Source organism: Thermomonas sp., from assembly GCF_019104945.1.
Classification (GTDB): Bacteria; Pseudomonadota; Gammaproteobacteria; order Xanthomonadales; family Xanthomonadaceae; genus Thermomonas.
Genome location: NZ_JAHRWW010000020.1, coordinates 1 through 57,083 on the forward strand (window position 1 = coordinate 1; position 57,083 = coordinate 57,083).

General features: G+C 56.8%; 57 protein-coding genes and 1 pseudogene (1 of these 58 running past the window's edge). 26 read left to right on the forward strand and 32 right to left on the reverse strand.

Annotated elements, in window-relative coordinates; translation table 11 throughout:
• Positions 1-389, reverse strand: a 389-nt coding sequence (purE, locus tag KUL77_RS05775) for a 5-(carboxyamino)imidazole ribonucleotide mutase (RefSeq protein WP_297144365.1), incomplete at its 3' end; no start/stop codon positions are given.
• A gap of 59 nt (positions 390-448) precedes the next feature.
• On the opposite strand from purE, the gene KUL77_RS05780 reads away from it, so the two are divergent.
• The 3 genes from KUL77_RS05780 to KUL77_RS05790 are packed head-to-tail and all read left to right on the forward strand — an operon-like array spanning position 449 to position 1,933.
• Positions 449-718 carry a Trm112 family protein gene (locus tag KUL77_RS05780; protein WP_297144367.1) on the forward strand — a complete coding sequence of 90 codons (270 nt, stop codon included), beginning with the start codon at positions 449-451 and terminating at the stop codon, positions 716-718.
• Positions 715-1,590 carry a carboxylating nicotinate-nucleotide diphosphorylase gene (gene nadC, locus KUL77_RS05785; RefSeq protein ID WP_297144369.1) on the forward strand — a complete coding sequence of 292 codons (876 nt, stop codon included), beginning with the start codon at positions 715-717 and terminating at the stop codon, positions 1,588-1,590. The genes KUL77_RS05780 and nadC overlap by 4 nt, the downstream gene beginning before the upstream one ends.
• 4 nt (positions 1,591-1,594) lie before the next feature.
• A complete protein-coding gene (locus tag KUL77_RS05790; RefSeq protein WP_297144371.1) occupies positions 1,595-1,933 on the forward strand; it encodes a DUF3301 domain-containing protein in 339 nt (112 codons plus the stop codon).
• A gap of 18 nt (positions 1,934-1,951) precedes the next feature.
• Here the strand turns inward: KUL77_RS05790 and miaB are convergent, their stop codons facing one another.
• Positions 1,952-3,337 (reverse strand): tRNA (N6-isopentenyl adenosine(37)-C2)-methylthiotransferase MiaB, encoded by a 1,386-nt coding sequence (gene miaB / locus KUL77_RS05795; RefSeq protein WP_297144373.1) that lies wholly within the window; start codon positions 3,335-3,337, stop codon positions 1,952-1,954.
• 137 nt (positions 3,338-3,474) lie between these two features.
• On the opposite strand from miaB, the gene KUL77_RS05800 reads away from it, so the two are divergent.
• The 6 genes from KUL77_RS05800 (at position 3,475) to KUL77_RS05825 (ending at position 8,362) form a co-directional block, all read left to right on the forward strand.
• A complete protein-coding gene (locus KUL77_RS05800) occupies positions 3,475-4,410 on the forward strand; it encodes a transglycosylase SLT domain-containing protein (protein ID WP_297144375.1) in 936 nt (311 codons plus the stop codon).
• A 90-nt stretch (positions 4,411-4,500) separates the two neighbouring features.
• The gene (petA, locus tag KUL77_RS05805) at positions 4,501-5,097 is read left to right on the forward strand and encodes a ubiquinol-cytochrome c reductase iron-sulfur subunit (protein WP_297144377.1); all 597 of its coding nucleotides are present in this window, start codon (positions 4,501-4,503) and stop codon (positions 5,095-5,097) included.
• A gap of 3 nt (positions 5,098-5,100) precedes the next feature.
• Positions 5,101-6,384 (forward strand): cytochrome bc complex cytochrome b subunit, encoded by a 1,284-nt coding sequence (locus KUL77_RS05810; protein ID WP_297144379.1) that lies wholly within the window; start codon positions 5,101-5,103, stop codon positions 6,382-6,384.
• Positions 6,377-7,120: a cytochrome c1 gene (locus KUL77_RS05815; RefSeq protein ID WP_297144381.1), complete on the forward strand. Its 744-nt coding sequence runs from the start codon at positions 6,377-6,379 to the stop codon at positions 7,118-7,120. Before KUL77_RS05810 ends, KUL77_RS05815 begins: the two co-directional genes overlap by 8 nt.
• 122 nt (positions 7,121-7,242) lie before the next feature.
• Positions 7,243-7,878, forward strand: coding sequence for a glutathione S-transferase N-terminal domain-containing protein (locus KUL77_RS05820; RefSeq protein ID WP_297144383.1), 636 nt, complete (start codon positions 7,243-7,245; stop codon positions 7,876-7,878).
• A gap of 40 nt (positions 7,879-7,918) precedes the next feature.
• Positions 7,919-8,362 carry a ClpXP protease specificity-enhancing factor gene (locus tag KUL77_RS05825; protein ID WP_297144510.1) on the forward strand — a complete coding sequence of 148 codons (444 nt, stop codon included), beginning with the start codon at positions 7,919-7,921 and terminating at the stop codon, positions 8,360-8,362.
• An 11-nt stretch (positions 8,363-8,373) separates the two neighbouring features.
• Here KUL77_RS05825 and KUL77_RS05830 read toward each other — a convergent pair whose 3' ends face one another.
• From KUL77_RS05830 to KUL77_RS05855, 6 genes are all read right to left on the reverse strand, one after another.
• Complete coding sequence (locus KUL77_RS05830; RefSeq protein ID WP_297144384.1) at positions 8,374-9,216, reverse strand: DUF3298 and DUF4163 domain-containing protein; 843 nt, start codon at positions 9,214-9,216, stop codon at positions 8,374-8,376.
• Positions 9,217-9,339: 123 nt separating this feature from the next.
• Complete coding sequence (locus tag KUL77_RS05835) at positions 9,340-9,549, reverse strand: cold-shock protein (RefSeq protein ID WP_297144385.1); 210 nt, start codon at positions 9,547-9,549, stop codon at positions 9,340-9,342.
• Between the two features lie 223 nt (positions 9,550-9,772).
• Positions 9,773-10,489 (reverse strand): pseudouridine synthase, encoded by a 717-nt coding sequence (locus KUL77_RS05840; protein ID WP_297144388.1) that lies wholly within the window; start codon positions 10,487-10,489, stop codon positions 9,773-9,775.
• Positions 10,490-10,520: 31 nt separating this feature from the next.
• Positions 10,521-10,790, reverse strand: coding sequence for a GNAT family N-acetyltransferase (locus KUL77_RS05845; RefSeq protein WP_297144391.1), 270 nt, complete (start codon positions 10,788-10,790; stop codon positions 10,521-10,523).
• A 17-nt stretch (positions 10,791-10,807) separates the two neighbouring features.
• Entirely contained in the window at positions 10,808-11,416 is a 609-nt protein-coding gene (locus KUL77_RS05850) for a rhomboid family intramembrane serine protease (RefSeq protein ID WP_297144393.1), read from the reverse strand.
• Positions 11,407-12,042: a glutathione S-transferase family protein gene (locus KUL77_RS05855; RefSeq protein ID WP_297144395.1), complete on the reverse strand. Its 636-nt coding sequence runs from the start codon at positions 12,040-12,042 to the stop codon at positions 11,407-11,409. Before KUL77_RS05855 ends, KUL77_RS05850 begins: the two co-directional genes overlap by 10 nt.
• Positions 12,043-12,156: 114 nt before the next feature.
• Between KUL77_RS05855 and KUL77_RS05860 the strand changes: the two genes are divergently transcribed.
• From KUL77_RS05860 to KUL77_RS05925, 14 genes are all read left to right on the forward strand, one after another.
• Positions 12,157-13,926: a M14 family metallopeptidase gene (locus KUL77_RS05860; protein WP_297144397.1), complete on the forward strand. Its 1,770-nt coding sequence runs from the start codon at positions 12,157-12,159 to the stop codon at positions 13,924-13,926.
• A complete protein-coding gene (locus tag KUL77_RS05865; protein WP_297144399.1) occupies positions 13,923-14,363 on the forward strand; it encodes a ribonuclease domain-containing protein in 441 nt (146 codons plus the stop codon). The genes KUL77_RS05860 and KUL77_RS05865 overlap by 4 nt, the downstream gene beginning before the upstream one ends.
• Complete coding sequence (locus KUL77_RS05870) at positions 14,360-14,782, forward strand: barstar family protein (protein ID WP_297144401.1); 423 nt, start codon at positions 14,360-14,362, stop codon at positions 14,780-14,782. Before KUL77_RS05865 ends, KUL77_RS05870 begins: the two co-directional genes overlap by 4 nt.
• 47 nt (positions 14,783-14,829) lie before the next feature.
• Positions 14,830-15,372, forward strand: coding sequence for a GNAT family N-acetyltransferase (locus tag KUL77_RS05875; protein WP_297144403.1), 543 nt, complete (start codon positions 14,830-14,832; stop codon positions 15,370-15,372).
• The gene (locus KUL77_RS05880) at positions 15,369-15,698 is read left to right on the forward strand and encodes a non-heme iron oxygenase ferredoxin subunit (protein ID WP_297144405.1); all 330 of its coding nucleotides are present in this window, start codon (positions 15,369-15,371) and stop codon (positions 15,696-15,698) included. The genes KUL77_RS05875 and KUL77_RS05880 overlap by 4 nt, the downstream gene beginning before the upstream one ends.
• Positions 15,699-15,889: 191 nt before the next feature.
• A complete protein-coding gene (locus KUL77_RS05885; protein WP_297144406.1) occupies positions 15,890-18,184 on the forward strand; it encodes a catecholate siderophore receptor Fiu in 2,295 nt (764 codons plus the stop codon).
• Between the two features lie 48 nt (positions 18,185-18,232).
• A complete protein-coding gene (locus tag KUL77_RS05890) occupies positions 18,233-18,910 on the forward strand; it encodes a Fe2+-dependent dioxygenase (RefSeq protein WP_297144426.1) in 678 nt (225 codons plus the stop codon).
• Positions 18,911-18,954: 44 nt separating this feature from the next.
• The gene (locus tag KUL77_RS05895; RefSeq protein WP_297144428.1) at positions 18,955-19,650 is read left to right on the forward strand and encodes an MgtC/SapB family protein; all 696 of its coding nucleotides are present in this window, start codon (positions 18,955-18,957) and stop codon (positions 19,648-19,650) included.
• Positions 19,651-19,802: 152 nt separating this feature from the next.
• Complete coding sequence (locus KUL77_RS05900; RefSeq protein WP_297144430.1) at positions 19,803-22,172, forward strand: TonB-dependent receptor; 2,370 nt, start codon at positions 19,803-19,805, stop codon at positions 22,170-22,172.
• Entirely contained in the window at positions 22,172-22,807 is a 636-nt protein-coding gene (locus tag KUL77_RS05905; RefSeq protein ID WP_297144432.1) for a PepSY-associated TM helix domain-containing protein, read from the forward strand. The genes KUL77_RS05900 and KUL77_RS05905 overlap by 1 nt, the downstream gene beginning before the upstream one ends.
• A 17-nt stretch (positions 22,808-22,824) precedes the next feature.
• The gene (locus KUL77_RS05910; RefSeq protein WP_297144434.1) at positions 22,825-23,334 is read left to right on the forward strand and encodes a DUF2271 domain-containing protein; all 510 of its coding nucleotides are present in this window, start codon (positions 22,825-22,827) and stop codon (positions 23,332-23,334) included.
• 48 nt (positions 23,335-23,382) lie between these two features.
• Entirely contained in the window at positions 23,383-24,228 is an 846-nt protein-coding gene (locus tag KUL77_RS05915; RefSeq protein WP_297144436.1) for a DUF4198 domain-containing protein, read from the forward strand.
• A gap of 56 nt (positions 24,229-24,284) precedes the next feature.
• Positions 24,285-25,202, forward strand: coding sequence for an FAD:protein FMN transferase (locus KUL77_RS05920; protein WP_297144513.1), 918 nt, complete (start codon positions 24,285-24,287; stop codon positions 25,200-25,202).
• The gene (locus KUL77_RS05925) at positions 25,199-26,656 is read left to right on the forward strand and encodes a sulfite reductase subunit alpha (protein ID WP_297144438.1); all 1,458 of its coding nucleotides are present in this window, start codon (positions 25,199-25,201) and stop codon (positions 26,654-26,656) included. The genes KUL77_RS05920 and KUL77_RS05925 overlap by 4 nt, the downstream gene beginning before the upstream one ends.
• A 75-nt stretch (positions 26,657-26,731) precedes the next feature.
• Here KUL77_RS05925 and KUL77_RS05930 read toward each other — a convergent pair whose 3' ends face one another.
• Entirely contained in the window at positions 26,732-27,373 is a 642-nt protein-coding gene (locus tag KUL77_RS05930; protein ID WP_297144440.1) for a HutD family protein, read from the reverse strand.
• A complete protein-coding gene (locus KUL77_RS05935; protein WP_297144442.1) occupies positions 27,370-27,720 on the reverse strand; it encodes a ComEA family DNA-binding protein in 351 nt (116 codons plus the stop codon). The genes KUL77_RS05930 and KUL77_RS05935 overlap by 4 nt, the downstream gene beginning before the upstream one ends.
• A 218-nt stretch (positions 27,721-27,938) precedes the next feature.
• Here KUL77_RS05935 and KUL77_RS05940 point away from each other — a divergent pair, with 218 nt between their 5' ends.
• Positions 27,939-29,447 carry a M20 family metallopeptidase gene (locus KUL77_RS05940; RefSeq protein ID WP_297144516.1) on the forward strand — a complete coding sequence of 503 codons (1,509 nt, stop codon included), beginning with the start codon at positions 27,939-27,941 and terminating at the stop codon, positions 29,445-29,447.
• 83 nt (positions 29,448-29,530) lie between these two features.
• Here the strand turns inward: KUL77_RS05940 and KUL77_RS05945 are convergent, their stop codons facing one another.
• Genes KUL77_RS05945 through KUL77_RS05970 form a run of 6 tightly spaced genes read right to left on the reverse strand, consistent with a single transcriptional unit; the run spans position 29,531 to position 36,217 of the window.
• On the reverse strand, positions 29,531-29,917 hold the full coding sequence (locus KUL77_RS05945) for a type IV pilin protein (RefSeq protein ID WP_297144444.1): 387 nt from the start codon (positions 29,915-29,917) through the stop codon (positions 29,531-29,533).
• Positions 29,918-29,946: 29 nt separating this feature from the next.
• Positions 29,947-33,699 carry a PilC/PilY family type IV pilus protein gene (locus KUL77_RS05950; protein ID WP_297144446.1) on the reverse strand — a complete coding sequence of 1,251 codons (3,753 nt, stop codon included), beginning with the start codon at positions 33,697-33,699 and terminating at the stop codon, positions 29,947-29,949.
• Between the two features lie 19 nt (positions 33,700-33,718).
• A complete protein-coding gene (locus tag KUL77_RS05955; protein WP_297144448.1) occupies positions 33,719-34,312 on the reverse strand; it encodes a PilX N-terminal domain-containing pilus assembly protein in 594 nt (197 codons plus the stop codon).
• Positions 34,309-35,193: a prepilin-type N-terminal cleavage/methylation domain-containing protein gene (locus tag KUL77_RS05960; RefSeq protein WP_297144450.1), complete on the reverse strand. Its 885-nt coding sequence runs from the start codon at positions 35,191-35,193 to the stop codon at positions 34,309-34,311. The genes KUL77_RS05955 and KUL77_RS05960 overlap by 4 nt, the downstream gene beginning before the upstream one ends.
• The gene (pilV, locus tag KUL77_RS05965) at positions 35,190-35,609 is read right to left on the reverse strand and encodes a type IV pilus modification protein PilV (RefSeq protein ID WP_297144452.1); all 420 of its coding nucleotides are present in this window, start codon (positions 35,607-35,609) and stop codon (positions 35,190-35,192) included. The genes KUL77_RS05960 and pilV overlap by 4 nt, the downstream gene beginning before the upstream one ends.
• 44 nt (positions 35,610-35,653) lie before the next feature.
• Positions 35,654-36,217: a GspH/FimT family pseudopilin gene (locus KUL77_RS05970; RefSeq protein ID WP_297144453.1), complete on the reverse strand. Its 564-nt coding sequence runs from the start codon at positions 36,215-36,217 to the stop codon at positions 35,654-35,656.
• 130 nt (positions 36,218-36,347) lie between these two features.
• Between KUL77_RS05970 and KUL77_RS05975 the strand changes: the two genes are divergently transcribed.
• Positions 36,348-37,355, forward strand: a complete 1,008-nt coding sequence (locus tag KUL77_RS05975; protein WP_297144456.1) for a histidine kinase — start codon at positions 36,348-36,350, stop codon at positions 37,353-37,355.
• A gap of 1 nt (position 37,356) precedes the next feature.
• Here KUL77_RS05975 and KUL77_RS05980 read toward each other — a convergent pair whose 3' ends face one another.
• From KUL77_RS05980 to KUL77_RS06015, 8 genes are all read right to left on the reverse strand, one after another.
• On the reverse strand, positions 37,357-37,695 hold the full coding sequence (locus tag KUL77_RS05980; RefSeq protein WP_297144458.1) for a type II toxin-antitoxin system ChpB family toxin: 339 nt from the start codon (positions 37,693-37,695) through the stop codon (positions 37,357-37,359).
• Positions 37,695-37,946 (reverse strand): antitoxin, encoded by a 252-nt coding sequence (locus KUL77_RS05985; protein ID WP_297144460.1) that lies wholly within the window; start codon positions 37,944-37,946, stop codon positions 37,695-37,697. The genes KUL77_RS05980 and KUL77_RS05985 overlap by 1 nt, the downstream gene beginning before the upstream one ends.
• A gap of 56 nt (positions 37,947-38,002) precedes the next feature.
• Positions 38,003-38,797 (reverse strand): OmpA family protein, encoded by a 795-nt coding sequence (locus KUL77_RS05990; RefSeq protein ID WP_297144462.1) that lies wholly within the window; start codon positions 38,795-38,797, stop codon positions 38,003-38,005.
• Positions 38,798-38,799: 2 nt separating this feature from the next.
• Positions 38,800-39,783, reverse strand: coding sequence for a type VI secretion system-associated protein TagF (gene tagF / locus KUL77_RS05995; protein WP_297144464.1), 984 nt, complete (start codon positions 39,781-39,783; stop codon positions 38,800-38,802).
• Positions 39,780-43,481, reverse strand: a complete 3,702-nt coding sequence (gene tssM, locus KUL77_RS06000; protein WP_297144466.1) for a type VI secretion system membrane subunit TssM — start codon at positions 43,479-43,481, stop codon at positions 39,780-39,782. Before tssM ends, tagF begins: the two co-directional genes overlap by 4 nt.
• Positions 43,482-43,500: 19 nt before the next feature.
• Complete coding sequence (locus KUL77_RS06005) at positions 43,501-44,856, reverse strand: hypothetical protein (protein ID WP_297144469.1); 1,356 nt, start codon at positions 44,854-44,856, stop codon at positions 43,501-43,503.
• A 102-nt stretch (positions 44,857-44,958) separates the two neighbouring features.
• On the reverse strand, positions 44,959-45,219 hold the full coding sequence (locus tag KUL77_RS06010) for a PAAR domain-containing protein (protein WP_297144472.1): 261 nt from the start codon (positions 45,217-45,219) through the stop codon (positions 44,959-44,961).
• 152 nt (positions 45,220-45,371) lie between these two features.
• Positions 45,372-46,184, reverse strand: coding sequence for a M15 family metallopeptidase (locus tag KUL77_RS06015; protein WP_297144475.1), 813 nt, complete (start codon positions 46,182-46,184; stop codon positions 45,372-45,374).
• A gap of 405 nt (positions 46,185-46,589) precedes the next feature.
• On the opposite strand from KUL77_RS06015, the gene KUL77_RS06020 reads away from it, so the two are divergent.
• Positions 46,590-47,015 carry a hypothetical protein gene (locus KUL77_RS06020; RefSeq protein WP_297144477.1) on the forward strand — a complete coding sequence of 142 codons (426 nt, stop codon included), beginning with the start codon at positions 46,590-46,592 and terminating at the stop codon, positions 47,013-47,015.
• A 15-nt stretch (positions 47,016-47,030) separates the two neighbouring features.
• Here KUL77_RS06020 and KUL77_RS06025 read toward each other — a convergent pair whose 3' ends face one another.
• From KUL77_RS06025 to smc, 8 genes and pseudogenes are all read right to left on the reverse strand, one after another.
• Entirely contained in the window at positions 47,031-48,149 is a 1,119-nt protein-coding gene (locus KUL77_RS06025) for an MraY family glycosyltransferase (protein ID WP_297144480.1), read from the reverse strand.
• 142 nt (positions 48,150-48,291) lie between these two features.
• Positions 48,292-50,820: pseudogene (gene gyrA, locus KUL77_RS06030) on the reverse strand (DNA gyrase subunit A); the annotation flags it as partial.
• A gap of 148 nt (positions 50,821-50,968) precedes the next feature.
• Positions 50,969-52,024 carry an S-methyl-5-thioribose-1-phosphate isomerase gene (mtnA, locus tag KUL77_RS06035; protein WP_297144486.1) on the reverse strand — a complete coding sequence of 352 codons (1,056 nt, stop codon included), beginning with the start codon at positions 52,022-52,024 and terminating at the stop codon, positions 50,969-50,971.
• A gap of 27 nt (positions 52,025-52,051) precedes the next feature.
• On the reverse strand, positions 52,052-52,999 hold the full coding sequence (gene epmA, locus KUL77_RS06040) for an EF-P lysine aminoacylase EpmA (protein ID WP_297144488.1): 948 nt from the start codon (positions 52,997-52,999) through the stop codon (positions 52,052-52,054).
• The gene (locus KUL77_RS06045) at positions 52,996-53,478 is read right to left on the reverse strand and encodes a GNAT family N-acetyltransferase (protein WP_297144491.1); all 483 of its coding nucleotides are present in this window, start codon (positions 53,476-53,478) and stop codon (positions 52,996-52,998) included. The genes epmA and KUL77_RS06045 overlap by 4 nt, the downstream gene beginning before the upstream one ends.
• 2 nt (positions 53,479-53,480) lie before the next feature.
• A complete protein-coding gene (ligA, locus tag KUL77_RS06050) occupies positions 53,481-55,544 on the reverse strand; it encodes an NAD-dependent DNA ligase LigA (protein WP_297144493.1) in 2,064 nt (687 codons plus the stop codon).
• Between the two features lie 4 nt (positions 55,545-55,548).
• Positions 55,549-56,265, reverse strand: a complete 717-nt coding sequence (gene zipA / locus KUL77_RS06055) for a cell division protein ZipA (RefSeq protein ID WP_297144496.1) — start codon at positions 56,263-56,265, stop codon at positions 55,549-55,551.
• Positions 56,266-56,287: 22 nt separating this feature from the next.
• Positions 56,288-57,083, reverse strand: the 3' end of a protein-coding gene (gene smc, locus KUL77_RS06060) for a chromosome segregation protein SMC (protein WP_297144499.1). It continues 2,708 nt past the right edge of the window; 796 of the gene's 3,504 nt are visible here — the last part of the coding sequence; its start codon lies beyond the right edge, outside the window; the stop codon is at positions 56,288-56,290.

Here is a 57,083-nt window from a genome sequence, read left to right on the forward strand (position 1 = left end):
GCGTTAGCCGCGCCGGCATTACCAATGGCGAAGGTGGCCACCGGAATGCCTGCAGGCATCTGCACGATAGACAATAACGAATCCATGCCGTTGAGCGCTTTACTCTGCACCGGCACGCCCAGCACCGGTACGGCGGTTTTAGACGCCAGCATTCCCGGCAAGTGCGCGGCCCCGCCAGCTCCGGCAATAATGGCACGCAGGCCGTGTTCGGCTGCGGTTGCGGCATAGTCAAACAGCACATCAGGCGTGCGGTGGGCCGAAACCACGCGTACTTCGTGCGGCACGCCCAATGCGTCTAATTTTTGCGTGGCGTGCTGCATCGTCTCCCAATCGGAGCGCGAGCCCATCACGATTCCTACCAGCGGCTTTGCATTATTTGTAGCAGACATGAAGGTTTCCGGTCGCTAAAGACGTATTCTAACGGCCCCCGTCAATTCTTGCCTGTCTTATGGATCGCAAGCTACTCGATATTCTCATTTGCCCCGCTACCCGCCAGCCGTTGGCCCTGCTCGATGCCGCCGGGCTAGAGGCGCTTAATCGTGCCATTACAGGTAGCAGCGTCGTGCGCGGCGACGGCAGCCCACAGCGTGACAGCATGCGCGAAGCGCTGATCACCCGCGACCGCAAAACGATTTACCGTCTAGATGACGGCATTCCAGTGCTGCTCGTGGAAGACAGCATCGCGACATCACAGATCGAGGGCTTTCCTGCGACATGAGCCTGAACCTGCTACCGCCGCCAGCGGAAGTCATTGCGGCGAACGTGGCCGCTGCACTGGCCGAGGATCTTGGCCCCGGTGATGCTACGGCTTCGTTACTACAAGACGCGCCCGAAACCGCCTACCTGCTCTGCAAGGAAGATTGCGTCGTTGCCGGGCGGCCATGGTTTGATGCGACCCACCGCGCACTGGATCCAAATGTACGCATCGACTGGCGCTGCGCAGAAGGCGACACGCTGCGTAAAGGGAGCGTCATTGCAACGCTAGAAGGCCGCAGCCGCGCTTTAGTGAGCGCCGAACGCACATCACTCAACTTCTTACAAACACTTTCCGGCACCGCAACCACCACCGCACGCTATGTTGATGCGGTACGCGGCACCGGCGCCAATATTTTGGATACACGCAAAACCCTACCGGGGTTGCGACAAGCGCAAAAATACGCGGTGCGCGCGGGCGGCGGCTGCAATCACCGCATGGCGCTGTATGACGCCGTGATGTTGAAAGAAAACCATATCCGCGTTGCAGGCTCCGTTGCAGCTGCGATTGAACAGGCGCGAGCGCACTACCCCACCTTGCCCCTCATCGTGGAAGTGGAAACACTGCAGGAGCTCGCCGCAGCGTTAGAAACCGGCTGCACGCGCATTTTGATCGACGACTTTACGCCTGCCATGCGCCGCGAAGCCGTGCGTATGGCCAAGAGCGCGCCGTACCTAGGCGGTATCCCGCTAGAAGCCTCGGGCAGCGTGGACCTTTCTACGCTGCGCGGTATCGCCGAAGATGGCGTGGACTATATTTCGATTGGCGCGTTAACCAAGCACGTGCACGCCATTGATTTCTCGCTCAAGCTTGGCCCGCCCCCTCACGCAGACTGATGCCATGCACCCTCTGCTTATATTGATGATCATCGGTACCGCTGGCTTTTTCTTTTTCACCGCAGCCCGCGCCGCCGCCGAGCGCGCCACTGAGATCGGTCGCGACGCCTGCTATGCCGCGGGTGTGCAGTGGCTGGACCAATCCGTACACGCCTCAGGCATGCGCATTCGCCGCAAGCCAGACGGCTGGCTGGGGCTGGAGCGCAGTTTTCGTTTTGAATACTCCGAAGACGGCCACGACCGGCATATCGGAAAAGTGGTGCTGCTGGGCGGAAAATTGGTCGCGTTTAGTGGGCCTACTCGCGCCGCTCAAGCTGTGGTCAGCCAGTTCCCACAGCTCTAAGCAGCACCGCGTGCGGCCTTAGTCTGTCACCACGCGCCCGCGCAACGAGTTCGTTAGCGCTTCGGTGATGGCCACATCCACAAACTGCCCCACCAAGCGCGGGTGGCCGGCAAAGTTCACCGAACGCATATTTTCGGTCTTGCCAGTGAGCTCGTTCGGGTCTTTCTTGGACGGGCCTTCCACCAACACCTTTTGCACGGTGCCCACCATCGCCTGCGAGATCGTTGCTGCGTGCGCGCTGATATGTTTTTGCAGGCGGTCTAAGCGTGCGTGTTTTTCTTCCATACTGGTGGTGTCTTCCAGATCCGCAGCAGGCGTACCGGGGCGACGCGAGAAGATAAACGAGAAACTCTGGTCGAAGCCAACGTCTTGAATCAGCTTCATGGTCTTTTCAAAATCCACCGCCGTTTCGCCGGGGAAGCCCACGATGAAGTCTGACGAAATTGAAATATCCGGCCGCACCGCGCGCAACTTGCGGATCTTCTGCTTGAACTCCAGCGCGGTATAGCCGCGTTTCATTGCCGACAAAATACGGTCACTGCCTGCCTGTACCGGTAGATGCAAGAAGTTGGCAAGCTTAGGCACATCGCGATAGGCCTCGATCAGCGAATCAGAGAACTCCAGCGGGTGCGAGGTGGTGAAACGAATGCGGCCAATGCCGTCAATTTCTGCAATCGCGCGAATCAGCAAGGCTAAATCCGCCGTTTCTCCGCTGTCGCCCAAAGGCCCACGGTAGGCGTTGACGTTCTGCCCCAGCAAATTAATTTCGCGCACGCCTTGCGCCGCCAGCTCCGCCACTTCGGTGAGCACACTTTCAAACGGGCGGCTCATTTCTTCACCACGGGTATAGGGCACCACGCAGTACGAGCAATACTTCGAGCAGCCTTCCATGATCGACACGAAGGCGGTTGGCCCTTCGGCGCGCGGCTCCGGCAGGCGGTCGAACTTCTCAATTTCAGGAAAACTAATATCCACCTGTGGTTGGCCACTGGCCTCACGCTGATGGATCATGTCCGGCAGTCGATGCAGTGTTTGCGGGCCAAACACCAAATCAACATACGGCGCGCGGTCTAGAATGGCAGCGCCTTCTTGAGAGGCCACGCAACCGGCCACGCCAATAATCACCGGGCGATCTTCTTTCTTTAGATGCTTCCACCGTCCCAGCTGGCTAAACACCTTCTCCTGCGCCTTCTCGCGAATGGAGCAGGTATTGATGATGATGACATCGGCTTCTTCGAAGTCGCGTGTCTCCTCCATCCCCTCCTCGGCCACCAGCAGATCGGCCATGCGCGACGAGTCGTACTCGTTCATTTGGCAGCCGTGCGTTTGGATGTAGAACTTTTTGGCGTTCGGGTTGCTGGCGCGCGCCTCCGGCAAGGAGGGCAAAGGATGTAAGTCTGTCATGGCGTGCTCCGGGGCGCGGTTGGGTAATCCGGGCCGGGTGAAAAAAGCAATTTTAGACGGCAAATGCGCGTTCTTGCACATCCATATGAAAAATCAAAGGCTTGCCATCGTGCGGGGAACGCGGGAGACTGCCCGGCATGTTTGGGAGGATTGCCGCCGCCGTTTTGCTGTCTGCGTTAGCGTTTCCGGCTATCGCAGGGTATATCTATCGCTGCGAAAACGCCGACGGAGTAACCAGTTACACCAGCAAACGCCTTTCCGGCACGCGCTGTAAAAAGGTGAGCAGCTACACGCCCACCCGCGCACACGCCACGAAACGCCCAGTCAGCACAGCGCCCGCCCCCGTCTTGGCCGCTGTTCCTGCGCCGAGCGCTAAACCTGATACCCAAGTAGATACCAAGCCCAAGACGCCGGTATCACTTGCCCCACTGCCCGCCCCTATGGCCACCCAAGGCCCACGCGTGATGCGCGGCCAAGTGTATGCGTTTGTGGATAAAAACGGGGTACGCAATTACACCAGCGTGCGTCCTGCGGGGCTGCCCGCATCCTCGGTTCGAACCATTCAGTACAGTTATATCGAGCGCTGCTATGCCTGCGGCGCGCTGCCGGGGGTTAATTTCGGCAGCCTGCGCCTCAACACCACCGCGTATCAAGATGAAATCCGCACGGCGGCGAAGGAGCATGGCGTTGAAGAAGCCATCGTTCGCGCCATTATCCATGCCGAATCGTCGTATAACCCCATGGCCCTTTCCCGCGCTGGAGCGCAGGGACTGATGCAGCTGATGCCCGGCACGGCTAGCCGGTTCGGGGTGAGTAATGCATTTGATGCCACACAGAACATTCGTGGTGGCGTGAAGTATTTAGCCTGGCTGCTCAAACGCTTCAACGGCAACCTGACGCTGGCGGCAGCAGGCTATAACGCGGGAGAAGGTGCGGTAGATAAATACGGCGGAGTCCCCCCCTACAGCGAAACCCAGCGCTATGTGCAACGGGTGGCCGTTTTGGCCGATCGCTATCGGGGTGCACTCAATCCGATGGCATCTCCGTTACGAAATGGATTGTCGGCACGTTAAGCATTCCGTTACACTTCCCCATCTTTCGCGGTTTATGGCGTTTGCCTGTGGCCGCGAGCTAGTTCAGATTCTTTAGATTCGGAGTGCGGGATGGCCAACGAAGAGGTCAACAGCGGCCGGCGTCGATTCCTTACGGCATCCACTACGGTGGTGGGTGCGGTAGGTGCCGGTTTCGCGGCGGTGCCGTTCATTAAATCCTGGAGCCCAAGCGCGCGTGCGCGTTTTGCGGGGGCCCCGGTAACCCAAGACATCAGCTCGCTGGAAGAGGGGCAGCAATTGGTGATCAATTGGCGCGGTCAGCCAATTTTTATCGCTAAGCGCTCTAAAGCGATGCTCGATATTTTGCCGCAGATGGATGCGCTGGTCGCCGACCCCAAGTCGGACGCCTCGGTGCAGCCCACCTATGCGAAAAACGAGAACCGCTCGGTGAAACCCGAGATTTTGGTGCTCATCGGCGTATGTACCCATTTGGGCTGCGCCCCCGAACTGCACGCGGAAATCAAGCCGCAGCCGTTTGACCCGAACTGGAAAGGCGGCTACTTCTGCCCTTGCCATAAGTCGCGATACGACATTTCGGGCCGCGTATATAAGTCACAGCCCGCACCGCTCAACCTGCCGGTGCCGCCGTACTTCTTCCAAGACGACAACACGCTGGTGATTGGCGTTGACCCGAAGGGAGCTGCGTAAATCATGGCGAACAAGATCACTGAAACCGCCTGCACCGTCGCCAATGGGGTGATGGATTGGGTAAACGCGCGCGCGCCCGGCATGATGCCGGTGTACCGCAAGCACATGAGCGAGTACTACGCTCCGAAAAACTTCAATATCTGGTACATCTTCGGCGTGCTGTCGATCGTGGTGTTGGTTAACCAGATTTTGACCGGTATCTTCCTCACCATGCACTTCAAACCGAGCGCAACGGAAGCGTTCAGCTCGGTGGAATACATCATGCGTGATGTGGAATGGGGCTGGCTGATTCGCTACATGCACAGCACCGGCGCCTCGTTGTTCTTTGTCGTGATCTACCTGCATATGTTCCGCGGGCTGATGTACGGCAGTTACCGCAAGCCGCGCGAGTTGGTGTGGCTGCTGGGCATGGTGATCTATCTGGTACTGATGGCCGAAGCCTTCATGGGCTACGTGCTGCCGTGGGGCCAGATGTCCTATTGGGGTGCCAAGGTCATCATTTCACTGTTCGGTGCGATTCCAGTGATTGGCACTGGCCTCACTGAATGGATCATGGGCGATTACAACCCCGGTGATGCAACGCTGAACCGCTTCTTCGCGCTGCACGTTATCGCGATGCCCTTGGTGCTGTTGTTGCTGGTGGTGCTGCATATCTTCGCCCTGCACGAAGTGGGTTCAAACAACCCCGACGGCGTAGAAATCAAGAAGGGTCCTAAGGGCAATCGCTGGTCTGAAAAGGCCCCGGCCGACGGCATTCCGTTCCACCCGTACTACACCGTCAAGGATCTCTTCTTTGTCGGCTGCTTCCTGATGATCGCGGCATTTATCATCTTCTTCGCCCCCACCTTTGGTGGCTGGTTCTTGGAACACGACAACTTCACCGAAGCCAACCCGCTGGTGACGCCGTCGCACATCAAACCGGTGTGGTACTTCACCCCCTACTACGCCATGCTGCGCGTGATCCCCTCGTTCTTTGGGATCAAGCTGTGGGGCGTGTTGGTGATGTTCGGCGCCATCGTGATGCTGTTCCTTGTGCCGTGGCTGGATAAGTCGCCGGTGAAGTCGTACCGCTACCGTGGCCCGCTGAGCTGGGTGATGCTGATGGTGTTCGTGGTCAGCTTCGTCTGGCTGGCTAAGATCGGTGGTGGCCCGGGTACGGACCCAGTAGAAGCCATCATTGGCCGCGTATTGACCTTCCTTTACTTCGCTTTCTTCATCACCATGCCGGTCTGGTCCAAATTGGACAAGACCAAGCCGGTGCCGGAACGGGTGACGATGCATGACTAAGAACTTATTTTCCCGTGTAGCGGTATTTGCCGCAGGCCTGCTCCTGTCAGCCTCCGCCTTCGCAAGCGAAGGTGGCAACCTGCAGCAGTCGGGTGTCGATCTGAACGACAAGGCTTCGCTGCAGCGAGGTGCCGCCCTGTTTATGAACTACTGCAGCGGCTGCCATTCGCTGAAATACGTGCGCTATGCCAGCATTTCGCAGGATCTCGGCCTTACCGAAGACGAGGTAATGAACAACCTCAACTTCAGCGGCGGCAAGATTGGCGATCACGTCACCTCGGCCATGACCCCAGCGATGGGCGTTGCGGCCTTTGGTAAAGCGCCACCGGATCTGAGCTTGATCGCACGCGTGCGCGGCAGCGATTGGATCTACACCTACCTGAAGTCGTTCTATCTGGACGAAAGCCGCCCGGTGGGTTGGAATAACACGCTGTTTGCCAACGTCTCCATGCCGAACCCACTATGGGAGCTGCAGGGCGTGCAGCAGCCGGTGCTAGGCAAGAAGAACGAAGCTGGCGAACTGCCGGTGGAAGGCTTCACCATTAGCCAGCCGGGGACGCAAAATGCCAAGCAGTACGACCAAACCGTGCGTGATATCACTGCCTTCTTGGAGTACGCCGGTGAGCCGGTTGCGCTGAAGCGTCAGAATGTAGGCGTGTGGGCGATCTTGTTCTTGGTGTTCTTCACGTTCATGGCTTGGCTGCTCAAGCGCGAGTTCTGGCGCGACGTACACTGATTCAAATTGCGGCGCTAGGGGCAGGGACGCGCGCCGTAAGGAACGAAACTTGGTGGCTGCCCGCATCCTGCGGGCAGCAGGGGAGCACCTAGCGCGGCTGGGTGCAGGAGTAGTCCTTGATGATGGCTGTGAGTCCTCGCATGCGTAATGCCCTGACCCTGTTTTCTGCTGTCGATGATGTACTTTGTCACCGCGTCCGCTTGGTGCTTGCCGCCAAGGGGGTTACGTACGATTTCGTCGCGGTTGATCCACAAAACCCGCCCGAAGATTTAATCGACCTCAACCCTTACCACTCGGTGCCTACCCTGGTAGAGCGCGATTTAGTGCTGTATGCCGCAAGTGTGGTAAGCGAATACTTAGACGAGCGTTATCCGCATCCGCCGCTGATGCCGGTGGAACCGCTTTCCCGCGCCCGCCTACGCCTCGCCATGCTGCGCATCGAGCACGACTGGGTGCCGCAGGTACAGGCCATTCAAATGGGCAATAAGCAGCAGGCCGAAGCTGGGCGCAAGCGCCTAAAAGAACTGCTGGCGCAGTCGATCCCGCTGTTCAAGGCATACAAGTTCTTCTTGAACCCAGAAATGAGCCTAGCCGATTGCGCGATGGCACCGATTATCTGGCGTTTAGAAGCATTGGGTGTTTCACTTCCAAAAGATGGTAAGGTGATCGAGGAATACGGCAATCGTATTTTCCGTAACCCTGGTTTTGTGCGCAGCCTGACCGATCAAGAAAAGAAGCTGCGTGAATTAACGCTGTAACGAGAAGATAAGAAAGATGGGTGAACCCGTAATGCCGCCGATGACCAGCCAGCGGCCCTATTTGCTGCGTGCGCTGTACGAGTGGATCGTGGATAACGGGATGACGCCCCACATACTGGTGAACGCCTCTGTCTCCGGTGTACGTGTGCCAGCGCATACGGTTAAAGATGGCCAAGTGGTGCTCAATATCGCCGATCGTGCGGTGGGCCACCTGCAAATGGGCAACGATGCCATCACCTTTTCTGCACGTTTTGGCGGCGTTAGCCAAAGCGTTCGCGTTCCGCTTGAAGCTGTCATCGCCGTGTATGCGCGCGAGACTGGGCAAGGCATGGCACTACCCATGGATCAACACCCCGCCGCCGAAGAAGCGGCCGAAGCGGTGCTTGAAGACACATCCGATAACGCGGCATCTACCAAGCCGCAAGACGAGCCACAGCCGCCCACACCGCCCAAACGCGGCAACCATCTGCGCGTGATCAAATAACGCGTTACGCCCTACTCTGCGCGAAATAGATCGCGATAGTCTGCCGCCACCAAGGGGCGCAGCAATTTAGCGGGGACGTCCACAGTTTGGGTGCCATCTGAATACGGCCCCACCTGATACGGTGGAAACACGAAGCGCAGCGCACGAATGCTGCCATCGGCGTTCATCACCGGCTCGAAGCGCGAGAAATTCCGTACTTCGGGCGTTGTCCCTTCGTCGATCATGTGGCTGCTATTGCGCAACTGTTGGGCGCGGTCGTCTGGGCTGAGTTCATCGTCGGCGTCAATGTCCTGAGACAGCCGCGTCATCAGTTGTTCGCGCACATAGGCCGTCACCGGTTTCCAGTTTTGCGAATCCGGAATGAGCTGTTCGGCAGCCAGCATTTGCTGCTGCTGCGGCAACCAAATAAAGCGCTCGACCAGTGGCATGCCGTGCGCACCTCCGGTATAGCTGCTACCTTCTGCCGCAACAGCAACTACCCGCGGCGTTTCAACGAGGGTTGAAAACTGCAGGCTTAAGTCGTAGGGCATCGTAGGCTTTGCATTCTTAAGCCCTGCCACCGCCTGCATTAAATCTTTACGTGCGGCCTCTGCATAGGCGTGCAGTGCAAGTGCAAGTGCCGGGTATTGGGCTGCAGCTTTAGGGTAGCTAATGCCTACGATGTAGCTAGGCGTTGTTTCAATCACATCACGCAGATCGGGTGCAGTCTCTACTGGCGCTGCCTCTGGCTGCGCTACCGTGGGTGCAGCTGGGCCAATCGCTTCTGGCGGTTGCGGGCCTTGCTCGTGTTCACACCCAGCCAGCGCAAGCGCTGCAAGCATGATCAACGAGGGAAGGACTGGTTGCCGAAACATGGAGAAGCACCGCTACGTGTAAGGTGTATGAGTGTCGCATTCACATTATAAGAATTGTATGAATGCCGCCCAAAACAAAACCCGGCCGAAGCCGGGTTTTGAAGTGCGCGATGCGCGGCCGAATTACATCGGCTGCACTTCGTCGGCCTGCAGGCCCTTCTGGCCCTGCACAACCTTGAAGGAGACCTTCTGGCCTTCCTGCAGCGACTTGAAGCCGTTGCCCATGATGGAACGGAAGTGGACGAAAACGTCCGGGCCGGATTCCGGGGTGATGAACCCGAAGCCCTTGGCATCATTGAACCACTTAACGGTACCGGTCTGACGATCCGACATGTTTGTTACTCCTGAAGAACAGTTGAAAATGTAAACACGAACCGGGGAAACCGGCCGCGACTGTCGAGCAAGTGGTAACGCACACGATGAGCGGATCCCTTAGATCTACCGCATCGGGTCACGATGTACCGTGATCCCGCTTGAAACAGTGGAGGCACATTAACCTGTTTTTGAGGATAAATGTGCATTCTTGCAAAGTTTTTTTTCAGACGGGCGTTTTTGCCTACCAATCGGCATGATCGGGCAGCAAGCCGCGTAACTCGGCATCGGTCAAATTCCGCCATTGGCCGGGCTTCAAATGGCCTAATTTAACGTTACCAATACGAGCGCGGTACAGCTGTTTAACGCGGTAGCCAAAATGCGCCGCCATCAGGCGGATCTGCCGGTTCAGACCCTGCGTCAATACGATGCGAAAGCCGAATTTACCTAGCTTTCCGGTCTTGCATGGCAAGGTGGCTTCGCCATGCACCGGCACGCCGCCACGCGCCATCGCGCGTAAAAACTCATCGGTAACGGCGTGATTGACCGCAACCAAATATTCTTTTTCCAGCTTATTTTCCGCACGCAAAATGCGGTTCACGATATCGCCATTGCTGGTAAGCAGAATGAGACCTTCAGAATCCTTATCCAGCCGCCCAATTGGGAAAATGCGCTGCTGGTGCCCCACGAAGTCCACGATATTGCCTTTCACTTCCGTGTCGGTGGTGCAGGTGATGCCCACCGGCTTGTGCAACACGATATAGGTATGCCGACGCTTGCCCTTGGCGGCTAAGCGCGCCTCCAGCTTGTTTCCGTCGATACGGACGTCATCGCCCTCGCCCAGTTCTGCGCCCACGCGGGCGCGCAGGCCGTTGACGGTGACCCGTCCTTCAGCAATTAAACGATCTGCCTCACGGCGAGAGGTAAAGCCGGTATCGGCGATGTGTCGGTTTAGGCGCATAGTTTTGCCATTTTACCGAGGTTCAGCTGAATCACGCCCGCAGCGCGTCAAATTCGGGGTGGCGCTTCATCCAGACATCGGCGTATTCGCATTCTGGTACCACCTTAAAGTTCTGCGTCTGCGCGTACTCCAGCGCAGCCTTCACCAGTGCACCGGCGATACCGCGCCCGCCAATCGCCTTGGGCACGATGGTATGGGTAATGGTGAAGCCGCCCGCAACCGGGACATATTCAACATAGGCCAGCACGCCGTCAACTTCGGTCTGAAAGCGGTGTTCGGCAAGATTGTGCGAAATATCCATCAAGGTCTCCTTCAAAATTAACCGAATAGGTGCTGGGTGAAATGCCCCACGACCGCAGGCTCAAGCAACACGGTAAACAGCACGCCGTAGGCTGCGCCCCACAGGTGCGCGCTGTGGTTGACGTTGTCGTAGCCGCGCCGGTCCATCCAGATGCTATAGCCCACGTAGAGCACGGCAAATAGAAAGGCCGGAATAGGCACTGGGATGGGGAAAATAATCAGCTTGCTCCACGGGTCAAACAAGATGCTGGCAAACAGCACCGCCGAGACTCCGCCACTGGCGCCGAGGCTGCGGTAATTCGGATCGCGCTGGTGTTTCAGATAGGTCGGCAAGATCGAAACCACGATCGCGGACAGATAAAACAGTATGAAACCGAGCGGGCCGATCCAGCCCGCAAACACACGTTCTACCACGCTGCCAAATGACCAGAATGTGATCATATTGAACAAGAGGTGCGTCCAGTCGGCGTGGACGAAGCCGTAGGTCAGCAGGCGCTCGTACTGACGGTTGCGCGCGATTGCGGGCGGCCAGAGGATCAAGCGGCTCAATAGGCGCTGATCGTTAAATGCGCGCCAGCTAATGAAGACCGTCAGCGCGGTAATGATGAGCGTCAAACTCAGGCCCATTCGCTCAGCCCTTCTGCTGCATAGAGTTGTGAAAAGGAGGGGCGCGCCTTCATCTTCGTCGCCAGCGCAGCTAGATGCGGGAAGTGGGTGGCGGGGGTGGCCATCTTGCGGCCAATGCGCATCAGCAAGACAAGGAAGAAGTCCGGCACACTGGGCGCATCACCCAATAGATACGGGCCGTGTGCGGCCAAGTGCGCATCAATACGCTGCCAGTGCTGGGCGGCGCGTTTTTCACACTGTGCTTTCGCCGCTTCGCGCTGCGCCTCACCTGCCAATGCATCGGGGAACCACCAGCCACGCATCAGTGGCTGCACTTCGTTAGCCAGATCAAACATCCACTGCAAAAATGCCATCCGTCGTGGGTCATCCAGTGCAGGCGCAAGCCCTGCCTGCGGGTGACGCTCGGCCAGCCACAGCGCCAACGCCGGGGCCTCGTGGTAGGCCTTGCCATCCACCACCAGCGTGGGCACTACGCCATTGGGGTTGAGCGCCAAATACTCCGGGGACTTCTGCGCATTGCTATCGAAATCAACCAGCCGCAACTCATACGGCATCGCAAATTCAATCATCAACCAGTGCACTAAAAAACTGGCGGAACCGGGGGCGTAGTACAAAATCGTGGACATACTCACCTCAATGAAACAAACGCGCCATGTTCGCATATTTCATTTCTGCCGCATGTGACATAGGCCGCAGCGCGTCCCTGCGCTAACATCCGCCTATTCGTTTGGAGAGAATCGATGCGCCGCTGCCTGCTTGCTCTTGCCCTGCTCACTGCCCTACCCGCTACAGTAAATGCCGCAAAACCCGACCTCAGCACCCAAGCTGAGCGCAGTGGTTACAAACAGACCGGGCGCTATGACGAAGTGATCGCGCTGTGCGATGCGTATCAAAAGGCCTTCCCCAAGGCTGTGCGCTGTTTTGAGTTTGGCGTGAGCCCACAGGGGCGGCCGATGAAGGCGCTGGCGGTGTCCACCACGGGGGCACTTAGCGCAGAAGAGGCGCAAGCCAAGGGCATTCCGGTGGTGCTGGCACAGGGCGGCATCCACGCGGGCGAGATCGATGGCAAGGATGCTGGCTTTGGCTTAGTGCGCGACTTGCTGCAGGGCAAGTCGGGCAAGGGCGTGCTTGATAAGCAGGTACTGCTGTTTGTGCCGGTGTTCAATGTGGATGGGCATGAAAACTTCAAAGCATGGAACCGCCCCAACCAGCGCGGCCCAGAGGAAATGGGCTTTCGCGTCACCGCGCAGCGCTACAACCTCAACCGTGATTATGTAAAAGCCGACGCACCAGAAATGCAGGCCATGCTGGCATTGGTCAACCAGTGGGACCCGGTGGTCACGCTCGATCTACACGTTACTGATGGGGCCAAATTCCGTCACGACATTTCCATTACCGGCGACCCAGTAAACGTAGGCGATGCCGAGCTGCGCACGGCGGGGCAAGCGCTCAAAACCGGCATCCTCGACAAACTCACCGCGCAAGGCTCGCTGCCGGTGGGCTTTTACCCCAGCTTTAACGAATACGACAACCCCGCCTCAGGCTTTACCGAAACTGCCTACCCGCCGCGTTTTTCCAGCGGCTATTTTCCGCTGCGTAACCGGCTGGTGATGCTGATCGAAACCCATTCTTGGCGTACCTACCCCGAGCGTGTGCGCAGCACCTATAACGCGGTTTTAGATGTCTTGGAGCTGGTGGCCGAGCACGGCCCGCAATGGCGCAGCGCTGAGTTTGCCGCCGACGCCCGCGCCGCCCAGTTGGGTGGCCAGCCGGTGGCGCTGGATTACACCACCACCGAAGAAAAACGCATCATCCCTTTCCAGGGTTATGCCTATACTCGCACGCCATCGACGGTGTCTGGTGGCACCATGACTGTGTACGACGAGCGCACCCCGCAGCTGTGGATGCTACCGCTGCGCGACACCATCGTGCCCGCACTTACCGTGACCGCGCCGCAAGGCGGCTACCTCGTACCTAGCGAATACGCGGCATGGGTGGGCAGCAAACTGCGCGAACACGGCATTCAATTTCAAACGCTGGCACAGCCGCTTGCTCAGGCGACGGTTGAAAGCTTCAATGCCGAGACAGTGAAATTTGCTTCAGCCCCCACAGAAGGCCACCAGCGCACCACCCTCACCGGCGCATGGAAAACAAACACCGCAACGCTGGGCGCAGGCGCGCTCTTCGTCCCCATTGCACAGGCCAAAGCGCGCCTAGTGATGGCGATTCTTGAACCGCAAGCCCCCGACTCACTGGCCGCATGGGGCGAGTTCAACAATAGTTTTGAACGCAAAGAATATATGGAAGGCTATGTCGCCGAAGAACAGGCGCGACTGATGCTGGCGAAAGACCCCGCGCTTAAAGCAGAGTTTGAAAAGAAGCTCAAAGACGACCCCGCCTTCGCCAAGAACCCGATGGCGCGACTCAATTTCTTCGAACGCCGCCACCCGGCTTGGGATACACGCTACAACCGCTATCCGGTGTTACGCACTGACCGCATTCCACAATGATCGGGCGCGCATTTCCTTGGCTTCGGGTACTCCTTGCCATTGCGCTGGTGGTGGGCTGGCAGCATTGGAAAGCCCCCACTCCCGCCAGCACAAACCCAGCAACATCCTCCGCGCCGGAGCGTACCGACAATGCCCCGGCAACGACGGGCGCACTCCCCAGCTTTCTTCCGCCCGAAGCGCATACCACGATCACACTGATCCAGCGCGGAGGCCCGTTTCCGCACCGGCAAGACGGCAGCACGTTTGGTAATTTTGAACGCCAGCTACCGCCGCAGCCGCGTGGATGGTATCGCGAATACACGGTGGATACGCCAGGGCTGAACCACCGTGGCGCGCGGCGGATTGTGACCGGCGGCAACCCACCGCGCGAATGGTTTTACACAGAAGACCACTACCGCAGCTTTCGTGCGTTTGACGTCAAAGGACCCGCGCCATGAGTAGCGATGACTTCAGCAACGCACTCACCGACCCACAACAAGCGGGCGTCTTTTTTCTGGTCAATGACGACTTCGCCGGAATTGAACTCATTGCCTCGCAGTCGCCGCTGCGGACGCTGCATATTGCACTTGCGCACTGCACAAACAAAACGACACTGTTACAACGCATCGCTGCGGCATTGGAAACACCGCAGCCGCAAGGCCACAATTGGGATGCACTGGCCGATCAACTACGTGACCTGTCGTGGCTATCACCGCAAGCAGGCTATGTGTTGATCTTTTCGCAAGCGGCTGAGTTCAAAGAGGCCGATCCTGCCAGCTTTGAACTACTGCTTGATATTTTGGATGAAGCAGCCATCTACTGGCAGCTGCAAAACACACCGTTTTGGGCTTTTTTGCTGCTTCCCGATGCTGCTTAGTGGTTTTGCATTCGATGCGTTCATGCATCTCGCGCTAGCATACCCGCATGGCAGATCTCACCTTTCGTAATGCGGTTGCGGCCGATATTCCCGCCCTCGTGGCACTGGTCACTTCGGCCTATCGTGGTGACACCAGCCGCGCAGGCTGGACCACCGAAGCCGACATCTTGGACGGCAACCGCATCGACCCCGACGTACTCGCCACCGACCTTTCCCGCCCGCGCAGCCGCGTACTGTTGGCCGAACGCGCCGGTGCGCTGCTCGCCTGCGCGCATGTAGCCGAAGAAGACGGTGCAGGCTATTTCGGCATGTTTGCCGTACAACCGGGCCTGCAGGGTGGCGGTATTGGCAAACAGCTGCTCAGCGAATGCGAACGCATTGCCCGCACCGAATGGCAGCTTCCGTGCATGCGCATGCAGGTGATTGACCTGCGCGATACGCTGATCGCTTTTTACGAACGCCGGGGCTACCGCCGCACCGGCATTTACAAACCCTTCCCTTACGGTGATGAACGCTTTGGCCAGCCCAAGCGCGATGACCTGCGTTTTGAACTGCTCGAAAAACCCCTGCCTATGGAGACCGCCGCATGAGCGAGACATGGACTTTTGTCTGCACCACGCTTGAACTATTGCCGGGCGAAATGAAAGTGGCGTTCGACGACACCACCGGCACACCGATTGCCGTATTCAATCTTGATGGCATGTTTTACGCGCTGGAAGACCAATGCACGCACGAAGACTTTGAACTCTCTGCCGGGCATTTTGATGCCGGTTCCGGGCAAGTTGAGTGCGTGCTGCATGGGGCGAAGTTTGACGTGCGCGAAGGTACCGCACTGTGCGCGCCCGCGTATGAGCCGGTGGCCAAGTTCCCCGTTAAAGTGGAAGACGGTAAGGTCTATACCCGCGACGATCGCTGAGGCCGAACCTTGACATCACGACATTAGCGCATTCATAGGTTTCATAAGAAAGTAATTGCAAACAAGAATCAGTGCTATTAGTATTTTCAGCACCTAGCTAGTGTGGAACGCGTAGCAACGTCCGCCGCCCGGTTTCCATTCACTTCTTAAGCCCATCCCCTCCTAGCGGGTGGCCGATCTTGTGTGCCCCTATGACTCATATCCAATCTCGCAAACACGCTGCGCCACAGGCGCATGCCCGTCTTCTTTCCACCACATTGACCACCGCGCTGGCACTCGCCGTTCCCGCCGCCCATGCGGCAGATACACCCGGCGCAGACGACGCCAAGAAAACAGCCGCCACGCTCGATAAGGTCGAAGTGCACGGCCTGCATAATTTCGTCACCTCGCCTAAATTCACCCAAACACTGCAAGACACGCCGCAGACGATCCAAGTGATCGGCGAAGACCTGATCAAGCAACAGGGCGCTACCACGCTCACCGAGGCGCTGCGCAATAGTGCGGGTGTGGGCACCTTTTATGCTGGTGAAAACGGCAATACCAGCACCGGCGACGCGCTGTATATGCGCGGTTTCGACACATCCAGCAGTATTTTTGTGGACGGCGTGCGCGACCTCGGCTCGATCTCACGCGATACCTTCAATATCGAACAGATTGAAGTGGTGAAAGGCCCGGCAAGCACCGATACTGGCCGTAGCGCGCCGACAGGTGCCATCAACTTAGTCAGCAAACAGGCTAACTTGAATGCAGCAGCGAGTGCGACGGCTGCTCTTGGTATTGATCGGCAGCGCCGCGCCAGCGCCGATTGGAACACGCGCTTGGGTGAAAACGCAGCACTGCGCTTGAACGCAATGTGGCAAGACAGTGATGTCGTTGGCCGTGATCACGTCAACAATAGCCGAATTGGTTTTGCGCCCTCGCTGGGCCTAGGTTTGAATGGTGCGACGCGCGTTTGGCTGAACTTGCTTTACGTCAAACAAGACAATGTGCCGGACGGTTTTGTCCCCACCATTGGCCTGCCGGGCTGGAGCCCGCAGCCGGGGCTGGAAGCCTTGGTGGGCAAGCCGGTCAACCCTTCTAACTTCTATGGGACGCGCGCCGATCACGACGATGTCACCGCGAAAATGGCAACGCTGCGGCTTGAACACGATATCAGCGAGCATGTAACACTCAGCAATACCCTGCGCTGGGGCAGTACCGACCAAGACTATTTGCTAACGGCGTTTATGAGCACGTCGGGCAATATCACCAAGACCAACCCCAGCGATCCTTCCAGCTATACGCTCAAGCGCAGCATTCCCACCTTCAAGGATCAGCAAAACCGCATTCTGACCAACCAGTTCAATGTGCGCATGGATGCCAACACCGGCTCCGTGCTGCACTTCATCAGTACAGGCTTAGAACTATCGCGGGAAACGCTCGACTCCTATCCACTTGCTGCCACCAATGGCAGCAGCTGGTCACCTGCCAACCTCTATGCCCCAGACTGGAATGCCACCGGTTTGAGCTGGGCGCATAACGGTACGTACAGCCACGGGCGTACGCAAACCGCTTCGCTCTATGCCTTCGATACGCTGAAATTTGGTGAGCATCTATTGGTGACCGCCGGTTTGCGCGCCGATCGCTACCGCACCACATTTAATAGTGCATCGCTTTGCGGCGGGCGCGGCCCGGCCTGCGGCAGCTTGCCAGCCGGTAGTGTTATTGCTATTCCAGAGCTTGAATCCAAAGACACGCTCATCAATGGCAAGTTGGGCGCGTTGTATAAATTCGGCGATAAACACAGCCTGTACGCCAACTGGGCGATCTCGCAGCAACCGCCTGGCGGTGCTTCGCTAGAGCTCAATAGCTCGGCTAGCAATGCCAATAACCCCAAGTTTGAACCGCAAAAAGCACGCACGCTAGAACTTGGTAGCAAATGGAGCCTGCTGGGTGATGCGTTAGCACTGAACTTTGCGCTGTTCGACACCACGGTGAGCAATGAGATCGCCCCCGACCCCACCACCACCGGCAGCTATGTGCAGACCGGGCGTAAGTCGGTGAAAGGGGTGGAAATATCCGCCGTAGGTAGCCTGAGTGAGCATTGGACGCTTTCTGCAGGGCTCAGCCATCTTGATACCGAAGTTGAGGCAGGCAGCTTGGTGTCGGCCGATGGCAGCACCAGCCTGACCTATACGCCCAACGATGCGGCCACTCTGTGGAGTACCTATACCCTCCCCGGCGGGCTGAGCATCGGCGGCGGTGCGCGCTATACCGGCGCACTACACCGTGGCAGAGATGGGGCTGTTGGCACGCCAGTGCTAACGAAATCCTATACCGTCTGGGATGCGCTGCTGTCTTACCCGATCAATGAGCATCTTACCCTGCGCTTGAATGGCTACAACCTGTTCAACAAGGCGTATATCGCATCAATCAACAAGAGCGGCTACCGCTATACGCCAGGCACGCCGCGCACCTTTTTACTGAGCGCCGATATTCGTTTTTAACCTTCAATGGCGCGGTGCATGCCGCCGCGCCATCTTTGGAGCTAGACCGTGCTTCTTCATATTCCCAATGTGCTCACCCCAAGTGAGCTAGAACACCTGCGCCGCACACTTGATGCAACAGCGTGGACCGACGGCCGAGAAACCGTCGGCACGCTTGGTGCGCAGGTCAAACGTAATGAACAGCTTCCCGATGCTTCGCCGGTACGTGCTGAACTGGCGCACATCGTGTTGGCTGCGTTAGCGCGCAACCCGCTGTACTTTGCCGCCGCATTACCGCTTAAAACCCTCACGCCGCGCTTCAACCGTTACGCCAATGGCGGCGAATACGGCTTTCATGTGGATGGCGCAGTGATGCGTGCTGGCAATGAGCAGCATATACGTTCGGACGTGTCTTGCACCCTATTCCTTGCCGATCCGGACGAATACGACGGTGGCGCGCTGATCGTCAGTGATACCTATGGCGAACACGAGGTAAAACTACCCGCTGGAGACGCCATTGTGTACCCCTCCAGCAGTCTGCATCGCGTCACGCCGGTCACACGCGGCGCGCGCGTGGCTTCATTCTTCTGGGTGCAAAGCATGGTGCGTGATGACAGCCAGCGCCGCTTATTGTTTGAAATGGATAGTTCCATCGAGCAGCTACGCGCCACCCAAGCCGATGCAGGCGCAGTCTTGCAACTCACCGGCGTTTATCACAACCTACTCAGGCGCTGGGCGGAAACCTAATAACAGGCTCCGCACAGTCTTCTATCGACGTGCGGAGCTGCGGAATGATTCCATGGTGGGAAATGGGGCTGCGCCTTGTTCTAGCGGCCCTGCTCGGCGCCGTAATCGGCATTAACCGTGAGCGTCACGAATGGGCCGCTGGGCTGCGCACACATATGCTGGTGAGCGTCGGCTCGGCGCTGGCCATTTTGGTATCGGCGTTTGGCTTCTCCGATATTTTGGGTCATCCAAACGTCAATCTTGACCCTTCCCGCATCGCCGCGCAGGTCGTCAGCGGTATTGGCTTTCTCGGTGCTGGCACCATCCTTTTTATGCAGCGCGAACAAGTCATTCGCGGCCTAACTACCGCCGCAGGCCTTTGGGCGGTGGCCTCGGTGGGGCTGGCATCTGGCGCGGGCCTGTATCTCGCCGCCGCGATGGCCACCGTTTTGCTCTGGATCATCTTGGCCGCGCTCAAGCCATTAGAACGGCGCTACCTGCGGCGAAACTTTCGCAATAACCGTCTGCTGCTGCATCTTGCCGAAGGCACCTCTCTTAATGAGATCGAAAGCGCCGTTACTAAGGTAGGGCTAGAGGTATCCGTAATCACTCTTCAGCGCAGCGACCAAGGCGAGCATCTGATGGAAGTGCTGTGCGACCCGCCGCTTTCTCATGCGGCGATGCTCGCCAAGGCTGATGCCCTTCGGCACATGCCCGGCATTACTGCGGTAGAGCTCACCGGGCAGGCGCGCTTGAGCTAAGCCGTGTAGGGAATTCTTTCACGCATTCAGCAGTGTGAAAATTTTCTTCATTTTTATTGCATTTGCGAATCAGTCTCATTATCATGCGCGCATCAAGCGGTGACCTACCGCATGCGCACCGATAAGTGCGGCCTCTTTCCCCACACTCCCCCATGTTGACCCCCATGAGCTTCCACCATCGCAACCTGCAACGCACGCCGATCGCTCTAGCTCTTATCGCACTTCTTGCCCTCCCGGCTTTCGCACAAACTGGCCCTGCTGCAGACCCGTCGGCGGCAAAAACACTCGATGCAGTTGTTGTAACCGCCACCGGTTTCGAGCAAAAGATTACCGATGCACCGGCCAGCATCAGCGTAATCACCCGCGAAGAGCTCACCACCCGCCCCTACCTGACACTGATTGACGCAGTGCGCGATCTTGAAGGCGTGGATGTGGGCGAAACCTCCGATAAAACCGGGCAAAAAACCATTTCCATGCGCGGAATGGGGCCGGACTACACGCTGATTCTGGTTGATGGTAAACGCCAGAATAACCACGGTGATATCTACCCCAATGCCTTCGGCGGTAACCAGTTCAACCATATTCCGCCGTTGGATATGATCGACCGCATCGAAGTGATCCGTGGCCCTGCCTCTACCTTGTATGGCGCTGATGCGCTGGGCGGCGTCATCAATATCATCACCCGCAAAGTGGCTAACCGCTGGCGCGGCTCGGTGACGGCAGGCCATAGCTTGCAACAGAACAGCGATTTCGGCAGCGATAGCACACTCGACTTCGCCCTAATGGGCCCGCTGGTGGAAGACAAGCTCGGCCTCGTGCTGCGCGGCTCGTGGTATCAGCGCGATGCATCCACTCCGGAATACGAAACAATTACGGCCCCCGACGGCACCGTGTTTGAGCGTTCGCTTGGCTTTGGCAGCGGCGGCAAAACTGTCGATAACACCAATAAAAGTGCGGGCATCACCCTAAGCTGGACGCCCACCGCGCAGCAAAGCGTGGTGTTTGATTACGACATTTCGCGCCAAACCTACGACAACACGCCGTACATCAATAACCTGGGTACGGAAACCTATCCGCTTGGCACCTCCGACGGCTTGGGCGGGATCTGGCGCAAAGACCCACGCGTAGGCTATGCCGCCGACCAAAAATTCACCCGCGACCAGTGGTCACTAAGCCACCAAGGCCAGTGGAGTTTTGGCGAAAGCACCATCGTGCTCTCGCACATAGACACCGGCAATCACGGCCGTACCCTGCCGTTTTCGGTAACCGAACGCCTGCTGTTCAAGGACATGTACTGCAATAACGCAGCCGTCTGCAGCAGCGGTGCCTACGCAGGCAAAACCCGCGAAGAACGCCAGCAGCTAGCAGTGGCTACCTTCCTGCCGCGCCCCAAGCGCACCATGGAAAGCCGCCAGTACACATTGGACGCCAAGCTCGATATCGATGCGGGTGACCGTCATCGTTTTATCGTCGGCGGCCAAGCGATCAACGGCGAGCTAGAAGATAGCGTCTTCGGAATGGAGCACGGTGGGCAAGGTGGCGCAGCGCAAGCGCACCGTATGTGGTCGCTATTTGCCGAAGACAGCTGGACCCCCATCGCCCCGCTTACTATCACCTTTGGCCTGCGTCACGATCAGCACAATCTATTTGGTAGCCAGCTCAGCCCGCGTGCTTACGCCGTGTGGACTGTGTCTGATACGTGGACGTTAAAAGGCGGCGTGAGCACCGGCTATAAAACACCCAAAACAACCGATCTTTACGACGGCATCACTGGCTTCGGCGGCCAAGGCACCAGCCCCTTCGTAGGCAACCCTGACCTCAAGCCAGAGACCAGCGTCAATAGTGAGCTGGCCTTGTACTGGGTGGCGGCCGACGATGCCCACAACTTCAACATCACCGTGTTCCGCAACGACTTCAACGACAAGATCGCGCGCGGCGAAAGCAATCTCAATTGCACACAAACCGGCGGTGTGCGCCCCTGCGCCAACCTTGGCGATTACGCGCAACTGGGCTACACCACGTATGCGCAAAATATCAATATCGACAAAGTTTTGATCCAAGGTGTGGAAGTAGCCGGGCAATGGGGCATTACAAATGCGCTGGCGCTGCGTGCGAATTACACCTATACCGATAGCGAACAGCTCAGCGGTGCGCAGAAAGGCCTTCCACTTACCAATAGCGCGCGCCATATGGCCAATGCCAGTTTGAACTGGGCGCTAACGGAAGCGTTCAACCTGCAGATTATTGGAGAGGCGCGCTCCAAGCGCTACCGTGGTCTCATCAATAACGCACGTAGCGACTACAAGGGCTATAGCGTGCTGCACCTTGGCGCGCAATATCGTTTCAATGAAACGCTCAGCGTCAGTGCGCGTATCAATAACCTGCTCAACCGTGATTTCACCAGTTTTGAAACCGCATGGACGCAAGCCGCCGACGGCAGCTACACCCCCAGCTATCTCGACGACTATAACAACAAGGACAAAGCGCGAAATCTTTGGCTCAGTGTAAACTGGCAGTTCTAATGTCTGCATCTCCCACGGCTCCTAGCAATCGGCAGCAGCGCGGCTATTGGCTGCGCACGCTGCACCAATGGCATTGGATCAGCGCCGCCGTGTGCTTGATCGGCACGCTGCTTTTTGCCGTGACGGGAATTACCCTCAACCACGCCGGGCAGATCGAGGCCAAACCTACTGTCGTGCATATCCAAGGCACGCTCCCACCGGCCATGCTGAGCTCACTCACTACGCCCCGCGAAGGTAACGCGCCGTTGCCTGCTCCGGTGACGGCATGGCTGCTTAAACAACACGGCATCAATGCCGCACAGCGTGATGCCGAGTGGTCGGAAGATGAGGTGTATCTGTCCATGCCCGGCCCCGGCCGCGATGCGTGGCTGAGCATTCAAAAAGAAGATGGTGCGCTGGAATACGAACGTAGTGACCGCGGCACCATCGCCTTTCTCAATGATCTGCACAAAGGCCGCAACACGGGCGCAGCGTGGAGCTGGTTTATCGACCTCTTTGCCATCGCCTGCGTTGTGTTCACCGTTAGCGGCCTGTTTCTGCTGTGGCTGCATGCCCGCCAACGTCGCAGCACTTGGCCTTTAGTTGGGCTGGGGCTGCTTATTCCGTTGCTACTGGTTTTGCTTTTCATTCACTAACCTTCGAAAACACATCCATGCGCCTCACTCTCACACTCGCTCTTAGTGGCCTTGCCCTCGCCCCCGCGCACGCGGCCGACCTCAAACTTAACGTTGAGATTCCACGGATCAATGCGGCCGAATACCACCGCCCATATGTCGCAATTTGGGTGGAAGGTGCCGATGGAAAAGCCGCTGCCAATCTCGCTGTGTGGTACCAAGACAAAGACACCAAAGAAGGCCACGGCACCAAATGGCTGCCCGACTTGCGGCAGTGGTGGCGCAAGAGTGGCCGCACACTCAAAGTGCCGGTAGACGGCATCACCGGCCCTACTCGCCCGGTGGGTAAACACGCCATTAGTTTTGATGAAAAGCACCCTGCGCTTGCCAAACTTCCTGCCGGTCACTACACCCTTGTAGTGGAAACCGTGCGCGAAGTAGGCGGGCGCGAGTTACTCAAAATCCCCTTCGATTGGAAGGGCAAACCCAGCAGCGGCAGCGCCCAAGGCAAAACCGAGCTAGGCACCGTTACCTTAGCCGCGCGCTAACCCCAGCACACACGTACTCCACCTAATTTTAGTCAATAAGGATTACCCATGAAACGCACTACCCTTGCGCTTGCCGCCGCGCTCTGCCTGCTGCCACTCACCTCGATGGCGCATAAACAATGGATGGTTCCTTCCGCTACCGTGGTGGCCGGCAACAATGCATGGGTCACGGTGGATGCTGCGATCTCAAACCAGCTCTACTACCCCGATCATTTCGCCATGCAGCTGGACAACGTCACGATTACCGCGCCCGACGGCAGCACATTCCGCCCCGAAAACCCCGCCTCAGGCAAATACCGCAGCGTGTTTGATGTACCGCTAAAGCAAGACGGTACCTACCGCATCGCCAACGTTAACGCTGCCCTATCGGCACGCTGGGATACTCCGGAAAGCATCGCCGCAGCGAAAGCCGCAAAAGACGGCAAGGCACCTCCCGGCGGCTTTCTGCGCGGCGTGAAGGCCGAGGAGTTGGCCACCAAAATTCCGAACAACGCGCTCAATGTGCAGGTAACCGAAGGCAATGGACGTGTAGAAACCTTCGTCACCCACGGCGCGCCCAGCACCGTCGCTCCGGTGGGCAAAGGATTGGAGCTCGCCCCCATCACCCACCCCAACGATCTGTTCGCCGGTGAAGAAGCCAGCTTCAAGCTTCTTGTGGACGGCAAGCCCGCCGCGGGGTTGGAGGTTGAAATCATTCGCGGCGGCACCCGCTACCGCAATGCGCAAGATGAAATCAAAGTCACCACCGCCGCGGATGGCAGCTTCAAAGTGACATGGCCCGAAGCCGGAATGTACTGGCTAGAAGCCTCCACCACTGACAAGAACACCAGCGTTCCGCAGGCCAAGCAGCGCCGTCTGAGCTATGTGGCCACGCTGGAAGTGCTGCCGCAGTAACGCCCTTGTCTCCGCATACGGCCGCCAAGTCGATCGCCACGCTTGGCGGCGCCACTATGGGCACAACGTGGAGCGTGCGTCTTGTTGCCGCGCGCAAAACCAACCTGCACGCGCTGCACACAGACATTCAAGACCAGCTCAATCTTGTCGTGCAGCAAATGAGCACATGGGAGGAAACGTCTGACCTCAGCCGCTACAACCGCGCCAATGCAGGCCAGTGGTTAGCCATTCCAACAGAATTTGCACAGGTGTTACGCTGCGCACTGGAAGTTGCCGAAGCCAGTAATAGCGCATTCGATCCGAGTATCGGTTCGCTTGTTGGGGTATGGGGCTTTGGCGCGCACGCACACAGCACCACACCCACGCCCGAAGCACTGGATATTGCACGCCAACACGCAGGTTGGCAGCGCATCGTTTTAGATGCCGAACACAACCACGTGCTGCAACCCGGCGGTGTTCAGCTCGACCTTTCCGCCATCGCCAAAGGCTTTGCCGCTGATCTGGTTGCTACAACACTGCGCCATCGCGGTATTGAAAGCGCCCTTGTAGAAGTGGGGGGTGAATTACTCGGCTTTGGCCAAAAACCAGACGGTGAACCGTGGCGCGCCTTGGTGGAAGCCGGGCCGGAGGAAGACGATCACCACCTGCCGCCGCGTATTCTTGAACTCAACGATCTTGCGGTTGCCACTTCGGGCGATCGTTGGCACCACTACACGCGCGACGGCCAGCACTACACACACACCATAGACCCACGCAGCGGCCAACCGCTTGCGCACGCCATGGCCGCAGTCAGCGTTATTGCAAACAGCGCCATGCAGGCCGATGCCTGGGCCACCGCGCTAAGCGTATTGGGGGCCGAAGCAGGCTTTGCCTTGGCCGAACAATTACAGCTTGGCGCGCGCTTTCTGACACGCAGCAACGGCGAGCTTCACGAACGTATGACAACCCAATTTCAACAAGCCCTCGCCGCATGAGCAGCACGCATAACCACTGGCGTTCGCGCATCGGTAACGCACTCGTACTGGCACTTCTAGCAGGCCTAGCCGCTTGGCTATGGACACTGCAAACAAGTCATTGGCCAACCCTTGCACCGCAAATGGATGTCCGCCTCGCCGCTGGGCTTAGCTTTACCCTTTGGCTTGTACTTTGCGCCGTTACACTGCTTTTGCCTCGCAAAAAACCGGCAATAAAACAACAGCACACCGACGACAACACCTGGCATGTCATCCACGCCAGCCAGACAGGGTTCGCTCTGGAATTGGCCGAACGCAGTGTTCGCTTATTGCGCGACGCAGGCCAAACGGCGCAACTCCACGATCTTGGCGAGCTTACCCCACAGCAGCTACAGGGCAAGCGCTGCTTATTCATTGCCAGCACCACCGGCGAAGGTGACCCACCCGATACCGTACTCGCGTTTGCAAAGTATATTGACGCCAAGCATCAACACTGCATTGATTTCAGCACCACACAGTTTGCAGTACTCGCGCTTGGCGACAGCAGCTACACCGAATTTTGTGCTTTCGGCCACCGGCTTTCGCGCTGGTTGCTTGAGCACGGCGGCACACCGCTATTTGATCTCATCGAAGTGGATAATGCTGCCCCCGGCGCCTTGCAGCGCTGGCAGCAACAACTAGCAAACCTTGCAGGGCAAACGGACACTTCCGTTTGGGAAGCTGCACAAACGCAGCCTTGGATACTTGCCAAGCGCACGCTGCTTAACCCCGGCAGCCAAGGCTGGCCCGCCTACCATCTTGTGCTTAAGCCATTCGGCAGCGAAAAACCGCAGTGGCAGGCGGGTGATATTGCAGAGATTCACCCAACACCGCAGCTTCAGCGCGACTACTCCATCGCCTCCATTTCAAGCGATGGTCAAATTGAGCTCTTAGTTCGCCAAATGCAGCGCAGTGATGGCAGCCCCGGTCTTGGCAGCAGCTGGTTATGCGAACAACTTAATCTCGGTGATACCGTACCACTGCGCATTCGCAGTAACCCCAACTTCCACGCCCCAAGCCCCAGCACCCCGCTGATATTGATCGGCAACGGTACTGGCATCGCCGCATTGCGCGCGCTTACCAAAGCCCGAGCGCAAGAAGGGGCAAAGCAAACGTGGTTGATCTTCGGTGAGCGCAGCGCCGCCCATGACGCTTTCTTTGGCGACGAGCTAGAACACTGGCTTGAAAATGGCACACTCACCCACCTCAACCGCACTTTCTCGCGTGATGGCCACGTACAGCGTTATGTGCAAGATGCCTTACGCGCGCAAAGCCAGCGCTTACAAGAGTGGGTGAATAACGGCGCATCCCTCTATATCTGTGGCAGCCAAGAAGGTATGGCGCCCGATGTCGAAACCGCACTCAACGAGCTATTGGGCGAAACCACCGTGACCACACTCCGTCAAACAGGCCGTTATCGGCGCGACGTGTATTGATGCACCCAAAAAAGTTGCGGCACATCCCTGTGCCGCGGCGAAGCCAATTCCGTTGACACCGCCTTGAAAGAAACCTTACTTAAGCTCCACGATGCGCATCAGTAGCGCCTCACCTGCACCGTCTAGTGCAAACCGCATACGCTCATCACCTGCCATCAGTAGCGCGGTATCACCTGTTTCCATACTGCCCAGCGCATGCTCACCAGCAAAATGGGCCTGCCCTGCCAGCATATGCACAGCCCAGGTTTCTCCCGGGTCAGCAAATACCACCATGGCGCCCACCAGCGGCCTGCGCCAAATCTGCGCATCCACCACACCGCGCTTCCACATTAAGTTGAAATCACGGGTGGGGCCATCAAGTAACTCACCTACCAGCGATTGATCGCCCGAAAACCCGATCATGTCGAACGGGTTCGACAGTTCATGCACCTTTCCGTTGTCAAACCGCAGGCGCATCCCTGCGCCACTTAGCAGCACCAGCTGCCGCTCCACGCCGGGGAAAGTCGAAAACGGCACGTCCGTCTCTACCTCGGCAATGGATAGCCTCCATTTCCAGTCGTCAACATCGGGTTCCCGATGCACTTCCGACGTCCACCCCGCCCCATTTTTCCAGCGGCCGCGCCGATAGTCTGTAGCCCGCAAAATGCGTGACTTACTTCGTGTGGCGTCCTGCCTTACCGCTACTGCTTCCCCTTCACAGCAGCAAGACTGCGTCATCGGCGTGCTACCTGTGCAGGCGGCACATAAGCCGGAACCGGCAGCAAAGGCGTTGCTGCTCGCACCACTGTTCGCTGTGAATTAATCACAATGCGGTCACGATTTTTTTCAACAGTCTTCAAACCAATTCCTTTCACCAGCGCCAACTGCTCCGGGCTACGGAACGCACCGTTAGCGGTGCGATATTCCACAATCGCCTGTGCCTTCGCAGGGCCGATATTGAGCAGCACACGATCCAATGTAGCCGCATCTGCCGTATTGATATTCACCTTTTCCGATGCAGCGGCCCGGCCTGCCATTGCAAGCACCAGCAATACCGCGATCGCAATTGAAGTGAATAACCGCATGACATAACTCCTTGGGTGGCCAGCGCAGGGGTTGCCTCACTACTGCAATAGCGTGCCCGTTTGGATTTACACAGACTATCGGAAGCCTCTGCAGATGGCGTCGGAATTTCTCCGACTCTTGGGTAGGAAAAATCTGATCTCGCCACTTGATCCAACACAAAGTATTAAGCCTATCCAGCGTTACAATGAACCACCAACCCAAAGACAACAGGGACACCATGCACACCCATCACTTCAACGCCCACCAGATCCGCGACTTCGTTGGCGCCAAGTGGGATAACGAAATCATCCCGCAGTTGGTCGAATACATCAAAATTCCCAATAAATCACCGATGTTCGATGCCGATTGGGTGAAGAACGGCCACATGGATCGTGCTGTGGCCCTGATGGAGGGCTGGGCAAAAGCGCAAGTCATTCCGGGCATGCAGGTGGAGGTGGTGCGCTTGGAAGGCCGCACGCCGCTGATCTTCATCGACATTCCCGCTGCTAACGGAGGCCGCAACGACGACTGCGTGCTGCTTTACGGCCACATGGACAAACAACCGGAAATGACCGGCTGGGACGAAGACAAAGGCCCGTGGGTGCCCGTGCTGGAAGGCGACCGTCTGTATGGCCGCGGCGGTGCCGACGACGGCTATGCCATTTACGGCTCGCTCACCGCGATCATGGCACTGCAGGCACAAGGCGCGGCGCATGCCCGCTGCGTGATCCTGATTGAAGGCTGCGAAGAATCCGGCAGCTACGACCTGCCGTTCTATGTGGATCACCTCGCTAGCCGCATCGGCAAGCCGTCTTTGGTGGTGTGCCTCGACTCCGGCTGCGGCAACTACGAGCAGCTATGGTGCACCACCTCGCTACGCGGCTTGGCGGGTGGCAACCTTACTGTGGAAGTGCTGTCCGAAGGCGTGCACTCGGGCGATGCGTCCGGCATCGTGCCCTCTAGCTTCCGAGTGATTCGTGACCTGCTTTCACGTATTGAAGACGAAGACACTGGGCGCATTCTCTTAGATGGGTTGCAGGTAGAAGTCCCCGCCGACCGTTTAGCACAGGCGCGCAAAGTATCTACGGTGCTGGGTAATGAAGTGTTCGATAAATTCCCCTTCCTGCCCGATATGAGCCCAATGAACGCCGATCTCACCGAGCTGGTGCTCAACCGCACCTGGCGCCCGGCCTTGTCGATTACCGGCGTTGATGGCCTGCCCCCACTGGCATCGGCGGGCAACGTGTTGCGCCCATTCACCGCGCTCAAACTCAGCCTGCGCCTGCCGCCCACGCTGGAAGGCAAGAAAGCCGGTGAGCTATTGAAAGAAACCCTGCTGAAAGATCCGCCCTACGGCGCCAAAGTTAGCCTGTACCTAGAAAAAGCCAGCACTGGCTGGAATGCCCCCGCCATGGCTCCGTGGCTGGAACAAGCCATCGAGCAATCTAGCCAAGACTTCTTCAGCAAGCCCGCCATGTACATGGGCGAAGGCGGCACCATTCCGTTTATGGGCATGCTGGGCGAGAAGTTCCCCGGCGCGCAATTCATGATCACCGGCGTGCTGGGCCCGCATTCCAATGCCCACGGCCCCAATGAATTTCTGCATATCCCGATGGGTAAAGCCGTTACCGCCTGCGTGGCCCGCGTGATGGCCGAACACAGCGCCGCCAGCCTGCGCGGTGAAACCACGGGTGTTGCGGCAACCGGCGACAATTCGTATGCGGATACGCCGGGGGGCTGCTGCTGAATACCACTTGCCACACGGATCGCCTAACTAAACCAACAAACCCGCCGAATGGCGGGTTTGTTGGTTTAGATGTTGCGTGAGAATTACCAACATCCAGTCGCGGGTGTTTTCGTGCCCGCTTGATTGACGGTCAGCGTACTGCATGAGTCACCGCTTTGTGCCGGTTTAGGCGTAGCGCTAATGGTGTACGTCTTGAGCCCAAGATTGCTTGGCGCGATGGAGTAAAACTCCAAAGCCTTAGGCTCACAGATCGCTGTGTTTGCTGTGAACCCCACGTAAGTCAAATTGGCCGTATAAAAACGTTCTGCTTGCTGCGCTACCGCTGCTGCACAAGCCCCACCTGCTGTCCGCCTTCCTTTGCGGACATACTCTGTGTAAGACGGTATAGCGATGGATGCCAAGATGCCGATAATTGCAACGACCACCATTAGCTCAATCAAACTAAACCCGTGTTGTTTTGAAGCACGCATGGAACGCTCCTTAAATTGATTCATGGTGCTCAGTCGTTGCGAATTTCGCGCCAAGAGACGCGGTTCCACAAAGCCTGTCCTTTATTGATTTTCTGCGTTTCACCACTCGATGTATTGATGACCAGTTGGCCAGGTAACAACACCGGCAAGGTTGGCATGCCATTGGTCTTTACCGAGCCCGTTGGTTTTCCTGCCGTCCCTGCATCATCAGTTGTACCATCGCCATCCAAGTCAAAGTATGAGCGGCCGGTAGCAATACCTGGGAAGGGCTGTAGGGCATTGATATAGCCGCTACCACCCACGTCGTCACAAGAGTTTCCGGAGGGCATCATGCTGGCCGTTACCAAGAACGAGCCGTCAATTTGTGCATTCTGCACAATCCGCTCACCTTCACCCGTTAGATCAACATACCAACCCTTTTTACCGGCGGACAAGGATGAGAGCTCTTGGAAGTAGCGCCGTCCAGTAGAAGCATCCGTTGTTACGCTGCGCGAATCCAGATTGGCGCGGGTATAAGTAGTGCCATCGTCCATTACACCGTACATACTTTGGGAACTTGTCGTCTTATCGTTGCCATCTGTGGCACTTAGGTAGCTCCCCGTACCAAAGAATACCCAGCGCGTATTAGTACGCGGGTCTACCGCAGTTACCAACCCACCGGTAATTGGCTGTGGAGTTCCCGCTGTCTTTTCTGCATGAAACACCTTACTAGCAGACCAAGCCGCCGGGTTGGTACTTGTCATGTCGAACTTCCAGATGTTGCCCTGCATATCACCGGCATAGGCGTATACGAGGGTTTTACCATCCGCAGCATACAACCCAGTCGGGGTAGACAAGCCGTTATTAAGGGTCGCGTCTGTAGCAATTTCCTTAATGACAGCACCCGTTGTCAGATTGAGAACCAGCAGCGCTGCCTTACCACTACTACTATTGATGCCATTGCCAACAATAACGGCTGGAGTGGTCGCTGTGCCGCTAGTACGCACAGCCGCAAGAACTGGAGCACCCAATACTTGCCCCATGTTATCAGCACTCGGTGTGGCCGATGTTGAAGCACGCTCCCATTTGACGTTCGCAGCGGCAAACGATGAAGGATTAGTGACATCGAGTGCATACAAGCCTTTTCCACCACGCCCCAATGCTCCCACTAGAATATTGGTGCTACTTGGCCCAAGTGAGCGCTTACTCACAACAATAGGACCATCCACAAACCACTGGTGCGTATAGTCCCCTGCACTAAAGTCCTTTAACTTTGCGAAGTTAATAATGCTTGGGACATATGCAAACAATTCGTTACCATTACTTGCGTCGAACGCGTGCATCATGCCGTCATTCGCACCGATGTAAACGGTATCTGTTTCACTTACATAAGCAGGTGACGAGTTTACAATATCACCAAGCAACGATGTGCGCACCCGAAGCTTACCCGGAGCCGTACCTTCTTTCGACTGATCACCCAAGATATAGTTCGCGTTGTCGGCACCACTTACTTCATAACTGGCCGCGCCCACACCTGTTTTATCAAGTGCGCTTACTTGGCTTGCGGTGGGAAAGCTAGCCCCGGCCGTGCTCCCCATGGTAAACACTTTACGCGTAGTGCCGTAAACCGGAATTGAAGCCTGCCAATTTTCTGCTCCGGTAGTCACGGTTTCTGACTTCAGGCCACCCGTCCATAGACCAGACACATAACTGGCCTTAAAGATTTTTGTCCCGGTATTGAGGCTGGTGGCATCGCTGGCTGTTGTATTAGAGAACGAACCTGTACGCTGCGAAATTGCTGCCAAGGCCGCACTCAAACCATCAGCAAACTCCTGCGGACTAGACGCAGAGACAAAAGATCCACGCCCATTGACGGCAGCATGCAGCAAATCATCCAGACGGTATTTGGTATCGTTGTTTGCATTGCCGGTATCCAACTGGGCACTACTTGGCCAAGTTGTAGATGGCGTCACTTGCGACACGCTGGACAGCCCGCTTGTAGTTTTTAGGCCAATCGAAATAGTGAAAGTCACCATATGCTGCCAAAACGCAGGGTCGCGCCCCACCTGATCGTTCTCTCCGGCCACCTTGGAGTAGCTGCTGGGCACGTTATTGGCCAAGTCCGTTCGAAGGTCATTTTTCCAATACCGCATTGCCACATCGGCCAGCGAATTGGAAACCCCATCCGGATAGGGGGCGGCTTTTTTATACTGATAGCCCTTATAGTTGGGATCGGTGGTAGCCAAGTCATTAGTAATCAGGCTGCCATCGTTATCATCACCATTCGTTCCTGTATTTACCGTACTGTTATTCCAATAACCGTCTGTGGTTAGAATAGTGAAGTTTTGGCGACAGGAAAACTGTGCAGTACCACTTTCAGGACCATAAGGACCTGTGTTTGCTGAACCTGAAAAATATTGCCCTGCGCTGTTAAGTGCGGTCTGCAATGGCGTACCGTTATTAGCCTCAGCTGCAAACAGGCGGTTGAACCAAGTCGATCGCGAGGTAGTGGCCGTGGCATCGCCTTGTGCAGTGATACCATTGACGAAACGACCGTCGTTGCCATCCCCCACTGGGATATCGAAATTACTGCGATTCCAAATAGTGCGATAACCCACACGCACCTTGCGCCCCTGAGTATTGAAGGCTTCCGCCGCGCCGCCTTTGGCGGCCTTGATGCGGGTACGGTAATAGGAATACCAGGTGGCGAAATTGGCTTTCTCTGCGTCCAGTGAACGCCCGGTTGGTGTTACCCCCGACGCGCAATCGATCCAATCGTAGCTGTCAAAGCCATTGCCACAGCGATTGGTGGTGTAATATCTGGCACTGAGTTGATAGTCCGCCGCGTTGTTATCGGGATTGGCGTCCGTCGCTTCGACAGTGTAAACGCCCGAAACCGTTGGGCTGACAGTGCAAGTATTCGGGTTTGGGTCACCCACTTCAACCGCACAGACCACGATCCCGGACGGATTCTTTAGCCTGAAGTACCCGTACCTCGAGGTGTTCCTGCGAATGGTTAGTTCCAATGTTTCACCCGCAGGGATGCTGCCGAGGGTGTGGGTGTTGACGTTGTTATTCTTTACGGTACCTGACGCTGGGGTCACGCTAAGTAGTGATGCACCGCTCTCAACCACCTTGCCCCAATGACTTTGCACAATATCCGAACCACCGGCCAGGATCTGGTAGCGGTAGTAGTTCTCGACGTTCGACAGATATACCGCCCCCGTTTGCGACCTATTCTTGGGCACATAGAAAGTACGCGTATAGTCGGCCAGATTGACCGTACCACTGCTTGTGCTTGCACTGGTCAACGGATCGGTATAGCTCACTAAGTTGGTGTCATCGTAAGCGCTGCCGTAGCTGGTGCCGCCAGTGACACGACTGCCACTGGCCGTCACCCATGGCTGATATGTGGTACCAGGGTTGTAGTACATGGTATTAGTGGTATAGGCCTGCTCGAACATCCAGTTATTGCCGCTCCGATAGGTCAGGTCGCCGGAATTACCGCTACTCACACCATCGTCACTGGGCTCATCACTGAAACTACCCACCCCTGTGATCTTAGCGATGCTGCCATTATTGATATTTTCCCACCGCATCGACCCGGAGTCATCGAGGATAAACAAGATATTCGGAGCCACTCTGACGCCCGTCATCAAGGGCTCATCTGGAATTACAATGCCTGCATTTACAGGCAGCGCCAAAATGGTTGCCAAAAACGCCACAGGAGTTACCCACACAGGGCGTTGTTTATCCATGGCACGTACTAGCTTGGTCTTGGAATTGGGGTAATGGTTTTTCATGGCTAAACCCACACTTTAATTATGGATTGGGCTGGCTAATGATATTAGCCTGCAACACGACCTGCGCTTGGCCACGACCACGGCCAAACGAAGTCACGCGAAACATCGGACGCTTACACATATATTCGGGTGCATTTGTTGACGAACAGACACCTATAACGTCTTTACTTTCACCGATGCCGCGCCCTAAATACTCGACAATAAAGCCATAGCTGGGAGAGTTGGCGCCGTTTACCTGAGTCCACCCAGTGGGTTGCAATGGCGCTGTTTCCCAATTAGCAGCCACTGCTGGATCGCTACGATCACAATAACCGTTTCCTACACAGGTTGCGCTTCCACGTAGCGCAGTAAATGTATTTGAACCATTCCACATGGCATTGAACGTGCCGCCAATTACGGTATTAGTAGCGACGCGCAACCCCATTTCAGCCGCCTGCATTGCATCGTTGCGATCGCGCAGATTGGCGCCCATACGCTCTTGCATCGCAGAGCTTCGCAATACGGCAACGCCTAGAACAGACATAACAATAAGCAGAATCAGCACCACCAGCAGTGAAATACCCCGCTGTTGACGAGACCCAATGCACAATTGATTGTGATTTAGCTTACTCACGGGCGGCTCCGAATACTTATAACGTTAGATGTCTGTCGCGTGATGTAATTATTGCCATCCACCTTCACGTCCCCCCCCATCGTTTTTTGGCCACGCAGCGTCAAATTCACACGCATTGCAATAACGTCATTCCATTGAGCCGGAGTGCTTGTATAGGCATTACCACTATTACGTAGATAGCTTACTGTCATCCCAGTAACACCTGTTATTACTTCTTGCCCCGCAGCGCCATTGCGTTGAACTTTAAGTGCACCGCCGTCTAAATACCAGCGATTACTGCGGTAGCGCGCAGCAGAAACAGAGGCCGCTGGCGAAATATCTTTATTATAAATAGCAACCGGTGTAGCTGGTGAAAAAGTTAACGTATTTGAACCATCATTAACATTCGTTACAGTTACAACATAGAGCTGGCTTGCATTACAAATTACGGCCTTATCATTATTTGCAAACGCATCTGATAATTTCCAATCGGGTAGGCCTTCTGCTGGTTTTTTTAGCGTCACGGTGCTAGTTGTTGCGCCAGTCACCTGATACCCTGCGTCATCAGCTGAAACCGCAGTAAATTCACTTCCTGATCCAGATAGCGGTGTCGATAAAAGCGCTGTTTCATCTGCAGTTAGCGCATGCTCCACATCCGGTCGCGCCAAATAAGAGCATGCCGTGCCACCAGCCGCCCTGATATCGCGAGACATTAGCTCATATGCAACCCGCGCCCCTTCTTGAATGCGGTTCTGCCCTTCGTTGGCATTAAACGTATTTTGATTTGATTGGAAAATTGCAATCGCCGCACCAAGCACCAGCAACCCCAGCACCATGGCGATCATCAATTCAATCAAGCTAAACCCTGCTTGATATAACCGTTGCAAAGAGGGCCGGCTCATATTTGTGTCTCCACCGCCAACGAGCGTGAGCTACCGCCTTGATCCGCCCCCCCTCGTGAGTCATCCCAAAACACTGTCACTGTGCATGTTAAGCCCGGCCCGCAATTCGTTACTTGCCCGCATGTTGTTGCTGCATTGCCCAGCATCGTTTTAATAGATGCTACCCAAGCCGACTTATCATTTGATACTCGCGTTGTTCCAGCGGCTGGCGTAGCGCATGTTTTCCCCATATTGTAGCTTGCTGCTTGCGTTGGATTTGCGCGAATCGCTTCTAACATAGAGCTCGTTGCCATTACTGCCTGACTGGACTCCAACGAGCTTTGCCCACCACGAAGTGCCAATGATTGCATGGCAGCAATACCCAATAGACCAACGGCAAGCACCAGTACGGCAACCATCACTTCGATGAGGCTCATACCCTGCGCCCCCCTAGGCATTGTTGCGGGTTGGAATAAACGATTCATGAGCACGCTCCATTTACTACTGACACCACTCCACTAATACGCACCGTCAGGCACCGTTTGGTGTTGGATACGGCGACTTCTACCTTTTGCTCTGTATTGGCCAAGCCCGATGGCTTGAACACAACCCCATCTTGAGGGCCACTAACTACCACGGGATCACTGACAACGTGATAGCGAATAACGTCATCTGCGCAGCTAGCTGCATTCGCCGGATCTGTGCAAGATGTTTTGTCGATACCGTGAACCACCCACCCTGCCCAAGTAGCACTTGAGGCACAGGTGGCGCTTCCGTCAGTACTCGGACAAATTGTGACGCGAGTATTTCGACGAACGGCCTCGGCCCGTGCCAACTGAAGACCCGCAATAAGCTCTTCGGTCTGCGCCTTCACACGCCCGCTTTCCACCATGCTGCTCATACTCGGCGCCGCAATCATGGCCAGTATTCCGATTACCGCCACCGTCACCATCAGCTCCACAAGGGTGAAGCCGCGTGGCTGTGCGGGTAAAGGTAAATGTGTTTGGTGTCGCAACATGGCACCCTCGCTTTTTGGCTGTTTCACAGTAACGGCTCCTTTCCTAGGCTTCCAGCAACGCCCGATAGGCGGGCCAATGGCGGGCGTTAGCGGCAATGACTGCCACTTAGCGGCTGCTCGTGGTAGAACTATGGCCCACACTTTAAACCTTGTTTCGATGCCCCCAACCACGCCGCTCTCCGCGCTTTGGCGCCCCACAGCCCTGCTTACGGTGGTGCTCGGCGGCGAGGCATTGGCAGCCATTCTAGCGCTGGCCCCGATGCAAAGTGGGGCGCGATTGATGCAGTTTGGGCTAGCCTCGCTAGCGGCGCAGTGGGTGCTGCTGGGCACGCTATGTTTGCTCTTTCTTCTGCGCGCCCCCCTCTCTCGCCTACCCGCGCTGCGTCTAGCGTGGGTGTGTTTGGCACTTTTTTTGATGATGAGCCTGCTGGTGGCCGAGGCGGCATGGGCGGTGCTGTCTATGACGGCTACGCTTGAGATCAGCCGGTCTGCATTCGTTTTACGCCTGCTGGCCTTGGCACTGGTGGTGGGGCTGATTGGGCTTTTGACCTACCAAAACTATTGGCGCTCACGGCAATTGGCGGTGCGCGCCAAGCAGCTAGAGCTGGAGGCACTGCAAGCGCGCATTCGCCCACACTTCTTATTCAACACGCTCAATACGGGCGCTGCGCTGGTGCATGCGCAGCCAGACGTGGCTGAACGGGTTTTGCTGGATCTGGCCGACCTGTTCCGCAGTGCGCTGCGCGGGCCAAAGCTCATCCCGCTGCATGAAGAATTAGAGTTGACCCAGCGCTACCTAGACATCGAGGCGCTGCGTTTTGGCGAGCGCCTACGCCTAGTCTGGGAAGTTCCAGATACACTCCCTAGTGTGCAAGTGCCATCGCTTTCTATTCAGCCACTTGCAGAAAATGCCATTCGTCATGGCATTGAGCGCCTGCCTCATGGTGGGCAGTTGCAGGTGATCGTTACCAGCACGCATAAGGGCATCGAAGTTTTGGTTAGCAACGATCTGCCTGAAGAGGCAGGTGACTCCAAGGGCCACGCGGTTGGTCTAGCCTCTGCCAAAGAACGTATCTTGGCGATGACCGATGGCCGTGGCCGCGTGGATACGGTGGTTGAGGATGGCCGCTTTGTGGCGAAAATGGTGCTGCCCAAGCCTGTTTAATTCAATCCAATAGCACCGATAAACGCGCAATGGCATCATCTATCACAGCAGCAGGCGCACGCTCTATCTTTCTAGCTTTGCGCGCTACGAGGTCAAGCATTCGGGTTTTATTGACCAAAGCCACGCCTTGGGTTTTACAGCCCGTACTTACCAGCGAAACCGCAAACCCGGCATAGCGCGCATAATCACCGCCTTGGGTGATGGGCGCTACTAACACATCGCCCAACTTGTTGAACTCTTTGGTCGTTAGCACCAACGCTGGGCGCGTGCCTCGTTGTTCATGCCCAAGCGCAGGATCAAGCGGCACACTAACAATATCGCCACGTTCAAACACTGCCATCACCACACCTCGTTTCCAACAGGCGGGGCGCTACCCCAAGCATCCATATCTGCAGGCGGCTGGGCATTGCTATCGCACTGGGCAAGCAAATTGGCCAAAGTGTATTTTTTCTTAGGGGTGAGGATGATTTTTCCATCCGGGGTGGTGTTTAACATGAGGTGCTTACCTACACCAATACCAAGATCTTTCAAAACCAAGGGTGGCACCACAAGCGCCGTGCTATTACCCATTTTCCTAAGCACAACTTCCATGGGACACCTCCAAAAATTACCTAAACCACACCATAGCATAAAGGTAAAACAATGTTTTACTGCACCTTAAACTCAATCCGCCGGTTACGGGCGCGGCCTGCGTCGGTGGCGTTGTCGGCAACCGGGGTGTCTGGGCCTTTGCCTTGTATGTCGATACGGTTTGAAGGAAGCCCTTTGGCTTCCATATAGCTGCGTACCGCCAGTGCACGGGCTTGGCTTAGGGTGATGTTAGCCTCACGCTTACCGACGTTGTCGGTATGGCCCACCACCAAAAAGCGCACGCTGGGCATCTGCGCCATTTTCGCCACCATTTCATCGAGAATCGCAGCTCCATATGGGGTGAGTTGGGCGCTGCCGCTTTGAAACTCAACGATACGATTGGCCAGAGTTTGGTCGAGTAGTTGCTGCCGCCCGCCCACCTTCAAACCATTGACAACGGTGTAGTTGGCATTACTGGCAAGGCTGAGATCGCTGGCCACTTGTTGGCGCAGCGCTTCGTTTGCCACTTCACCGCGCACGGCAATCGACTGCCCGTTGATTTCCAGCTTGCCTGCACTCACCCGCTTGAGCCCGGGGGTGAGCATATTGGCGACATAGGTGCCCCAGTTGGGCGGCGTTGCAATGTCTTCTACTTGAATGCGGTCCACCACACGACCAGCACCATACACACCCTGCAGGCTGGCAAGTAACTTGGCCTTGGTGGCTTGATCGGGCACCACGCCCTCGATGATGACGGGGCGCTCGCTTGCGGGAGTTGCTGCAGGTGGCTGCAGCACGGCTGTTTGCGCAACCGCCGCCCCCACTATGGTGATAAGCGCAAACGCGAACCCTGTACGCCGAAGGAAACGCATGATCAAGCTCCTAAAAATGTTTCGCCAAACAATTTGCGTGCCGATCCAAGCCGGAGTTCGCTGCGATCTAAATAGCTGGCCAACCGGCTGAGATTGAAGTCTCCCGCCAAATACGGTTCGACCCATTCGGCGCGTTCGATATGAATCAAAAAATCTTCGGCACTGGAAGGGTCCATGGCCGCACGCAGTATCTGCCGGTCTGCGCCATTGAACCCCACCAACATGCCGCGCTGATTATCGTTGGCGATCAAGACCGATAGTTCCAGATCCGCTCGCGCCACAAAACCAGCCAAGAGGTCTAACCAGAATGCTGCCACCTGATAGCGGTAGGCAGGGTCACGCGGCAGCGGGAATGCCAACGCTTTGTCTATCGCCACATCACCACCACTCAGTAGTGGTTGTAAGAGCAGCCCCAATGCAGGCAATAGCTGCTTAAGCGCCACCGCAGGAAGCCCTGCGTCACGCAACAGCATGTGCAGGTCGCCTAGACTCGTCTGCTCTAGGAATGCTGCATAAGGCGCCTCATATGCAGAGGGTGAGGTGGCAATATCCAAATGTGCACCCGCCAGCTGCATGAGCGTGGCTTCGGCATTTTCCTGTGTGCATGCCAAGGCCATTAGGCGGGCCAGTTGCCCCCAGGTGGGCTGCATGATCAATGCGCTGCGCGCTAAAAATGACAAGGGCTCGGTAACGTCCAAGCGTGTGGCGGCCAGCAACGGAAAGCGACGGCCAGAGCTGTCGTGGCTGGGGCGAATATGCCCACACAACGCGGTTTTGTTGCGTGTTCCAATAAATGCAAAATGCCCTGCGGATGCATTGTCGTAATGCTGCTTCCATTGCGGCACTTGGCTCATCAATTCCAGACCCTCACCCGCCCAACGATCCAGCCACGCGATCAGTTGGTGCTGGCTGCCGTGGCGAACGAAGTCGCCGCGTGCAGGAATTTTTCCAAAGTACGAGACCTCTCCATGGGTGGATTGATTCATTGCCCGCCTCCTGCCACGGCATTGTTGCCTGCACTTGCCACACTAGAAGCTGCGATTGGCGTGCCTCCAGCCACCGTGGCTGGAAGCTGCAAACCGCGCTGCCAATCGCCACCACCTGTGCTGCTTGCTGCGTTACTTCCTGCGCGGCGCACGATCCGCATTTCCACGGCCACGCTGATACCACCTTCAGACCATGTGATACGGGTCGAACCGTCTAGTTTTTCAAATTCACCACTAGACATCAGGCGATCAAAGCCATTGGACCCGGGCGCATTGAAGACATCCACGGTGCGTCCATCACTGGTAACCGCGCTAATACGCGCACCCGGAACCTGCCCGATATTTGGATATTGCATCGTCACCCATTGCGGTGGGGTATTGCGGTAACGCAGTTGCTGCCCGTCAATTTCAAGGGTGTACTCCACCGCGCCAATCGCGGGAGATGGCAAGACCTCGAAGATCGTGGCGTCTTGCTCACCCGATGCCGCACCGCTAACCCAACTGCCATAGTTGGCGACTAGCTCAGACGAAAGGTTCACCCCCATTCCCGCCCAGCGTCGTACTTCCAGCAAGGGGCCACGCTGCAACACAAGTGCGCCCAAGGCCTCTTTGTTGAAGGTGGCAATGCTGCCGTTGGCGCCAAAGATTGTGGCAACATCGCTTGCGGCCGCATCTACATCCGAGTTCAAATTAAACGGGTACTGCGTGCCTATGCCAGCCACAAAGGGATCAAGCACCTGTGCCTTCCAACTGCGGTTGATCTCTGCCTCGGCAGGCGCAATAAGCGCCGCATAGGTTTGTGTAATGGGGCGCAGCAGTAATGGCCGCAGAACATTGCGCTGCGATTCATCCATTCCCGAGAGCAGTTGTTCATCCACCAGAGACAGCGCAGCGCTGAGTTCGGAGCCTTCATTGCTCAGTGTGTCTTGCATCAGCTTGCGTGCACCGATACCAATTTCACCTTGCGTTTTGATGTTGTTCAAACGGCTGCGCAATTTTACGAGTGCATCGAAATAGGCAGCATCGAGCGGGGGTTGATCGCCCCGCGCCATGGTGAGCCGAGCAATGGGTTCAAACGCTTTACCAATTGGGCCAACTGGTTTTTTCGCCATTTCGGCTGCGGGATTTTTACGCAGAATCGTGCGTTGGAACCACGCCATGAAGCCTTTGCGCTCTTGCAACGCACGCGCTTGTTGCGGTGGGTTATCCCAAACGGTTTCTTCGTTGATCTTATCGAGCAAAACACGCAGTGGTGACGTTGTTGCATTGCCTAAGCGGTTGACCTGTGCAACCGCATCATTGAATGAAGTGAAGTCGGCAATACTTAGGCCAGCCAAAAACTTCCCCCATTCGTGCGCATATTCGCGCTTGTACATCCCCGACAATTCGCGTGCAACGTACTCCGGGCTTCCCGCCAATGAAAGATCACTTTGCTCGGTGACATCTAGCACCCAATCGGTAGTGCTTAATTGAGTATTGGCCGCTTCTTTAATCGCATTTTGCACATAGTCTTCCCATGCCTTGCGGGTGAAAGCACCCGATACGGCATAGCTTCCCGAGATCAGCCCCTTGTTATTCTCACCCACCAGAGAATTTACCGTTACAGTTCCAAAGCGTGCCGCTGCGCGTGCCTTGATCTGCGCAAACACGCGCTCAACGGCGGGCTGCCCCTTCATGACTTGGCTAAGTGCAAGCCGTGTATCCGTGATGAGCGTTGCCTTGGTTTGAATCTGCGGCCAACCCGGCTTACCCGCTTGGGCCACGTAGAAGGTCAGCAGTTTTTCTGCGGTGCGCACCATTTCTTCACGGCTCATTTGCCCTCGGTTGGCATCGAGCCAAGCCCGCCAAAACAGCGTGAGCTGTTGGGCTAAATGGCTACTTTCTACGTGCTGCGGCTGCCCCAGCATGAGGTATGTTTTTAGCGCGTTATACGCATCATTGGTGTTGGTGGGTGAGGCATTCTGATAGAGCACGTCACTCTCAACGGCCGTTACTGCGGTTTGTCCAAGTTTGCCGCGGGCTTCAACCACGCTTGCAAGATATGCCTCAAGGCTGGCCACCGTGGGTGCCAGCATCACTTGCTGCATGCCGTGGTTGTATTCGCGCAACAGTTTTTCGCGAATGGCATCACCTTGATACAGGCCAAGATGCGTCGTAATGCCCCCTTCTTTTGCGTAGTGATCCAGCTGCTCCATGCGATCTTGCAGGAGCTGCAGTGCCTCCAAGCGTGCTTTCAAATCCACACGATTGTGTTGCAGCGCAACCGCTTGTTGCAGATCGCGGCTGGCGTTGCGCACAAGCTGCGCATTATTGGAATACGACCAAGCCCACGCACCCATCAATAATGCCAGCGCAGCAACCGCACCAAGGAAAACACCGTAGCGCATGCGCTTTTGATATGGGCTGGAATACTGCCGCACCAGTTCTTTGTCGGTAAAGATTACTTTCCGAAACAGGTCTTTAAGGAAGAAGGCGGTTTGCCCCACTGGGGCCACGTCCACATTGGAGCTACGCTGTAGATCAAACTGCTTGCTGATCCGTTCGGAGGCGTGGTGAACCGAACGCCCTTCCTGCACGGCGCTGGAAAAATAAAACCCACGGAACACGGGTTTGAACTGGTATGGGTTGTCTTCAAACAACGTAGCAATGAAGCTGCGTAGTGCCGGTTTAATTCCCACAAATTCCAGCGGCAAGGACAGTAGCCCAGGCGACACCGCGCGCCCACGCTGCATGGCCATGTGCGTGAGCCCCACGTCTTTTAGGCCTTCTGCTAGTTCATCAAAATGGGCATCGAAAGCACTGAGCGCATTGCTCTGCTGCTGCACGTCAAACGGTAGCGTAGCGCCCCATACATGCTCGCGCTCGCCCGGATCTAGTGACTGAAAGAACTCGCTAAACCCAGCAATGAGATCCGCCTTGGTAAACACCACATAGACCGGTGCAAACACTTCAAGCCGTTCGGTAATTTCCTGCACGCGCTGGCGCAAGTTTTTGGCAAGTTCGATTGCGAACTCTGGCTTGCTGCCCGAGAGTTCAGCAATGCTCGCCGCGATGATGACACCATTGATAGGGGCGCGCGGGCGATTCTTTTTCAGAAGATCAAGGAAGGTGAGCCATTCCAAGCGGTCTTCTATATTCACCGAATATCGGCCCGCGGTATCCAACACGATACCATCGGTGGTGAAGTACCAATCGCAGTTGCGCGTGCCACCAATGCCTTGCACCACGTTGCGGTGGTTGTCTTCAAAAGGAAACTGCAGGCCGGAATTCAAAATGGCCGTACTTTTCCCTGCCGCAGGGTTGCCAATGATCACATACCACGGCAATTCATACAGCGCAGCGCTGCCCTTCAGCACCCCCATGCGTGATGCTTTGATTTGCTTTACCGCGTCTTGCATCCGCGAGCGCAGCGCTTCGGTGTCGGCACGCTGGGCGGGAGCTGCATGCGCTACGGCGCGGTCACCCTCGCTTTGCAGCATTGCATCCATCTGCTTGGCCGAACGCCGCGCCTGCAGGCGCCGCACGCCCCATGCAATCAAAGCAATTACAAGCCCTACCGCCACGGCGATCGCCAGCCAAACACCCATCTGGCGCATGCGCTCACCGCCTTGCTGGGTAACGGCAACCGCACCAATAAGGCTGATCAGCATCCATAACCGGTAGTCACGGAGGTAATAGGTGAACGTGCTCAATCGCATGCTGAATTTCCAAAGACTGTCATACGCGCTCGCCAACAAGAGAGCGTGATAGGGGGGATGGGGTTAGCAGGGAAAAGTGGAATGCGGAGCCTGCTGCAACGCTTTGCACTAAAACACTCTCGGCGCGCTGTTGTATTTGCGCTTGCGCGAGCGCCAATTGCGCCAGCGGCAATACCAAACCAAGTTCGCCCGCACTTGCACGTAGCGAGGCTCCCTGTCGAACGGGGTCTAAATCGGGATTGACCGCAACAGCAACACTCGCCGCATGGAGCGCGGCATCACCATGCAAGGTGGCGTCATGCACGCTGAACTGCAGGCTATCGGGTGCTAAGCCGGTGCTCTCCCAGTACTCAGTAACAGCGGAGACGCAATGCCTGCGCAGCGCAGCGGGACGCTGCCGAGTGTCGTCATTGAGCACAACCAATTGTGGCAGGCACAACCAAGCATCCTGCTCTTTAGCTGCGGCGTGCGAGGACAGCAGCACCCCTGCCGCGCCCTCGCCCGGAACGTCGCCAGCGCTACGTTCGGCCGTTGCTAGCCTTCCGCTGGCATCCCACTCGGCCAATAGTTGCGGGTCGATATACGAAGATGCAGCAAGCAGCAGATGCTGTTGCATTGCGTCTTGTTCCAGTGCCACCGCTATGTGCCGCAGGCGCTCCCAAACGGCGTCCACAGAGGCTAATACCGTCACTTGTATGTCGAACTGACCTACTTCAAACCCCATTTGTTGCGCTTGTTTATGCAGCCAATCGGCTAACCAATGCCGATAGGTATCGCCCCAGGTTTGCGGAACAAGCAGTTCAATTGTGACTGAGCACTTCAGCGGCTTGGTATCATTGCGGCGCAGGCCGGCCACAACCACTTCGGGCGTATGTTCGGCAATAGGGAGCCGCGAGTAGGCTTCATGCAGCAGTGTTTCTAAAACCGGTTGCAGGAGCATGAGGGCACGCTGCTCATGCACGCGTACGGCACCGGTGGCGGAAGCCAAAACATCCCCATACCGCGCTTCCAGTGCATCAACTTCACACGCTTGAACCGGCAGACCACGGGCATCGCGCAACGTGCTGCTCAGTGGCGGTAACGGCAAGCGATGTCCGTCATTGAGCCAAGCGTCAGCCCCTAGCCCCAACCATGTATGCAGGCTTGCCGCAGCCACTGCCGTCTGCTGGATCGCTACGGGCTTGTGCACACCCGGCTGTTTCGCTGTACTGGTCAGGGTGATGTCGGCATTAAGCGCTTTATTCATCCCACTGTGCAACGCCGAGCGCAACATCCAACCGCCACCGCTGACCGCAACCGGAGCGACACCCAGCCACATCAGCATTTCCATCCCCGTGGGGGTTCGGCCGCTGCTACGCCAGTACAGAATCATCACGCCCCAAGTAAAAACAAACGCAGCAATCACCGAGACGGCTCTCCCCAGCCACCTTGCCATTACCTTGTGTCCCCCGCCTGCGAACTTGCCATTTCGCACCGCTTAGCGCAGGTGGACGCGGGTTTGTGAAGCAATCAGTGATGCACCACAGCTGGTCTTGTCACCATGACGGGCAACAGGTTTTCCGTCGATCACGACCGTGGCATCCCCTGAAACGATCGTGCCGGGTCCATGCAAACTGCACACCGTTTGGTCGCCGATACGCGCTACGAGCAGGCCATCGATATCGGTTTGGCTACTCGGCGGCAGCACGGCACCGCCATGACTTAATTTGTCACCCGCTACAATAAATGGACGTGTCACGCCAACAAGCTCCCTGCCTAGCTACACGCGGTAAACCCCCTTGGAATACCGGAATCTCGTGTACTTAGCGGCCAACAGGATATCAGGACAAAGCAGGATATGTCACAAATTTTGACATAAAACTGACAATTTGCGGCAAATATTCAAATACATCATGGCGTGGCTGTAAGTGCAGCCCGCCTTTCTTTTCGTGCCTGACGGCAAGACGACGCCATTTCCACGTGCACGTAATCTTTGATGCTTTGCCAATTTCCACCCCAATCAAGACCCGCCTGCACCGCGAGCTGGCCATAAAGGGTGTAGCCCCGACGCACCCATTCGTCTTCCATGTCCCATTGCAGCTTGCCATCACGCAGCAGGGCGCTATCCACGCCCAATCCGTATTGGTGGCAGCTTTGCCAAGCTCCAGCACGCGTGGCTTTTCCTCCTGCCGCAAGTGCTGCTTGTCGCTCCGGGCTTCGATAACCTTCCACCAAGACCAACTCATAGCCATATTGGCGCCGCATCACCTCAAAAATTGCCAATACGCGTTGTTGCATATCGGCCTCAACCCCTTCCCAGCGCCGATCAGCCGTTACAAGCTCCGGACGCAGACGGCGTATTTCTAGCGTCGTAAATAACTCCGGCGGCGCTGGCGGTGGCGGCGCCAGCCGTTCACCGCGCAGTAACTGGGCGATCATTGAACTGGATTCAGCCATATCATCTACTTGAAAATCGTCTAACAACACAGTTTGGCGCGTAAACAGAATGACTGTTGTCGGTACAACCAGCAGGATGCCGGCCACCAAGAGCACCAGCCAATGGCGCCGAAAAAAGCCCAGCCTCGTCTGTGAATACGTACCCGCCTCCTGCGCCAGCAGCCCCCCTTGCCGTCGCATGCCTTCGGCCAATTCTGGAAACAACAGTGCGGCACACAGCAGCACCACGAGCACTGCAACCCCTACCATCCCTGCAACGACCCACATCACCCCATCCTTTTTGCGTCAAAAAGTTGACGCACCATTCAAAATACCCCGAGAATACATGCCGAGGGGGGAGCCTCACCGACATGGACGCAAGTCCAAGGCTGGATGCACTTGAACGGCAACACACATCAACGCCCTAACCTAATGGCGGGCAACCCTACTCTTACCCCAAATAAGAGCGGGCGCATTTTGGCAGATATGGAGGGGCAAAGTGCAAGCCCAAAATCGCGCACATCGCCTCCAAAGCGCAAAGCAGCTCTTTGGTGGTCGCTTGCAACACTCGGCGTTGCCGCTGCGGCGTTTAGTATCATTCCTCAGCCATCTCCACCCGAGGCTTTGACACCCGCCAAGCCCGTTGCCACCCTGCCTGTCCTACCGTCTGCACCTACAACCAACGCTGCATCCGTGGCCATGATTGTCGATGCACCACCTGCACAACAGGCGGCAGATAGTGCAGAGCCACCACCGCAAGCGGCGCCTCTGAGCGCAGCAACAACGCAGCACAATACGCTGGACCAAGTTGCATCTATTGCCGCACCTGAATCAGCAAAACCAACCATGCAGAGGCAGCCGCGCCCCACCAAGCAGGCGCGCGCAAGTACAGGCAAGGGTGCGAACAAAAACAAAGATCAAGAAGACCTACTCGGCACCTTGCTAGGACTCATTGAAGGCAAGAGAACGCCCGATGCAGCCGCCAAACCCGTCGCGTCTGCACCACAAACAATGGATGAACTGGTCGCCAAACTCAACGCCGAACAGCAGCAGCGTGCTGAGGAACAACGCAAAGCGCTGGAGGCCGTTGCGGATAAGCCTAAGCCGGTAAAACGTTAAATTGCGAAGATACCCTTAGGGTTCTGTTCTCTGCGCGGCTACGGATGCGTTTTGCGGCGCCTTCGCACAACGTAGGCGCTGAAAAAATGCTACTGCACGTTCGCGCTTGTGACTAAGCCAATACCAGCCAAGACATAGCACGACAAAGGCGGCGAGCAGCGCAGGCGGCGGCACTTGCATGCGCTTGGCTTGGGCGGCAAGCAGCCCGCAAAGCAAGCTGAACCAAGTGAGGTGCAAAGCGGCGCGGGTGGGGCCAAAACCAGCGTCTTGCATGATGTGGTGAATGTGGTCGCGTCCGGCTGAAAATGGAGAACGCCCCTCTTGGATACGCCGCACAATAAGCACTAGGCAGTCCATGAGAGGTACAGGCAACATCCATAACGCCAATACGGGGTTCACCGGATGGCTGGGATTTTGGGTCAAGCGAAAACTTACCCACACGATTACAAGACCAAGCAGCGCGCTTCCCGCATTCCCCAAAAATACTTTGGCTCGCGGACGCCACGGCAGGCGCACATTCCACATTAAAAACCCCGCCAGCGCACCACATAACACGGACAGCCGCTCAGCCAACACTTCGAAACCGGAATACATTGCCGCTGCAGCCAGCATGATCAGTGCGGCCAGCCCCAATAAGCCTGCTTGACCATCTGCACCATCTACCATGTTGACAGCGTTGATCACGCCAATTGTGGCAAATACGGTAAACGGAACCGAAAGCCAGCCAAGCGAAAATTCGCTCATGCCAAATACTGGGCCAATTTGCTCCACCCGCACACCGCCCCAATAAATGAAAATCAGCGCTGCGACGGCCTGCAACAAGATGCGCGTGTACCAGCGCATATCGCGCAAGTCGTCATAAACGCCCATGGCGACGATAATCGTTGCAGATAGTAGAAACGCATGCAGCGTATGAGTTCCGGATTGCTGCCAAAAGAAAATGCCTACACAGCCCAAAAAGATGGCCACTCCGCCGATCATTGGTGTGGGGACGACATGGTCTTTACGACCAACAGGGTGATCCAACAACCCTAGCTTAAACGCCAGCGGCTGCAACGCCCACAGCACCAAAGCCGTGACAACAAAAGTCAGAAATACTGCTAATAAGTCAAAGCCGTAGAGATTGCGCAGCATCCGTTACTTCCTCGCCATTCCTTGAGCTGGATTCTATAACTTTCCGGCTACATCTTTCGAGTTTAAAACTAAAACGGCGGCACAAAGGCCGCCGTTCGTTTTATTCGGAGCTATCTGCTTGCTCTGTGTCTGCGTCTGAGGCATCCAGCGTGGCATCCAAACGCTCGATCGCCTGCAGCTTTTCACCTTCGGCCAAACGCATCAGGGTGACGCCCTGAGTGTTACGGCCTACCTGCGAGATGTCGGAAGCAGGGGTGCGCACCAAGGTGCCGCCGTCGGAGATCAGCAGAACATCGTGGTGGTCGGTGAGTTGGATCGCGCCAACCAGCGCACCGTTGCGCTCGTTGGTCTTCATCGCGATGACGCCCTGCGAGCCGCGCCCCTTCTTGGGGAATTCGTCAAGCACGGTGCGCTTGCCGTAGCCGTGTTCGCTGGCGGTGAGAATATCGCCCTCGCCGTCCAGCACGATTAGGCTGACAACGTCTTCACCCTCGGCCAGTTTCATACCGCGCACGCCGGTAGCAGTACGGCCCATCGGGCGCACGGTATCACCCGCAAAGCGCGCGGCCTTACCGTTGCTGGCAAACAACATGATGTCTCGACTGCCGTCGGAGAGCTCAGCGTTCACCAGCGCATCGCCTTCGGCGAGGTTGATAGCGATCTTGCCACGCGCCAGTTTGAAGGCGTATTCGGTAAGCGGTGTTTTCTTCACTGTACCGTTTTTAGTGGCGAAGAACACGAACTTGCCTTCTTCGTACTCGCGCACCGGCTGCACCGCCTGTACTTTCTCCCCTTCTTCCAGCGGGATCCAGTTGATGATCGGCCGACCGCGTGCATTGGGGCCTGCCTCTGGCAATTGATATACCGGCAACCAGAACACACGGCCATTGCTGGTAAACGTGAGCAAGGTGTCGTGGGTATTCACCAGCCATAGTTGGTCGATGAAATCTTCGTCTTTGGTCGAAGCGGCGTTGCGGCCCTTGCCGCCGCGCTTCTGCGCACGGTAAGTGGTGGCCGGCTGGCGCTTGGCATAGCCTGCGTGCGAGAGCGTGACCACCACGTCTTCCGGAGCGATCAGGTCGAGGATGTCGAGGTCTTCCTCAGAGGCGCGGATTTCGCTGCGACGCGGGTCATTGAATTCAGCTTTGACTGCGCGCAATTCTTCGCGGATCACGTCGAGCAGCACGTCGGGATTTTCCAAAATGCGGATCAAACCGGCGATTTCTTCGAGGAGCTGACGATATTCTTCGGTGAGCTTTTCCTGCTCCAAGCCGGTGAGGCGGTGCAGGCGCATTTCCAAAATTTGCTGCGCTTGGGTTTCGGTGAGCTGGTAGCCGTGCTCCAGCAGACCCACGCCCTTGGGGAGGTCTTCTGGGCGACTGGCTTCGGCACCGGCCGCACCAAGCAGCGCCCCCACCAAGCCGGGCTGCCACACCTGCGCCAGCATGCGTTCTTTGGCTACACTAGGGTTTTCCGAGGTTTTGATCAATTCGATCATCGCATCGATATTAGCGAGCGCGACGGTCAAGCCTTCCAAAATATGCGCGCGGTTACGCGCCTTGCGTAGCTCAAAAATGGTGCGACGGGTAACCACCTCGCGGCGGTGACGCACGAAGGCTTCTAGAATTTGTTTGAGATTGAGCAGTTTCGGGCGACCATCGACCAAGGCCACCATATTGATGCCAAATACCGATTCCATCTGGGTTTGCAGATAGAGGTTATTGAGCACCACATCGGCAGATTCGCCGCGTTTGATTTCGATATAGATGCGCATGCCGTCTTTATCAGACTCATCACGCAGTTCGCTGATTCCTTCGAGCTTTTTCTCTTTGACCAATTCTGCGATCTTTTCGATCAGCTTGGCCTTGTTCACCTGATACGGAATTTCGGTGACGATGATCGACTCGCGGCCGTTGTCGGCTACTTCGATATCGGCCTTGGCGCGCATGCGCACACGACCTTTACCGGTGCGGTAGGCCAGATGAATGCCGCCCACGCCATTGATGATCCCCGCTGTGGGGAAATCGGGCCCAGGGACGTATTCCATCAGACCGTCGATGTCGATTTCAGGGTCATCGATCAGCGCGATGGTGGCGTCCACCACTTCGCCCAAATTATGCGGCGGGATATTGGTAGCCATGCCCACCGCGATACCAGCCGAGCCGTTGATCAAGAGGTTCGGCACGCGCGTAGGCATAACCGTGGGCTCTTGTTCTTTTTCATCGTAGTTGGGCTGGAAATCAACGGTTTCTTTGTCGATATCGGCCATCAACTCATGGGTGAGGCGCGCCATACGCGCTTCGGTATAACGCATCGCAGCAGCGCTGTCGCCATCCACCGAACCGAAGTTACCCTGCCCGTCCACCAACAGGTAACGTAGCGAAAACGGCTGCGCCATGCGCACCAAGGTGTCGTACACCGACTGGTCGCCGTGCGGATGGTATTTACCGATGACGTCACCGACGATACGCGCCGATTTGTAATACGGTTTATTGCTATGTGCGCCGAGCTCGTTCATGGCGAACAGCACGCGCCGGTGCACGGGCTTTAAGCCATCGCGGACATCGGGAAGCGCGCGCCCTACGATCACGCTCATGGCGTAATCGAGGTAGCTGCGACGCATCTCGTCTTCCAGTTTGACGGGAATAATTTCCTTGGCGAGATCGGCCATTTTTTATCCGTTTCTGCGTGATTTCAGGCCCGTAAACGCCTAGCGCACACCCCGTTGCGCAAGCGTTGTTTTACGGGAATTTCAGCAACACGGAAGTGTACCATTTTTGGCCGTCTAAAGCAGCCTTTGCACCTAAAGAATCAGACAGTTATCGCGCAAACAGCGCTTGCATTTTCGCCGTGTCTGGGGACTCGATTACGCCTTGTTCGGTGACAATGGCATCGATCAAATCGTGCGGGGTCACATCGAACACAGGGTTCCATGCCTGTACGCCTTCAGCCACGGTGCGCTGACCTTGGAACGCAAGCAATTCTGCGGGGGCGCGCTGTTCAATCTCGATCAAATCACCGTGCTGTGTACCCATATCCACCGTGGACGAAGGGGCCGCCACCATAAATTTCACCCCGTGCCGCTTGGCGGCAATGGCGAGCTGATAGGTGCCGATTTTGTTCGCGGTATCGCCATTGGCGCAGATACGGTCCGCGCCCACGATCACCCACTGCACTTGCCCGGTTTTCATTAGATGCGAAGCAGCGGAATCAGCGATTAGTGTGGGCGCGATACCGTCTTGCTGTAGCTCCCATACGGTAAGGCGCGCACCTTGGTTCCATGGCCGGGTTTCGGTGGCGAACACGCGCGCGATACGCCCTTCGGCAACGCCTGCGCGAATAACACCTAACGCTGTACCAAAGCCCGCGGTGGCCAAAGAGCCGGTATTGCAATGGGTGAGCACACCGCTGCCCTGCGCAATCAACGCAGCACCTGCGCGGCCCATGCTGCGGTTGGCGGCAAGGTCTTCAGTTTCAATCGCGCGCGCTTCCTGTTCAAGCACTTCTCGCCAAGTGCTTCCTGCCTGCACCAGCACGCGACGCATACGCGCCAATGCCCACGCCAAATTCACCGCTGTAGGACGGGCTGCATTCAATCGCTGCAGCGCGGGCTCTAGCTGGTGTAACGCCTCTTCGGCGGTGTTCGCTTGCACTGCACGCGCCGCCAACACCACGCCCCACGCGGCGGCGATACCAATAGCAGGTGCGCCGCGCACGGTGAGTGCATGAATGGCGGCTGCCACGTCATCGCTGCTGCGACAAATTTCGTGCGCAACGGCAAATGGCAATACGCGCTGATCCAAAAGTTCTAATGATTCGCCTGTCCAGCGAATGGGGCGGATATGGTCGTAGCGGTCGTAGTCAATCGCAGTCATGGGGTGTCAAATCCTTATAGGCCGCGCTTAGGCGCGTGCGAAATCAAAAGCGAGTACATCGGCAATACGGTCGGTGCGCAGCAGTGCCATCAGCAGCCGATCCACACCCAGCGCCACACCCGCGCAGGCGGGAAGGCCGCGCCCTAGCGCAGCCAGCAGTGCAGTATCAACTGGAATTTCAGGAAGGCCGCGCTGCGCGCGAACGCGCACATCGCGCTGGAAGCGCTCGGCTTGTTCGCGGGTATCAATCAGTTCGTGATAGCCGTTGGCAAGCTCCAATGGGCCGAGATAGAGCTCGAAGCGTTCTGCCACCGGCGGCTCGTCTTGCCGAATACGCGCCAATGCAGCCTGCGAGGCGGGCCAATCGTGTACGGCAAGCAGTTGATCGTGCGCAAATTTGGGCTGCAGACGATGGGTCATCAGTAGGTCCAGCCAGTCGTCGCGGGTGAGCCCAGCGGCATCAATCTGCACATCCCCCAATGCCGTCTGCAGCGTTTCAATGCTGGCGGTAAATGGGTCGAGCCCGAGCATGGAATGGTAGATCTCGCGAAAAGTGACGATCTTCAATGCAGCACTGCGTTCAACCAACGCCAGTGCGCTTTGAATGAGCGCTGCGGTTTCTTCTAGCAGGCGCAGATGATCCCAGCCCACGCGATACCACTCCAGCATGGTGAACTCGGGGTTATGGCGGCCACCGGCCTCACCATCACGAAACACGCGCCCCAACTCATAGCAATCGCCCACGCCCGCAGCAAGCAGGCGCTTGAGTGCGAATTCGGGCGAAGTACGCAGCCAGCGAGTGCGCGGCGCGCCATCGGTACGCCCGGAGAACTCTAATGAAAACGAGGCGATATTCGGCTCGGTATTGCCCGCCAGCGAGAGTACTGGCGTTTCCACTTCCAGCACGCCACGCGCATAAAAAAACTCGCGCACCAATCGGTTAAACGCGGCACGCAGCTGCAATGCGTTGTTCACGAATGCAGGCCCGCCTGCGTTGCAGCTAACGGGAGCGTGAGAATATCGCGCTCATCGTCACGATAGCCACTCGCCAAATACAGCGCCTTTGCGCGTGCATTATGGTGGTTGACCTCCAGCCGCATGACCGCAGCGCCCTGCGTCTGCGCCCAATCACGCGCGAGTGCGAGCGCCTGTTTGCCCCAGCCGCGCCCACGCACTGCAGGCGCAAGATAGAGTTCATCCAGCAGTACATAGCGCCCGCCTTGCTCCACGCTAAAGCACCATCCAAGAATGATATAGCCCACACAAGGAGGCGTTTCGCTTTGCAGTATGAGTACTGCACCATTTCGTGCGTCCTGCAGAATTTGTTGCAAGCCAGGCTCCACCTGCTTGGCAACATAAGGAATATGGTCTTCTTCGTAAAAGGTTTTGAGCATGGCAAGCACGCCGGTGAAATCTTGCGGCCGCGCAACGCGCAAGCTAAGCGTGTCAGACATCGTCAACTCCCGTGTTGGGCTAAAAACGCAAGCAATGCGGTTTCGTCCCATACTTCAATACCAAGCTCTTGTGCTTTCGCAAGTTTCGAACCCGCTGCTTCACCGGCAACAACTAGCGATGTTTTTTTCGACACGCTGCCCGCTACTTTTGCACCAAGCGCCTCAAGTTTCGCTCCGGCTTCGTCGCGACTCATTGCCGAAAGGCCTCCCGTAAGCACCACGGTTTTACCCGCCAGCGGCCCATCGGCACTGCGCTGCGGCGTGCCTTCCGGCCAGTGCACGCCAGCCGCTTGCAGCGCGGCGATAGCTTCGCGGTTATGCGGTTGGGCGAAGAAATGTGCGATGCGAGCGGCAACGATGGGGCCAACGTCTGGCACCTGCTGCAGCGCTTCTTCGCTGGCCTCCATCAGTGGTGCAAGCGCGCCAAAATAACGCGCCAGCGTTTTGGCCGTGGCCTCGCCTACATCACGAATGCCCAGTGCAAATAGCAGGCGCTCGAGTGTTGTGTTGCGACTTACGGCAATGGCGTCAACCAGATTTTCAGCCCATTTTGTTGCAATTTTTCCAGCTTTGACGGTTTCTGGAACTTCGCCAGACGCCTCGTCTGCGCGCTGTTTCATGGCAATAAAATCATCCACGCTGAATATGTAGAGATCGGCAATGCCATGAACAAACCCGTATTCGACTAATGCATCCACAAAGCGATCGCCGAGGCCATCAATATCCATTGCACGGCGTGATGCAAAATGGATCAGTGCCTGTTTACGCTGTGCCGGGCATACCAACCCGCCGGTGCAGCGGGCAACGACTTCGCCATCAAGCCGTTCGATGAGTGAGCCGCAATCGGGACAGTGCAGCGGCATATGCCACGGGTGGGTATGTGCAGGACGGCGCTCATCGATCACGCGCACTACTTCTGGGATCACGTCACCCGCGCGTCGCACGATGACGGTATCGCCCACGCGCACATCGAGGCGCTCTACTTGATCCGCATTGTGCAAGGTGGCGTTTGTCACTACTACGCCTGCCACCTGTACCGGTTCAAGCCGCGCCACGGGCGTGGCTGCGCCAGTGCGGCCAATTTGAATATCAATCGCTTCAACCTTGGTGCTTTGCTCCTGCGCCGGAAACTTGTGCGCAATCGCCCAGCGCGGCGCGCGTGCAACAAAGCCCATGGCGCGTTGCTGGTCGTAAGCGTCCAGCTTATACACCACGCCGTCGATGTCGTAAGGCAGCCTGTCGCGCATCACACCGATGCGCTGGTAATAATCAAGTAGCCCCTTGGCACCTTGCGCAGTTGCTACCAGTGGGCTGACGGGAAAACCTAATTCACGCAGCCATTGCAAGGTTTGTGAATGGGTGGGGGGGAGCGCAGCGCTTACTTCACCTAGTGCATAGGCATAAAACGCCAGCGGCCGCTGCGCTGTAACGCGAGAATCTAATTGGCGCAGCGAACCTGCGGCCCCATTGCGTGGGTTGGCCAAGGCTTTTTCACCTTTCGCACGGGCCTGCGCGTTATAGGCTTCAAACCCTGCGCGCGGCATATAGACTTCGCCGCGCACCTCTAAAATAGCGGGTGGATGTGAACCGCGTAAGCGCAGCGGAATGGCCTTGATGGTACGAAGATTGGCTGTGACATCTTCGCCGGTATTGCCATCACCGCGCGTCGCTCCGCGCACAAAAACGCCGTGTTCGTATCGCAGGCTAATGGCCAGCCCATCGAACTTGGGCTCTATCGAGAACAGCGGTTCGGGTTCGCTTAATTCTTTGCTGATCCGTGTAACAAACTCTTGTACATCCTGTTCGCTAAATGCATTACCCAGCGACAGCATAGGCACCGTATGCGGCACCTCTGCAAAGCCTTTTGACGGTGGAGCGCCCACGCGGCGGGTGGGTGAATCGGGCGTAGCCAGCTCTGGGTGCGTGGCTTCGAGCTGATCCAGCTCACGCAGCAGAGCATCGTATTCCGCGTCAGGAATCGTTGGATCATCCAGCACGTGATAGCGGTAGCTGGCTTCCTGCAGCCGCTCACGCAATACGGCTACTCGCTTTGCAATCTCGCTCATACCCTTACCAGCGCGTTGTTTTACTCAGTGCAGGCGCCGCATTTTGGCGGTCATACGCGCGCAATTCTTCGCGGATATGCTGCACGCGCTGCCGACCGAGCGCGCTGCGCTCTTCATCTAGTACGACACCATCCAGCAGCCCCGCCATGCGCTGTGCCGCTGGCTCCATAGTTTCCCAAGCCTCTAGTGCCGAAACAGGTGCTGGGAGCGTGAGGAAAAAGGCAATGGCGGGTGTTTCCATCTCATTGATGGTCGCCATTTCAAAACTGCCAGGCTTGAGGATATTGGCAACGCTAAAAATTGGCCCAGCTTCTGGGCGGCCGTCCACCATGCGGTGATAGACATTCATATAGCCATAGCTCAGCCCCGCTTTTTCTGCGGCAACGACGATATCGGGGCCATGCAATGTGGCGCCGGATTTGGCCGCCACGTAGAGCGAAATAATGCGATCGAACTGATCGCTGGGGCGCTTACCTGGTTCAAAAATAGCTGGAGCTGCGGGCAGTGGCAGCTCTTCTTGCTGTGCCTGCTCATCATTCCAAGTGTCGGACTGAGATTCACCTGCATTCGGCTCTTGCCGCGCCTCTGCTGAGTTGCTCCGTTCACGCGGCAATCGCCGTCCCTGCCCTTCTTTACGGCTGCGCCCAAAGAAAATGATCGCGCCCAGCAGTAGTGACATCGCCACTGCAATACCAATTCGAAGCAAGGTCATATCCGACATCAATTTCTCTCCATTTTTATTCTTACACCGCGCCCACAAGGCGCGCAGCTTCTGCCAAATCTACCGATACAAGGCGCGATACGCCGGGCTCACGCATGGTGACGCCTGAAAGCTGACGTGCCGCCTCCATCGTGGCTTTGTTGTGCGTGACGAATAGGAATTGCACGGCCTCACTCATTTCACTGACCATCGCCGCCAGCCGCCCTACGTTGGCTTCGTCCAGTGGCGCATCGACTTCGTCGAGCAAGCAGAACGGCGCAGGATTAAGCCGGAAAATCGCGAACACCAATGCCACTGCCGTCATCGCTTTTTCGCCACCCGAGAGCAACGAAATACTGGATACACGTTTCCCCGGTGGGCGCGCCATGATGGTGACGCCGGTATCAAGTAGATCATCACCGGTGAGTTCAAGATAGGCGTGGCCACCGCCAAATAGACGCGGATAGAGTTCCTGCACGCCCGAGTTCACGCGATCAAACGTGTCTTTAAAACGACTGCGTGTCTCGCGATCGATCTTGCGGATGGCCTCTTCAAGGGTTTCCAGCGCTGCATTGAGGTCGGTATTTTGCGAATCCAAATAGTCCTTGCGCTGTGCCGCTTCTGCGTGCTCGGCAATCGCCGCCAAGTTGACCGGCTCAAGGCGGCGCATTTTTGCATCGAGCTCGCTCACCGCACGCTCCCATTGCGTGCTATCGGCGGCATCTTCTAGGCTCGACAGAAGCTCATCCATTACAAAGCCTGCATCGACCACGGCCACCGTAAACTGTTCAGCCTTCAGCACCAGCGCCTGTTGATCGAGGCGACGCTGGCCAATCGCT

What these genes read in the sequence shown, in the direction of transcription:
- KUL77_RS05780 (WP_297144367.1), top strand. Translation starts at nt 449, where the DNA reads ATGGATCGCAAGCTACTCGATATTCTCATTTGCCCCGCTACCCGCCAG.
- nadC (WP_297144369.1), top strand. Translation starts at nt 715, where the DNA reads ATGAGCCTGAACCTGCTACCGCCGCCAGCGGAAGTCATTGCGGCGAAC.
- KUL77_RS05790 (WP_297144371.1), top strand. Translation starts at nt 1,595, where the DNA reads ATGCACCCTCTGCTTATATTGATGATCATCGGTACCGCTGGCTTTTTC.
- miaB (WP_297144373.1), bottom strand. Translation starts at nt 3,337, where the DNA reads ATGACAGACTTACATCCTTTGCCCTCCTTGCCGGAGGCGCGCGCCAGC.
- KUL77_RS05800 (WP_297144375.1), top strand. Translation starts at nt 3,475, where the DNA reads ATGTTTGGGAGGATTGCCGCCGCCGTTTTGCTGTCTGCGTTAGCGTTT.
- petA (WP_297144377.1), top strand. Translation starts at nt 4,501, where the DNA reads ATGGCCAACGAAGAGGTCAACAGCGGCCGGCGTCGATTCCTTACGGCA.
- KUL77_RS05810 (WP_297144379.1), top strand. Translation starts at nt 5,101, where the DNA reads ATGGCGAACAAGATCACTGAAACCGCCTGCACCGTCGCCAATGGGGTG.
- KUL77_RS05815 (WP_297144381.1), top strand. Translation starts at nt 6,377, where the DNA reads ATGACTAAGAACTTATTTTCCCGTGTAGCGGTATTTGCCGCAGGCCTG.
- KUL77_RS05820 (WP_297144383.1), top strand. Translation starts at nt 7,243, where the DNA reads ATGGCTGTGAGTCCTCGCATGCGTAATGCCCTGACCCTGTTTTCTGCT.
- KUL77_RS05825 (WP_297144510.1), top strand. Translation starts at nt 7,919, where the DNA reads ATGACCAGCCAGCGGCCCTATTTGCTGCGTGCGCTGTACGAGTGGATC.
- KUL77_RS05830 (WP_297144384.1), bottom strand. Translation starts at nt 9,216, where the DNA reads ATGTTTCGGCAACCAGTCCTTCCCTCGTTGATCATGCTTGCAGCGCTT.
- KUL77_RS05835 (WP_297144385.1), bottom strand. Translation starts at nt 9,549, where the DNA reads ATGTCGGATCGTCAGACCGGTACCGTTAAGTGGTTCAATGATGCCAAG.
- KUL77_RS05840 (WP_297144388.1), bottom strand. Translation starts at nt 10,489, where the DNA reads ATGCGCCTAAACCGACACATCGCCGATACCGGCTTTACCTCTCGCCGT.
- KUL77_RS05845 (WP_297144391.1), bottom strand. Translation starts at nt 10,790, where the DNA reads ATGGATATTTCGCACAATCTTGCCGAACACCGCTTTCAGACCGAAGTT.
- KUL77_RS05850 (WP_297144393.1), bottom strand. Translation starts at nt 11,416, where the DNA reads ATGGGCCTGAGTTTGACGCTCATCATTACCGCGCTGACGGTCTTCATT.
- KUL77_RS05855 (WP_297144395.1), bottom strand. Translation starts at nt 12,042, where the DNA reads ATGTCCACGATTTTGTACTACGCCCCCGGTTCCGCCAGTTTTTTAGTG.
- KUL77_RS05860 (WP_297144397.1), top strand. Translation starts at nt 12,157, where the DNA reads ATGCGCCGCTGCCTGCTTGCTCTTGCCCTGCTCACTGCCCTACCCGCT.
- KUL77_RS05865 (WP_297144399.1), top strand. Translation starts at nt 13,923, where the DNA reads ATGATCGGGCGCGCATTTCCTTGGCTTCGGGTACTCCTTGCCATTGCG.
- KUL77_RS05870 (WP_297144401.1), top strand. Translation starts at nt 14,360, where the DNA reads ATGAGTAGCGATGACTTCAGCAACGCACTCACCGACCCACAACAAGCG.
- KUL77_RS05875 (WP_297144403.1), top strand. Translation starts at nt 14,830, where the DNA reads ATGGCAGATCTCACCTTTCGTAATGCGGTTGCGGCCGATATTCCCGCC.
- KUL77_RS05880 (WP_297144405.1), top strand. Translation starts at nt 15,369, where the DNA reads ATGAGCGAGACATGGACTTTTGTCTGCACCACGCTTGAACTATTGCCG.
- KUL77_RS05885 (WP_297144406.1), top strand. Translation starts at nt 15,890, where the DNA reads ATGACTCATATCCAATCTCGCAAACACGCTGCGCCACAGGCGCATGCC.
- KUL77_RS05895 (WP_297144428.1), top strand. Translation starts at nt 18,955, where the DNA reads ATGATTCCATGGTGGGAAATGGGGCTGCGCCTTGTTCTAGCGGCCCTG.
- KUL77_RS05900 (WP_297144430.1), top strand. Translation starts at nt 19,803, where the DNA reads ATGTTGACCCCCATGAGCTTCCACCATCGCAACCTGCAACGCACGCCG.
- KUL77_RS05905 (WP_297144432.1), top strand. Translation starts at nt 22,172, where the DNA reads ATGTCTGCATCTCCCACGGCTCCTAGCAATCGGCAGCAGCGCGGCTAT.
- KUL77_RS05910 (WP_297144434.1), top strand. Translation starts at nt 22,825, where the DNA reads ATGCGCCTCACTCTCACACTCGCTCTTAGTGGCCTTGCCCTCGCCCCC.
- KUL77_RS05915 (WP_297144436.1), top strand. Translation starts at nt 23,383, where the DNA reads ATGAAACGCACTACCCTTGCGCTTGCCGCCGCGCTCTGCCTGCTGCCA.
- KUL77_RS05920 (WP_297144513.1), top strand. Translation starts at nt 24,285, where the DNA reads ATGGGCACAACGTGGAGCGTGCGTCTTGTTGCCGCGCGCAAAACCAAC.
- KUL77_RS05925 (WP_297144438.1), top strand. Translation starts at nt 25,199, where the DNA reads ATGAGCAGCACGCATAACCACTGGCGTTCGCGCATCGGTAACGCACTC.
- KUL77_RS05930 (WP_297144440.1), bottom strand. Translation starts at nt 27,373, where the DNA reads ATGACGCAGTCTTGCTGCTGTGAAGGGGAAGCAGTAGCGGTAAGGCAG.
- KUL77_RS05935 (WP_297144442.1), bottom strand. Translation starts at nt 27,720, where the DNA reads ATGCGGTTATTCACTTCAATTGCGATCGCGGTATTGCTGGTGCTTGCA.
- KUL77_RS05940 (WP_297144516.1), top strand. Translation starts at nt 27,939, where the DNA reads ATGCACACCCATCACTTCAACGCCCACCAGATCCGCGACTTCGTTGGC.
- KUL77_RS05945 (WP_297144444.1), bottom strand. Translation starts at nt 29,917, where the DNA reads ATGCGTGCTTCAAAACAACACGGGTTTAGTTTGATTGAGCTAATGGTG.
- KUL77_RS05950 (WP_297144446.1), bottom strand. Translation starts at nt 33,699, where the DNA reads ATGAAAAACCATTACCCCAATTCCAAGACCAAGCTAGTACGTGCCATG.
- KUL77_RS05960 (WP_297144450.1), bottom strand. Translation starts at nt 35,193, where the DNA reads ATGAGCCGGCCCTCTTTGCAACGGTTATATCAAGCAGGGTTTAGCTTG.
- pilV (WP_297144452.1), bottom strand. Translation starts at nt 35,609, where the DNA reads ATGAGCCTCATCGAAGTGATGGTTGCCGTACTGGTGCTTGCCGTTGGT.
- KUL77_RS05975 (WP_297144456.1), top strand. Translation starts at nt 36,348, where the DNA reads ATGCCCCCAACCACGCCGCTCTCCGCGCTTTGGCGCCCCACAGCCCTG.
- KUL77_RS05980 (WP_297144458.1), bottom strand. Translation starts at nt 37,695, where the DNA reads ATGGCAGTGTTTGAACGTGGCGATATTGTTAGTGTGCCGCTTGATCCT.
- KUL77_RS05985 (WP_297144460.1), bottom strand. Translation starts at nt 37,946, where the DNA reads ATGGAAGTTGTGCTTAGGAAAATGGGTAATAGCACGGCGCTTGTGGTG.
- KUL77_RS05990 (WP_297144462.1), bottom strand. Translation starts at nt 38,797, where the DNA reads ATGCGTTTCCTTCGGCGTACAGGGTTCGCGTTTGCGCTTATCACCATA.
- tagF (WP_297144464.1), bottom strand. Translation starts at nt 39,783, where the DNA reads ATGAATCAATCCACCCATGGAGAGGTCTCGTACTTTGGAAAAATTCCT.
- tssM (WP_297144466.1), bottom strand. Translation starts at nt 43,481, where the DNA reads ATGCGATTGAGCACGTTCACCTATTACCTCCGTGACTACCGGTTATGG.
- KUL77_RS06015 (WP_297144475.1), bottom strand. Translation starts at nt 46,184, where the DNA reads ATGTGGGTCGTTGCAGGGATGGTAGGGGTTGCAGTGCTCGTGGTGCTG.
- KUL77_RS06025 (WP_297144480.1), bottom strand. Translation starts at nt 48,149, where the DNA reads ATGCTGCGCAATCTCTACGGCTTTGACTTATTAGCAGTATTTCTGACT.
- mtnA (WP_297144486.1), bottom strand. Translation starts at nt 52,024, where the DNA reads ATGACTGCGATTGACTACGACCGCTACGACCATATCCGCCCCATTCGC.
- KUL77_RS06045 (WP_297144491.1), bottom strand. Translation starts at nt 53,478, where the DNA reads ATGTCTGACACGCTTAGCTTGCGCGTTGCGCGGCCGCAAGATTTCACC.
- ligA (WP_297144493.1), bottom strand. Translation starts at nt 55,544, where the DNA reads ATGAGCGAGATTGCAAAGCGAGTAGCCGTATTGCGTGAGCGGCTGCAG.
- zipA (WP_297144496.1), bottom strand. Translation starts at nt 56,265, where the DNA reads ATGTCGGATATGACCTTGCTTCGAATTGGTATTGCAGTGGCGATGTCA.